Below are 56370 nucleotides of genomic sequence, written 5' to 3'. Positions count from 1 at the left end.
GCACAGCGACCCGCGCGGGCTCGCCGCCTTCCTCGCCGACCGCAAGGAGATCGAGGAACTGCACATGGTCCTCGACGAGGAGCTCAAGATGATGGCCACGGTCGCGGAGCACGGCGGTCAGGTCGTCGGCCCGTACCTGAAGCACATGGCGCACCTCACCCACACCGAGTACCTCCTCGCCGGCCGCGGCTCCCTCGACGTGCGCGACGTGCTGCGCGAGACGATGTTCGCGCCGACCGTCACGGGCAGCCCGATCGAGAACGCCTGCCGCGTCATCGCCCGCCACGAGCGCCGCGGCCGAGGGTACTACGGCGGGGTGCTCGCCCTGCTGGGCCACGACGACGAGGGCCGGCAGACCCTGGACGCGCCGATCCTGATCCGTACGGCGTCGATCTCCCCCGCCGGCGAGCTGCGCGTCCCGGTCGGCGCCACCCTGGTCCGCCACTCCACGCCCGCGGACGAGGTCGCCGAGACGCACGCCAAGGCCGCCGGGGTCCTCGCCGCCCTGCACGGCCGCGCCGCGTCCGGCTTCGAGCCGCCGGTCGCCGACGACGCCGCCCTCGCCGCTCGGAACGAGGGGCTGTCCCGGTTCTGGCTGGACGAGCGGACCCCGGGCCAGCCGTCCCTCGGGCGCACCGCGGTGATCGTCGACGGGGAGGACACCTTCACCGCGATGCTCACCCACCAGCTGCGAGCGCTGGGACTGAGCGTTTCCGTCGTCCCGTGGAGCGCTCCGGCCGTACCCCCGGCTGATCTTTTGATTTTGGGACCAGGCCCGGGGGACCCGGCGTCGGAGTCGCCCAAGATGGTCCGCCTGCGTGGCCTGGCGGCCGACGCGCTGGAGAGCGGCCGGCCGATCCTCGGCGTGTGCCTGGGTCACCAGATCCTCGCCGGGGTCCTGGGCCTGCCGCTGCAGCGCCGTGACGCGCCCTATCAGGGGCTGGCGCGCGACATCGACCTCTTCGGAGCGACGCGCCGGGTCGGCTTCTACTCCAGCTTCACCGCCCTGGCCGGTTCCGCTCCCGGCGTGGAGCTCGCCGCGGACCCCGACGGTACGGTCCACGCGCTGCGCGGTGCGGGATTCGCCGGCGTGCAGTTCCATCCCGAATCGGTGCTGAGCAGGGACGGCATGGCAGTGCTGGGCGACTTGTTGCCGGCACTTCTCGAACGGGTGATTAGCCCGTCGGTGAGCGGGTAGCGAAAGGGTGTCGGTGGTTCAGGCGGATCGAGAGCCTCCGCCTGGGCCACCGGCCCCGAACGGGTGACCCTCCGATGGCCGTTCCGCGCGCCGTTGCGCCGGACAACGAAGACACGCCGGGGACCGTACCCGGCACCACCATCAGGGCATCGAATTCTGTCTTTATTCCGACTGTTTCGGGGTTGCGGGCGCCCCTACTCTGGAGCGGATCGACCTCTTCGGCAGCGCCTCCGTCGCCCGGGGCATCCCGCGCCGAGGCGAGGGCCGGCGAAAGAGGACGCCCATGGACATGCTCCGGTCGACCACCCGTTTGGCACCCCGACATGTTGTCGCTACGCTAGCTGTCGTCCGACAACTTCGGCGGGCGGGATCCTGACTGTGTCCTCCTTCTTCCTCAGCTCGGCGGCCGGCGACGACGATCCATGGGTCCGGCAGTTCTTCGACGATCTGCGCCGGCTCGTGCCCGAGTCCACCGCCTCCTGGCTGGGCACCCTCGGCAACGGCGATCAGCATCCCGGCCCCGAGCACCTGTTCCGGCTCGCGTCCTGCGACGTGTTCCTCGCCCTGGTTTCGCCGCGCTATCTCGGCTCGGAGAGCTGCGGGCGGCAGTGGCGGGTCTTCGCGGACCGCTACCCGCCCGGCATGCGGGCCACCGCCATGATCCCCGTCTGCTGGGACCGCACGGCCGCGCCCCCACCGGAGCTGGGCCCGCTGCTCGCCCCGCCGGCGGTCGACGGCGACCAGCGCGACCTGCGCGAACTCATCCGGCTGCGCAGCCTCCGGCCCCGCTACGAGGCGTTCCTGAGCACCGTCGCCGCGCACGTCGTGGCCGCCGGCCGGTCCACACCGGCGCCGCCGGTCGAGCCGCCCCGCGACCTCACCACCGTGCACAGTGCCTTCACACCGGTCCGCCCGGGGCCCCGGGTCCACTTCGTCATCGCGGCCGCCTCCCGCGAGGAGATGGACGAGGTCCGCAGCAACCTGGCCTTCTACGGCGACGGGGCACTCGCCTGGACGCCGTACCTGCCGGCCGACCCCGAATCCCTGGCCAGCCGGGCCCGCCTGCTCGCCGCCGACCGCGCGCTGCCCGCCGACCTCGCCGCCCTCGAGGACGTGCCGGAGCTGATCGAGCGGGCCCGCGCCGACCGCGAGATCGTCGTCATCCTCTGCGACTGGTGGCTGACCCAGCTCGACGCCTATCAGCGCGTCCTCGCCGAGATCGACCGGCGCGGCCTCGGCGACACGGCGCTGCTGGTGCCGGCCAGCCAGCTCGACGAGGAGACCACCCAGCACCTGGCCGAGCTCCGCTTCGGGCTGCGCACCACCTTCCGGGCCGCCGCGTCCGGGCGGCAGCCGCTCGTGCGCACCGAGATCCCGAGCTCGCACGACTTCGACGCGGACCTCGCCGGCCTGCTCGAGGAGGCCCGCAACCGGCTCTTCCGGGGCAGCCGCCTGCCGCGCTCCCCCGACGACGGACCCGCCGTCCCCCGGCCGATCCTGCGGGGGCCCTAGTGTCTGTGCCGACAGGGGGACCGGGCCGCGGCGGGCCCAGCCGACGCCTGCACCTCGCCTCGCCACCGGCCCTCAGTCGACACATCCCCGTACACTGTGTGATCGAAGCCCTACGATTGTTCCTCCTCGGGAGCTCGCCCGTGGGTATGCCTGAACCTCCGCCGCGCTTCTTCATCAGCTATGTCCACCACTCCGCCGAGGACAACCGGCTCGTCGAGAAGTTCTTCCTCGACCTCTGCAACGACGTGCAGGTGTTCTCCAGCAAGGACGACGGGACGGGATTCTGCGACACCTCGCTGCAGCTCGGCGACCGCTGGTCGGACGGGCTGGTCGAGGCACTGAGCACCGCTCAGGTCTTCCTGCCGCTGCTCAGTCCGTCCTACTTCCGCAGCGAGGCCTGCGGCAAGGAGTGGACCGTGTTCGAGTCCCGGATCGCACCCGCCGGCCGGAGCACCTCGATCATCCCCCTGCTCTGGGTGCCGATGGACACCCTGCACCCGGTCGCCGACCGCTACCAGTACAGGGAGGCGGCCTTCGGCGACGAGTACGAGAGGGTGCGGCTGCGGCGGCTGATCCGCGGCGCCCAGGCCGTCTACAACGACTTCGTCCAGGTGCTGGCGCAGCGCGTCGTGGAGCTCAGCACCGGCCGGCCCGTGCCCCCGGCGACCGACCGGCCCGGCTTCCACCAGATCGCCAGCGCCTTCGCCGCCACCCGCCGCCCGCCCACCGCCGTCCCGCCGCGCCCGCGCAACCGGGCACCCCGGCCGCCCCGGCGCGACCTGCCCCTGCTCAATCCCAACCTTCCCGAGGACCAGCGATGACCGGCGCCGACGCCGGCCCCGGCGGCCGGATCATCACCTTCTACAGCTACAAGGGCGGCACCGGCCGCACCATGGCACTCGCCAACGTCGCCTGGCTGCTGGCCACCCACGGCTACCGCGTGCTGACCATCGACTGGGACCTCGAGTCGCCGGGCCTGCACCGCTACTTCCAGCCCTTCCTGCGCGACAAGGAGCTGCGCAGCTCCGACGGCCTGCTCGACCTGGTCCGCCGGCACTCCGAGGAGAGCCTGCGCCCGGGCGGCCCGTCGAGCATCCGCCTCCAGTCCTACGCCGCCTCGCTCGACTGGGACTTCCCCCGCGGCGGCCTGCTCGACTTCGTCCCGGCCGGGCGGCAGAACGAGGGCTACGCCAAGGCCGTGAGCACCTTCGGCTGGGACACCTTCTGGCACCAGGGACAGCAGCTCCTCGCCGACCTGCGCGAGGAGATGGCCCGGCACTACGACTTCGTGCTGATCGACAGCCGGACCGGCACCAGCGACACCGGCGGCATCTGCACCGTGCACCTGCCCGAGAGCGTGGTCAACTGCTTCACCCTCAACAACCAGAGCATCGTCGGCGCGGCGGCCGTCACCCGGTCGATCGTGAGCCAGGACCCGGAGATCACCGTCTATCCCGTGCCGACCCGCATCGAGGACGGCGAGAAGGCGAAGCTCGAGCGCGGCCGCGTCTTCTCCCGCCGGATCTTCGAGCCGCACCTCAAGTTCCTCGGCGGCGAATCCCCGGACAACTACTGGAACAGCGTCGAGGTGCCTTACATCCCCTATTACGCGTACGAGGAGATCCTCGCCGTCTTCGGGGACATGCCGGAGCAGAACGGCCGGCTGCTCGGGCCGTACGTGCGGCTGGCGTCCCGGCTCGCCGGCCACGACTGCCCGGCGGAGAGCATCCCCGAGTCGGAGCGGGCGCGGGTGCTGGGCGCCTTCGAGCAGAACATCCCTCGGGACAACCGGACGGTCGTGGTCGCGTACGCCCCGCTGGACCGGATCTGGGCCGAGTGGCTGCGCGACCGGCTCGACAGCGGCGCGCACCGCACCTCGATGCTCAACATCCGCGACTCGGTCCCGGACCTCGACAAGGTCGACCACCTCGTCGTGATCTACTCCCGCGACCTGCTCGCCCGCGAGGGTGGCCTGCGCCTGCTGCGTCAGATGTACGACAGGCTGGGCTCCGACGTCCCGTCCGTCGCCGCGGTCCTCCGGGTCGACGCGACGCCCCTGGAACGCACCGTCCCGCCGCGCGCCCTGATCGACGTGATGGGCGCCGCCGAGGACCGCGTCCTGGAGATGACGTCGCTCGCCCTCGGCCTCGACCCGGTCCTGCGACCCGGCCCCGCCCAGGGCGCCGACAGCATCCGCTTCCCGGCCGACCGGGCGCCCCACTTCGAGGTCGGCCTCAACCGCAACCCGCGCTTCTCCGGCCGCGGCGGCGTCATCGAGGACATCCGCGAGCGCCTGCTCACCCGCCGCCCCGACGGCGCCCAGCTGGCCCTCGTCGGGCTGCCCGGCGTGGGCAAGACGCAGACCGCGCTGGAGTACTGCTACCGGTTCGCGGCCGCGTACGACGGGATCTGGTGGATCTCCGCCGCCCAGCCGGCCCGGCTCCGCCTCGCCCTCGCCAACATCGCCACCCAGCTCGCCCTGCCCGGCGACAACGTCGAGGAGCAGGTCGCCGCCGTCCTGGCCGCCTTCCGCAGCGCCGCCCCGGTCCGCCGCTGGCTGATCGTCCTCGACAACGTCGACGAGCCCGCCGACCTGCGCGACCTCCTCCCCGCCGGCCCCGGCCACCTGCTCGTCACCTCCCGCAACCCCCGCTGGGCCGACGCCCTCGAAGCCATCGACGTCAGCGTCTTCAAACGCACCGAGAGCGTCGAGCTCCTCGGCCGCCGCGTCCAGGGCGTCGCCCGCCCCGACGCCGAGCGCCTCGCCGACCGCCTCGGCGACCTCCCGCTGGCCCTCGAACAGGCGGGCGGCATGCTCAGCACCACCGGCATGGCCGTCACCGACTACCTCCACCTGCTGAACCACCGCGCCGCCGAGACCATGAGCGGCAACGCCCCGGCGACCTACGACCAGACGGTCGCCTCGACGGTGGGCCTCGCCTACGACCGGCTCGCCGCCAACAACCCCGCCGCCACCCGGCTGATCGAGCTTTTGGCGTTCCTCGCCCCCGAGGTCATCCCGTACCGCATGATTAGCAACAAGCAGATGACAACGCTGCTGGCTCCGATCGACCCCACGATGCACGACCCGGCCCGGCACGTCGCCCTGGTCCAGGAGATCGGCCGCCTGGGCCTGGCCCGCGTCAACGCGGGGATGAACGAAGCCGGCCCGGAAAGGCGTGGCGTCGTGGTCCACCGTCTAACTTCCGATATAGTACGCTCGCGCCTGGACGAAGCGGGACAAAATACGCGTAGGCGGGAAATCCAGAGCGTGCTGGCCGAAACCGACCGGGGCAACCCGGACAATGCCGAAAATCGCGCCAAGTACGAAGCGATCCGCCCCCACCTGGAAGCGAGCGGCGCGCTGTCGGCCAAGGAGCCGGAGACCCGCCAGCTGGTCATCGACATGGCCCGCTACCTGTACGTCCGCGGCGACTTCGCCGCGTGCGAGGAACTCTCGCAGGCTGCACTCCGCTCGTGGATCCCCCAGTCGGGTGAGGATGACGTCTGGGTGCTTCGCCTCCGTCGCAACCTCGCGCTGGCGCTGAGCAGCATGGGCCGCGACGCCGAGGCGTACGCGATGAACGAGGACAGCTTCGCCCGTCTCACCCGTACCCGCGGCGAAGACGATCCCTACACTCTCAACACCGCGATGCTCCTGGGCGTGGATCTCCGCGCGCGGGGCGAGTACGAGAAGGCCGCTGATCTCGACCGGCGCACCTTCCAGGGTCTCCGCGCCGTCTACGGCGACGACAGCCGCGAGACGTTGAACGCCGCGAACAACTTGGCCGTGTCATTGCGCCTCACAGGTAACCTGCGGGAAGCCGAACGCATCGACCGCGACACCCTCGAGCGGCGCCGGAAGATTTTGGGACCCGATCATGTCGATTCGATCTCTTCCACCGAGAATCTTGGTGGCGATCTCGTCGAACTGGGCGAGTTCGAGGCCGCCCGCAGCCTCCTGGAATCGGCATACCGGACCAGCATCCGAGTCAGAGGCGAAACACATTATCGGACTATTCGAATCGGGCATACGTACTCCGTCACTCTGCGTCGACTCAACGTGGTCGATGACGCCGCCGATGTGATCGACGGCACGGTGCGCAGTGCGCTGCAGGGTCTGCGGCCTGAACACCGCCTGACGTTGAGCTGCCAGTTGGAGCAGGCGGATGTCCGGTGGGCGCAGGGCCGGATCGGCGAGGCGCGGTCGCTGGGCGAGCTGGTCTACAAGACTTTCCGGGAAACGCGTGGCGCCGATCACCCGGAGACGATGGTGTTCGCCCACGACCTCGCGATCTTCCGTCGCGAGGCCGGCGACCTCGATGAGGCGCTACGGCTGGCCGAGCAGGTCTTCGACCGGCTGGACACCCTGTTCCCGCCGGCGCACTCCTACACGGTGGCGAGCCTGATCACGCTGGCGAACGCGCAGTTCGCGCTCGGAAAGCTGAATCTGGCCGCGAAGACGGACGCCGAGGTGCTGGGGCGGCTCCGCCGGTCCGCCTTCGACGACAGCCATCCGGCGCTGCTCGCGGCCCTGTCGAACTGGGTGCTCAGTCACCAGGACACCGACCCGGTGGGCGCGAAGCGCTATCGCGACGAGGCGATCGGCAAGCTCCTGATCAGGCTGGGGCCGGACCACCCCAGCACCCGCGCGGCCCAGGAGGGGCGTCGGATCGATCAGGACATCGCGCCCTTCGCGGTCTGACGGGCCTGCTCGGCCTCGGGCGCCCAGTCGTTCAGGGTCGCGCCCAGCTCGGTGACGAAGAACTTGCCGTGCTGGGTCAGCTCTCCGGATGACATGAGCTGGTCCAGTGCATAGCAGACCTGTTCATGCCAGTGGGCGAAGAGGCGCTCGGCGTGGGCCTGCTCGTCGCCGGTGGTGTGGAGGCGGCGTTGCTTCCAGAAGCCGGTGACGCCCGTGAAGGCGTACACCCCTTGCAGCAGGGCCGACGCCGGCCGTGGGTCGGGCCGCCAGGGTGCGTGCCACACTGCCGGCCCGTTCTCGGCGCACAACGGCAGCAGGTCGAGGAGGGCGTTCAGCTTCTCGTGCTGGAACTCGTGCACCAGCAGCTCGGCGGCCGTCACCGGATCATCCGGCACCGACATGCCGATGGCGCCGAAGCTTCCTCGCGCCGAGGCGCTGGTCTGGCTGCCGTCGGCCGGTGTGCGCAGGGGCACGATCGCTCGCAGCGCCAGCCGCATGGCGGACGCGTGCGCGGGCTGTTCCCGGAGAAGGAGATCCCAGGCGGCGTCCAGCGTCCGGGCAAAGGCGGCTCTCTCATCCGGCGGCAGCGGGGGCAGCACGGGCTTGCCGAACTGATTCCGCAGCGGGTCCCGATCCATGATGACCGCTGGGAGGCGACCCCTCGGTTCCGTGGCCGACATCAGAGCCACGAGATAATCAGCCGCCTGTGGTCCGGCGTCGCCGGTGAGCACGGAGCGGGACCACGCACCGAGGAACGGATGCCGGAGCAGGTCTCGTCCGCGCTCGGGCGCCTCCCTGTCGACGCGTGCCACCAGGCTGATCGCGGCGCCGAGATCAGCGGGAAGCTCCGCCGCCCGCACAGCGACAGCCACGAGACCGAGCCGCCGCATCGAGAGCTGCCCGTCGACCAGGAGCTGGATGGCGTCGTCAGCACCGTGGCCGCGGGCGAGGCCGGCCAGCTGCTCCTCCGTGATGACGAACGTCCGGCCGTTCATGCCGCGAGTTTCAGGTCGCTGCGCACCCTGTCATTGATGTGCCGGATGAGCTTGTCCAGATCGGCACAATAGACGGACCGATGCGCGAAGCTGCCGTCGTTTCCGTAGCGATGCGACGTCTGGCCACCCCCGCAGATGTCGACAATCGGACAGCTCTGGCACTCTGCCGGCAGCCGGCCGAGCGTACGGTGCATGTCCAGGACGCGGGGATGCCGCATCGCGTCGTCGAGCGTGTGCCGATGCACGGACAGACCGGTGGCGCCGAGGCCGGGAGCCGTGGTCTTGAGCGCGTCCGTCGCCTCCAGCTGACCGTCCGTCTCGATCGTGATGGCCCGTGCCGAGTTCAGTCCGACGGCCTCGGTGTCGCTGGAGCCGCCCAGCAGCATGGAGATGATCGACTCGAAGAGCCGGACGCCGGTCTGCCGCCGCGGCGCCGAGAACCACCTGTCGAAGATGGGGATCAGCCAGTCCGCATATGCGGTGCCACCGTGGCCTGCCGGAGGATGCACCCAGTTGGCCAGGGGTAGCAAAAGGTCGATCTGGGGCGGATGCAGTGCCAGCAGATCCTCGTACGTCGTCAGCGGGTCGTTGTCCAGGTCGACGGTGCACAGCAGCCCTGTCCACTGGTCACCGGCCGCGCGCAGGCGGGCGATCCCCCGTTGCACCAGGGCGAAGCTCGGGTGGCCGTTCGCGAATCGACGGTGCCGGTCATTGGCCTCGCGACCGCCGTCGACGCTGATGCCGACGCCGATGTCGTGCCGCGCGAAGACGTCGGCGAACCGGTGGTCGACGAGGGTGCCGTTGGTCTGCAGTGTCACGTCCACCGAAGTGCCGGCCGGCACCGAGCCCCGGATGCCGTTGACCATGTCCTCGATCACCGCCGGTCCCGCGAGCAGCGGTTCTCCGCCATGCAGGACGACGAAGACCTCCTCCAGCCGATGAGTCTCGGCGTGCTCGCCGATCCGCGCGCCGACTGCCGCGATGGTCCGCCGGCTCATCACTTTCGGCCGGTCGCGCCAGCTCTGGTCGACGTGGTGATAGACGTAGCAGTAGTCGCATGACAGGTTGCAGCGGCTGTGCAGCTTGACGATGAACTGCTGGAACGGAAGTTCCCGGACGGGCTCATTCATGACGCGGGGCGGGGCGGCGCAAGGGAGCCGCATTGAAGGCCGCCACCCGCTCCCGGGTGCCGGAGGTGGCGTCTTCCACGACCCGGCGCAGGCAGTGGTCGAGCACGGTGTCGCCAGCACCCCGGAGCGCCAGTAGCTCGTCGAGAGGCAGATCGGCAGCGCGCAAGAGACCGGTCTCGAACGAAGTCATCGGTTCTCCTTCTCAGGGCCGGGAGCGGAGGGGACGTGCAGGGGTCGCCGGCCCGGGAGCCAGCCCTCAGCGAAGCGCACCGCGTCGCGGAGTGGAAAGAGGCGGCTCACCGCTGCGCCGACCGTCTTCCTGGTGAGAATCCCGCCTTCGCCGCAGGCGGACTCGAATGCTTTCCCGAGAAGATCGAAGTCACGGGCATCGAGCCCGATCGTCTCGTATGCTACCCACTCGCGACCGCGTTCGGTCCTTACCACCGCAGTCAATTCGACGACCGGCAGTCCGGGCAGACGGGACTCGGCGAGATGAAATGCGGTGCACGACTCGTAACCGACCCCGAGCAGGAGCACCTTGGCTCCGGCGCGTTCCAGCGCCGCCACGGGCGAGCGGTCACCGAGCAGACTGGACAGGTCGTGCACGGCCAGCAACTCGGCCGCCCGGGCACCGACCGCCGCGAAAGAGGTCAGCGGATGAGCGCTGCGTACGGCGCCTGGCCAGGTGCGCACCCGTTCAGCCACGGCTCCCATGGCGGCGCTGGGAGTGAGCTGCGGGTCGAAGGCGGGCAGGTCCCGGAGGATCTCGGGCCACCACGCGGGGGGCACTGGGTCGTGATTCCAGCGCTCCGGATGTCTGTTGTACGGCGTCTGCGCCGGGACGACGAGGGTCCCGTCCGGACCGGTCGCGGCCAGCAGTGCCTGCACCACGACGGTCGGGCCGCCGCACACCCAGCCGACGGATCGCAGCGAACTGTGGAGCAGAATCACATCGCCCGGACATACGCCGAGGTGAATGAATTCACGTTCGAGCGATGTGACCGTCAACAACACTTCCTTGGGTGCAGCCATCCGTTTCCTCCCGGCGGATCGTCCCCTTCCATCCTGGCGCCATCGGCCGGTCGGACGATCTGTTCTGGCAAGGACCGCCGGAAGTTGACGGCGGCTGACGGAGGCCGTCCAATGGACTTCTTCCGATTGGCAGAACCTGACATCTGTTGACGTTGGACGGAGGGCTCGCGCGTGCCGACGGCTCCCCGATCGGGTCCGGCTGCCAATGGGCCGTTGCGCGATCTCACCGCGGCCCTCCAGGAGTTGCACCGCGCTGCGGGCAAGCCGGCCGCCCGGAAGGTCAGCACGGCAATCCGGGACAACGACGCTCTCCGCGACACCGTCAGCCACGAGACGGTGAACGCGATGCTGCGCGGCAACGGCATCCTGCCGAAGTGGGTCAAGGTCGAGTGCGTCGTCCGCCAGCTCGCGACCTGGTCGGTGACCGGTCTCGACGCCGACCGAGAGGTACGCCGCTTCCATCAGTTGTGGCTGGCCGCCAGCGACGAGCCCGGTCAGACGGCTCCTGCCCCGTTGCGCAACGACTTCGTGGCGCCACCGCTCCGGGCATCTTTGCCGCAGCAGCCCCTCGCCGGCCCCACAACCACCAACGCTCCGGCACGAGGGCGACACTTCACCGGGCGCGAGCAGCTCCTCGATCAGATCCGCGCGGGGCTGACCAGCTCGGCGGAGCCCCCGCTGCCGGTGGTGGGGCTCGGCGGCGTCGGCAAGACCCAGCTCGCCATCGAGTATCTGCACCGGTGGTCACGGGAGTACGACCTGGTCTGGTGGGTTCCGGCCGAGCACCCGTCGCAAGCCATCGCGGCGCTGTCCGCGTTGGGCGACCAGCTCGGCATCCGCGCGTCCGCCGACATGCGGCAGACCATTCGCACAGTGCTCACCGCGCTCGAGGGCAGCTCTCTACGCTGGCTGCTGGTCTATGACAACGCCGACCAGCCCGGCGACCTCACGAATCTGGTGCCCGCCGCGGGTGGCCACGTGATTGTCACCTCACGCAATGCCGCCTGGTCCTCGGTGACGGACACGGCGGTCCAGGTCGGCGTGTTCGATCGCGAGGAGAGCATCGAGTTCATGCGGGCATGGGGCGTCGTGGCGACGGCCGAGGACTGCGACGCGCTGGCGGAGCAGCTGGGCGACCTGCCGCTGGGCCTGGAACAGGTATGCGCCATGCAAACCTCCACCGGCATGCCCGTCGCCGAGTATCTGCGCCTCTTCGCCGAACACTTCGACGAACTCCTGGCCGCCGGGCGTCGCGCCGGCTCCCGCACCACCACAGTCACGACTTTTGTGAACGTCGCCGCTGCCCGGCTGCGGGAGGATTCCGTGGCCGCAGTGCAACTGCTCGAACTTCTGTCCTTCATGGCTCCCGTGCCCGTGCCGATAGCCCTGCTTCACCGCGGACGCGACGCCATGCTCACACCGCCGCTGGGACGGGCGCTGTACCGCACCGATGAGTTGCTTCGTCTCGCAAGACAGCTCTCCCGCTACGGCCTGGCCCAAGTAAGCCCCGACCAGGAGGAGATTCAGGTCCATCGCCTCGTTCAGCTCGTCGTCCGCGATGGATTGCCCGAGCAGACGGCGGTTCAGCGACGGCTGGACGTCCATCGGCTCCTCGCGGCGGCGAACCCTGGTAGACCGGAAGACACCCGGACGTGGCCGCAGCATGCCGAGATCGGACCGCATCTGAATGCTTCCTACGCCACTCACTCGACCGTCATCGAAGCGCGCGAGGCGGTCGCCGATCAGATCCGTTACCTTGAGCGCGTCGGCGACTTCGAGGCGTCCGTCCAGCTGGCCCGGCAAGCACTCGGCGCTTGGCGTGCCATCGAAGATCTCGGACCGACGCACCGGCTGACCGTCCGCGCCACCCGGAACCTCGCGAATGCGCTCCGAGCGCTCGGACACTACGCCGAGTCCCGGGAAATGATCTCTGACACGTGGAATTCGCTGCGCGCGGACCCGACGTACGGTGAGAAGCATCCTGACACGCTCGGGCTGGCTGCGATCGTGGCCTTCTACCTACGGTTCGACGGCGACTATCCGGAGGCCTACGACGTCGACAACCGCCGAGTCGCGACGATGCGTGAAATCTACGACGATGACGACCCACGTGTGCTTCTGGCCGCCAGTAACCTCACCATCAACCTCCGGCTTCTGGGCCGTTCGGAGGAGGCTCTCGCGATCGACTCGGATCTGCTCGCCAGGTCGGAGCGGGCCGACGGAGGCGCCCAGGCCAACGTTCTCGTCACCGCCCGGAACCTGGCATGGGACCTGCTGGACCTCGGACGGACCGAGGAGGCTCTGGCTCTGCAGCAGTCGAAGATGCCGCGCCGGAACAGACATGATTACTGGTTCGTCGCGATCAGAACCATGGCCGTGGGGCAACGGAGACTGGGACGGCAGCAAGAGTCAATGGGGTTCGCCACCGACAACTACCGGGGGTGTCAGGAGCGGTTCGGGCCCGATCATCACCTGACTTTGGCGGCGATCATGACGTATGCGAACACGTTGCGGGCTGTGGGGGATGCGATTGGGGCTCGGAGTCTGGCCACGGAGGCGTACGACCGGTATCGGCGGCTTTTCGGGGAGCAGAATCCGCTGACGCTGGCCGCCGCGACGAACCTTGCGGTGGTGTTGCGGGCGCTCGGGCAGTGGCGGGAGGCGCACAACATCGATGAGGTGACCTATGACGAGACGGCGCAGAAGCTGGGGCACGAGCATCCGCACACGCTGATCACCGCGATCGGGCTGACCAATGATCTCGCTCATCAGCAGATGCGCAAGGAGGCCGTCGATCTCGGGCAGGTGACCTTCGACCGGCTGGTCCGGGTGCGGGGTGAGGAGCACCCCGAGACGCTTGTGGCCGCCGTCAATCTGGCGCTGGACAAGGAGGGTGATCATCCGGCGGCCGTGGCTCGGCTGGCCCGGGCGCTCGGGGACGATCACCCCGGTGTTCAGGCGGCGGCCGCCGGGGCTCGCTTGGAGTGTGACATCGAGCCGCCGCCCACGTAGCCTCGGCGCCGGGCCTTGGGGGGCCAGACCACGTGGACGGTCTTGCCCTGGTCGCGGGCCAGCGCCACGGTGTGGGCGGTGCCGCCGTACGTGCCGTCCTCGCTGCCGTCCCAGACCGCCACGAGGATGTCGCAGTTGTCGAGGACGGCGGCGCTGGCGGCGGCGTACCTGTGCTCCGGGCGGGCGTCGTGCTGGACACGCCGCACCTGGCGGGCGGAGCGGAGGAGGCGGCGGGTGGTGCGGCGGCCGGGCGGGCCGGCCAGGATGACGTCGAAGCTGCCGCGCAGGGAGCGCACGGCCTTGGCGAAGAGGCTGTCGGCGCCCTCGGCGAGGCAGGTCACGCCGTGCAGGTCGCCGTCACCGGCCAGCTCGGCGAGCGTTGTTCTGAGTTCCCGGTAGATCGGCCGGGCCGAGCCTCGGGCCAGGCGGATGTGGCCGGTCACGCCGACCCGTGTCACCGTACGCGTCATCGGTCTCTCCGTCCGTCACTGCAAGTGTGCCCTCGGCCAGACGTACCACTTGGAAGCCGGCGTCGGCGAGGATCGCCGGCAGGTCTCGCATCGCCGCGCGGGCCTTCTCGCGGTCGCCGTCGGCGAGATCGTCCCAGGCCCGGACGTACGGGGACCGCTTCGCCGCCTCGTCACGCCGGCTCCCGTAGCGCCAGCCGGCGGCGGCCGTGTCGAGCCAGCGCTGCTGTTCGGCCGCCGCCAGCAGGTCGATCTCCCCGGGGGTGAGACGGAAGTCATCCGGTCCGGTGCGCGCCACGATCGTGCAGCCGATCGCGTGCAGCTTGGCGCCGATCGAGCCGGCCTGGGCCCGGCTGGAGCGGCGGCGTTCCTCGTCGAGGTCGGCCCAGTCCACGAGGGCCGCCGGGTCGGTCGGTTCGGCGGGGCGGCGGCGGGCGGAGATCACGTACCGTTCGTGGATCAGCCGGGCCAGCCGCTCGACCAGGTCCTCGGCGATCAGGTCGGGGTCGCAGGCGAGGGTGTTCTTCGGGATCAGGCGGATCTTGCCGTTCACCTGGTCGAGCAGGGGCTGACCGGACTCGTCGCCGAACGCGTCCGTCAGCCCGGCGAACCGCTCGACCGGCACGAAGATCCGCCCGCGCACCCGGTGCCACAGCTCGTGGGCGGTGAGGGCGAGCTGGAGGCCGTACTCCTCGTCGCGGTAGCAGAACCAGGCGTCGTCGTAACGCAGATCACGGCGGGCGCGCAGGAGGGCGGACAGCTCCAGGTCGTACGCGGACACGGCGCACGCCTCGTCGACGATCACGTACCGTTCGCGCAGCCCGGCCAGGATCGCCGCCGCCCCGGGGGCCACGAGGTCGATGCGCAGACGGGAGGCGTCGTCCTGCCGCCTGAGCCGCCAGTTGCGCGCCACGCCGACCAGCAGGGCCCGGGCGAACGGCGCGTCACCGGCGATCAGCAGCCGGGGCGGGCGGGCTCCGGCCGGTCGGAGCGGCCGCTGGGTGAGCAGGACGTGCACCGCCAGCTGGTCGAGGTTGAAGAAGTCCAGCCGCAGCCCGGGGGACGCGTCCACCCCGAGCCGCCGGGCCTGCAGGGTGACCGCCCGGTCCGGGTCGTGGATCTGGGCGTACACCATGGCCTGTCCGCCGTTGCTCCCGAGCACGCGGCCGGCGGTGGTGGCGATGGCCACATTGGTGGCGCTGTCGTCGGTGCAGGCATAGATGGTGGTCGCGCGCAGCACGCCGGCCCCGCGCAGCACGTCCGGGTCGGTCGCGTCGCCGGTGATGCCGAGCAGGCGGCCGCGGCGCAGCTCCAGCGGGCCGATGGTCCGGCTCCGGACGAGCACCGTACGCCGCCGCGCCCGCGCCAGATTCCGGGCCAGCGCGATCGCGGCCGCCGAGTCGCCGCAGACGATCGAGTGCCCGCGGGCGTTGCGGGCGCGGATGCGGTTGAGCTGGGTGGCCAGCAGCAGGCGACCGGCCTCGGCCAGGGCGAACAGCGTGACGGCGGGCGCCGCGAACCGGGCGAGCTGCAGGCTGAGCGGGAAGTCCGTGGCCCCCTGCAGCGGGTCGGCGCCCAGGACGAAGAGCTGAAGATCGCAATACAGCAGATTGAGGAAGGTACGCCCGTCGAGCGCCTCCTGCCGGAAATACTGATCGAGGCCGATGTAGCCGAGCATGAGTGCCACGAGCGCCAGCCCGACGAACCCCAGCCGGACGACCACCGCGGTGCGCCGCCCCGAGGGAACCATAGATACATGTTGTCACGGTGCTGCTACTTGGCGCATTCTGTCGTACCCCGTGGCTAGGTTGATCGCGTCCACACACGAGGGAGAGTCATGGGCGCGTCTCAGTGGGGCTATCACGTCCCCTACCAGCCGGATCTGGCCAAGGCACTGCGCGAGCTGAAGGAGCAGGTGCTCGCGGACGGCGACTATTGGTGGGCTGTGCCCCGGGAGCTCGGGAAGCCGGCGGCGGCGTTCCCGCACCGGCCCCGCACGCACGAGGAGCTGTGGGCCGACACGGACGTGCAGGAGGAGGGCACCCACTCGATCCTGGACATGTCCCACATGATCGAGCCGGGAGACTATGACGGGCCGGGCACGGTGGAGCCGGTCACGGCCGAGCAGGCGCTGCTGGCCACGGGCACGGCCACGCCGACCCGGGCGCATGCCGAGGCGCTGCGGGAGCTGGCCGGGGAGCGGTGGTTCGGGCGGTGCGCGGTGCTGCACGACGAGCGGGGGCGGCCGGCGGAGCTGTTCTTCTTCGGTCACTCGGGCGACTGAAAGGCGGGGTCACTCGAGCGACCGACGGGGGCTCACGCGCCGGTCATCACGGCGGGCGTCGGGCCGCATGGGCCGGGGCCAGCCGCTCGTCACCTGGCTTGACGCGCGGCCCTCTCGCGGGGCCGCCGCCACCGCCGCCGTCGCCACCGCCGCCACCGTCGCCATTGCCGCCACCGCCGCCATTGCCGCCACCGCCACCGTTGCCGCCGCCGCCGTCGCTAGCCGTCGCGGTCGATCGTCGTCGCCGATGCTTCGTCGTTACCGTCGCTCGTCGCCTGCCGTGGCTCGCCGACCATCGTCTGCCGCCACTCGCCGTCGCTATCGTCGCCCGCCGCCGGCGCTGGTGCTCGCCATCGGCCGGCGACGCTCGTCGTCACCTGTCATCGGCATCGCTCGCTGGCGCTGGCGGTGGCGGTGCGTCTCGGTGGGCCGCGCCGGGAGGGTGGGGGCGTGCGAGACTCGGCGGCATGGAGTTCGGTGCCGGTTATTTTCCTACCCATGACGGCATGCGGCCCGGCGAGATTGCGCGGCGGGTCGAGGAGCGGGGGCTGGGCGCCCTGTTCTTCGCCGAGCACACGCACATCCCGGCGAGCCGCGCGACGCCCTACGGCGCGGGCGGCGAGTTGCCCCGGAAGTACTGGCACACGTACGACCTCTTCGTCGCCCTCACCGACGCGGCGGCGGCCACGTCGCGGTTGCGGGTGGGCAGCGGGGTGTGCCTGGTCGTGGAGCGGGACCCGATCACGACGGCCAAGGAGGTCGCGTCGGTCGATCATCTGTCCGGCGGGCGGCTGGAGTTCGGGGTGGGCGCCGGCTGGAACAGGGAGGAGATGGCCAACCACGGCACCGACCCGCGCACGCGGATGCGGTTGCTGAGTGAGCGCGTACGGGCGATGCAAGCAATCTGGACCGAGAGCGAGGCCTCGTTCGCCGGCGAGTTCGTCGCGTTCGAGCGCATCTGGTCGTGGCCCAAGCCGGCCCAGCGCCCGTACCCTCCGGTGCTCGTCGGCGGGGACGGGCCGACCGTCCTGGACCGCGTCCTCGAGTACGGCGACGGGTGGTTCCCCAACTTCACGAAGAACCCGGCGCTGTTCGACCGCATCGCGGAGTTGCGCGCCCGCGCCGAGCGCCCGCTGCAGGTGCAGTTGCTGAGCGTCCCGCCCGATCCGAAGGTGCTGGAGCGGCTCGAGGACGCCGGCGTCCACCGCGCGTCGGCCTGGCTGCCGTCCGGCCCGTGGTCCGTCGTCGAGCCCGCCCTCGAACGCTGGGAGCGCGCGATCGGCGACTTCACCGGCCGATGAGCCGCGCCGAGCGCTTCGCCGCCGAGCGCTTCAGAGCCGCCCGCTCGGCCCGCCTCGCCACGGTCACCCCGGACGGCGCGCCGCACCTCGTACCGATCGTCTTCGCCCTGGTCGAGGGGCCGCCACCGGCCGCGGCCGGGCAGCCCGAGTTCGTCATCCACACGGCGGTCGACGGCAAGCCCAAGCGCCACCGTGCCCTGCAGCGCCTGACCAACATCGCCCACGAGCCCCGCGTCAGCGTCCTCGCCGACCACTACGACGACGACTGGTCCACCCTCTGGTGGGTCCGCGCCGACGGCCTCGCCACCGTCACCGACGAGTCCTCCCCCGAGCTGCTGGCCCGCTACCCCCAGTACGCCTCGGCCCCGCCGCCCGGCCCCTTCCTCCGCATCGTCGTCACCCGCTGGCAGGCCTGGTCGGCGCAGGACCCGGCGCCGGTACCCAGGGGGCCTACCCGGCCGCTCTGAGTACGGCGACTCAGGAGGCGGGCCCCCGGGCGCGGCGAAGATCTACCGCGTGACCACGTACCCCTGCCCGTTCTGCCGCGCCGAGGCCTCCGCAGCCGCCGGATGTCCCGGCTGCGGCCGCGCCCCCGATCCGGACGCCGCCCAGGTCGTCCGGCTGGACGCCGAGATCCCCGTGCTGACCGCCCGCCTCTCCGCTGCGCAGGCCGCGTTCGCGATGGCGCGGTCGGCCGTCGGCAGCACCGACGAGGCGCTGCGGCGGGCCTGGCAGGACCGGGAGGCCGCAGCTGCCCGGGTACGCGCGGCCGTCTCCGCCGCCGCGGGCGCCGCTCCCAAGGCGCCCGCGATGACCGCGCCGGTGACCACGGCGGCCGGCGAACGGTCGGCGGGATTCGTGACGTCCGCGGCGGCCGAGGCGTCGACGCGGGTCATGCAGAACACACTCTTCCTGCTCGGGGGCGTGCTGCTGGCGGTGGCCGCGATCGTGTTCACGGCCGTGGCGTGGTCGCAGTTCGGGCTGCGCGGCCGGGTGACCGTGCTCGGTGTGGGCACCGTGGTCGCACTGGCGGCGCCGCTCGTGGCGGTGCGGCAGCGGCTGCGGGGCACGGCGGAGACCTTCGCCGCGGTCGGCTTGCTGCTGCTCCTGCTCGACGGGTACGCCGCGTGGCACCTCCGGCTCCTCCCGCTCACCGGGCCCGCGGGCTACGCCGGTGCGGTCTGCGCGGTGACGGCCGCGGTCGCCTTCGGGTACGCCCACCTCACCGGCCTGGCCGGTCCCCGGTTCGCCGCGCTTGTGGTCGCCCAGCCCGTGCTGCCTTTGATCGTGTCGCCGATGTCTCCCGGTGCGGCGGGGTGGGCGTACACAATGATCGCGCTCGCCGCCGCGGACCTGGTGGTGATCCGCCTGCACCGGCGTCCCGCCGAGCCGACTGCTCTGGTGTCCTACGCGCTGGGCGCGCTGGCCGTGTTCGTGGCGCTGACGGCCGCGCTGGTGGCGGAGGCGACTGCCACGTCGGCGGGTGCGGCGGCGATCGCGGCGGGCGCACTTCTCGCGGGCGCGCTGGTGATCGTGGCGGGCGCCTTCCAGTCCCGGGTCGCGCCGCTGCGGGAGGTGGCTGCCGGGCTGCTGATCGTCGCGCTCGCGATCGGCGCCGGCCGCCTGGTTCACGTCGCGGGTGGCGACTATCCCGCTCCGGTGCTGGTCACGCTGGTCGTGACGGTCCTGGCCGCGGCGGTCACGCTGACTTCCCGGGTACGCCCGGCAGCCCCCGGACTCCGAGGCGCCCGCATCGGCGCCCTGGCCGTGACCGTCCTCGGACCGCTCACCGAAGTGACGGACCTGGACTGGCGCGTCGTCGTCGTGCTCGTACTCGTCACCGCCGGCGTGGCTGCCCTGGTCCCGTGGCGGGTGGAAGTGACCCTGACGGGAGCGGCGCTGGTAGCCCTCGCTGCACCGGCGGCGTTCGGCTGGCCGTGGTGGACGGCGCTCCTGTGCGACCTGCTCGTGGCGGCGATCGCGGTCATCGGCCGCCTGAGAGGTGGACCCGCCCGGGGCGCGCCGTGGCCGACCGCGATCACGTACGTCCTGCTGGTCCACGCCTCCCTGGTCGCGACCCGCTCGGAGACGACCCGCGCGGCGCTGCTCGGCGTGGCGGCGCTCGCCTGCGTGGCCGGCTGGTGGCTGCGGCGCCGGCGGCCGGGGACGACGAGCTGGGCAGCGTACGGTCCGGTGCTTGTCCTGGCCTTCCTCCCGGCACTCGTGACCGTGCTCGTCACCGAGGGCGGGCCGGTGCGGCGGCTGCTGCTCGGGCTCGGGGCACTGGCCGTCACCGCCGTGGGTGCCGGGGCGCGGCTGCGGGCGCCGGTCGTCGCGGGCGGGGTCGTGCTCACGATCGTCGCGCTGCACGAGGTGGTGCTGGTGTGGGATCTCCTGCCGCGCTGGATCCCGCTCGCGGCGGCCGGGCTGCTCCTGGTCGGCCTGGCCATGACCCTGGAACGCCGCCGCCGCGACCTCCACCGCGTCCGCGCCGCGATCGTCCGGATGAGCTGACACCACCCGAAACCCACCGCACCGCCGTCGGCGCAGGGGCCGGCAGCACCCGAAACCCACCGCGCCACCGTCGGCGCAGGGCTGACAACACCCGAAGCCACCGTGCCGCCGTCCGCGGAGGGGCCGGCAGCGCATGAAGAGCACGAAGGCCGCCGTGCGGGCAGCACGGCGGCCGGGTATGCGGTGCCCGCGGCTCAGTTCTCCCGGACGATGGCCTCGGCGACCCGGCGCAGGTCGCGCTGGTCGGGCACGAAGCCGTCGGCGATGTCCGGGTGCAGCCCGGCCTTCGTCTCGTCGAGGAGCTCGGTCGTCACGGCCTCGACCGGCTCGCCGGCGTAGTCGTGGGAGACCTTGTCCGCGGCGTGCTGAAGGGCGGAGGTGAGCTGATCCTCCAGCGCCCCCTGCAGCTTCGCCTCGACCGGGCTGAGCTGGGCAGGATCCAGGTTGACGTGCGGCTCGACCATGGTGGCGCTCCCCTGTGTACCGTTGATGGCGCGCGGATGTTGCCCCGCGGGGCCGATCGCCAAACTCGTCACCCGCGCGCCGCGACCCCGTAGTGGTGAAAGATCGGCGAAGGTCGTGCCCGGCGCTATTCCGCCGCTGCTCGTGGCTGCTGTGCGGGCAGGTCTCCCGGTTGCCGTGCGGGCAGGTCTCCCGGCTGCTGTGCGGGCAGTTTCGCGGCGGCGATGACGCGGGTGAGCGCCCCGTGCAGAGCCTGCAGCTCCTCGATCGGCATGCCGAGCCGCTCGACCACGGCGGGCGGGATCTTGAGCGCCTCGGCCCGCAGGTCGCGCCCCTTCTCCGTCAGGGTCACGGCGAGGCTGCGCTCGTCGGCGCGGTCCCGCTCGCGGCGCAGGTAGCCGATCGACTCGAGCCGCTTGAGCAGCGGCGACAGGGTGCCCGGGTCGAGCTGCAGCAGCCCGCTCAGCTCCCGCACCGACAGGGGCGCGTGCTGCCACAGCGCCAGCATGACCAGATATTGCGGGTGCGTCAGGCCCATCGGCTCGAGCAGCGGCCGGTAGACGGCCACCACGCTGCGGGCCGCCACCGACAGGGCGAAGCAGACCTGGTGCTCCAGCTCGAGGGGGTCGGTGTCGATCGTGTCACTCATCGCTTGGTTCTCCTCCGGGGAAGTTGTTAGCATACCAATAGTTGGTGCACCAATCATTGGCAGGGCAACGAAGGAGCGGCACGATGGCGAAGGACCCGCGCGAGGGCGGCGCCCTCTGGAACTGGATCTACAAGTACTGGGCCGGACCGGCCGCCGTGCAGGGCGCCGTCGAGGGCGTGACCCAGGAGGCCCGCGACGGCTGGAAACGCGACCTCGAGGAGCGCAAGGCCTACTCCCGCGCCCAGAAGGCAGCCCGCCAGGCCGCACGCCGGGCACGCTGACAAAGCGCCCGGGCAGAGTGACAAAGCGCCCGGGCAGAGTGACAAAGCGCCCGGGCAGAGTGACAAAGCGCCCGGGCAGAGTGACAAAGCGCCCGGGCAGAGTGACAAAGCGCCGGGGCTGAGTGACAAAGCGCCGGGCACGCTGACGCACGAGAGCAACCGAGGCGCACCCGCCGGGGCGGCGCGATTCGGCGAGGCATCACGGGGTACCACTGGGCGGTCCAGCACCGGTCCGCCAGGGTGGTGAGCATGTCCCATCAGCAGCGCGTGCCCCCGCGCCCCGGCCTGTCGCCGTGACCGGCCCGGCCGCGCACGTCGCGCTGATCTACCACGACATCGACGACCTGCTCGCCCAGGTGGCCGCCGTCCGCCACGCCCCCGGCCCGGTCGTGCTCGCCTGCCGCGAGGAGCATCGCGCGCCCCTCACCACCGTGCTGGGCGGCGACCTGCCGGGCACGGTCGACCGCTTGGACGCGTACACCCGCCCGGCCGCCGCCGTCGCGGCCTATCACCGGCTCGGCGACTCGTCACCCGGTGCCGTGGTCATCGGGGAGACCGAGCACGGCGACGACCGGGCCGCCTGGGCCCGCGCCGCGCACTTCGAGGCGGCCCTGGATCTGACGCTGCCGGGCAGCGGCATCACGGTGGTGTGCGCGTACCCGATGAGCACGCCCGCCCTGCTGCTGGCCGCCGTCCGCCGCAGTCACCCGCAGCGGCTCACCGTCGCGGGTCCGGTCACGGAGGCGCAGCACGCCGATCCCGGGGCGGTGCTGCGGGAGCTGGCCGCCGACCGGCCGCCGCCCGTGCCCGCGGTCGAGCCCCGGCTACAGATCGCCGGCTCGGCCTCGATCGCCGATCTCGGCGGCATCCGCCGGCGGCTCACGGACTGCCTCGGTGACATCGCGACGCTGGTCCGGACCGACTTCGTGGCCGCCGTCAACGAGCTGCTCACGAACAGCTACCGGCACGGCGCCCCGCCGGTCGGGCTGACGCTGTGGGTGACTCCGGAGACGGTCGAGTGCCGGGTCACCGATCGTGGGCCCGGGGGGCCGGCGCCCGACGCCGGCTACCGGCCGCGGCCCGACGCGCGCCGCACCGGCATCGGTCTGTGGCTGGCCCGGCAGGCGTGCGACGACATCGGCATGTGGCGCACCGGAGAGACCTTCACCGTCCGGGCCGCCACCGCGAACACCCGGCCCCGCCTGCACAGCGGAGCCCTCGCCCGCGCCGAGACCGCGCACACCCGGGCAGCCGCCCTGGCCCGCCGCAGCCACCGCCCGAAATGACACCGGCCGGAGGACGAAAGACCGGAAAAGGGAAGGCGGAAGACGGAAGGCGGAAGGCCGGACGACGGAAGGCCGAAGTGCGGAAGGCCGGACGACCGGAAGGCAGGACGACGGAAGGCAGGACGACCGGACGCCCAGAAAGCCGGACGACCGGAGGATCAAGGCCTACACGTCCAGGTTGAGCCGCTCCAGCACGTGCGGCGCGAACATCCCGGCGATCGACAGCACCGCCACCACGGTGAAGATCGTGCGCAGCACCACGGTCTCCGTCTTGCCGCCGACCTTGACCGCGATGCTGTTCGGGATGCCGATCATCCGCCACATCCGCCGGTTGATCGGGATCGGCCACAGGATCGGGACGCCGTTCTTCGTGATCATGTCGCCGAAGAGGTGGACCACGCAGCCGACCGCCACCGCGAAGCCCAGCATCGGATAGCCGCGGTCGCCGGGCAGGTTGGCCGCGGTGAACCAGGCGATGGCCCCGGCGGCGACGGTGACGATCACCCAGCCGGCCCGCTCGGCCCACTCGTCGAAGAGCCCGCGCAGCGCCAGGCCGGCCATGAAGAAGACGATGCCGAGCAGGGCCCACTTCCCGTACGCCGTGGCCAGCGCCGTGGTCCCCCACCCGACCAGGGCGGCGAACGGCAGCGTGTGCGTGAAGGTGCGGTGGCCGTTGTTGCGGCGCGGGTCGCGGCTGAGTTTCGTGGCGGTGTAGACGCCGAGCGAGATCTTCTCGACCACCTCCGCGACGAACAGCGAGAACACCCCGAACGTACGCGCCACCGTGGCCCCGCCCTGGTTGCGGGTCACCTTGCCGGACAGGTCCAGGTCGGGCAGCAGCGCACCGCCGGCGCAGACCGTGGCGCCGATGCCCACGGCGAGCGGACTCTGCTCGTACCCGGCGAAGAAGTCCAACGCCCAGCTGCCCGCCAGCCAGACCGCCGCGCCCGAGAGCGCGTGGGACGGACCCATCATCGTCGTTGCCCACCCTTTCGCAGAGGACGCCCACTGTCGCATCAGGGGGCAAGGCGGGCAACGACCGCCACCGTTCCAAGGGAGTTACGAAAGTCACTTTCCGAACGAATGGCGGTGGGCGTGCCACTCGGGGTGCGTGGCGTACCCCCAGCGGCGCATGAGCCCCAGGACCATGAAGGTCAGCGGGATCGCCGGCCAGAAGAAGTGCGCACCGGACACGAACCACACTCCGGTGAGGACCACGGCGACGAAGGCCACGAAGAACGTTGCCCCACGCAGCTCACGGCGGGTGGCGGCGCGCGCCTGCGGGGTGCGGGCCAGGGCGTCGCGGCCCCCGTTCGGGAGGTCGGCGGTCAGCGGGGCGAGCTCGTCGCGGAACTTGGCGGCGTACACGGCGCCCAGGCGCTCCTCCCCCTCCTCCAGGGTGAGGCGCCCCTCGGACATCGCCGCCCGCAGGATGGTCGCGGCCTGCTCGCGTTCGGTGTCGGAGGTTCGCATCCGGGCCGGGCCGGTCGGGCTTGTCGCGGTCATCACTGACTCCTTCTTCGGGAACGACTGCACCCCAGCCTGCGCCGGTCGGTCCCGCCCGGCGTCGGCTCCAGGAACCATCCGGTACGTCGACCCGGGGCGCACGTGGCACCACCGGCGTACTCCCCCGGTCGTACGCCGGGGCCGTCCGGCGTCTCCCGTGGTCCGACGCCCGGCCGGAGGGGGTGCCGTAGCGTCGGGGCATGAGCGTCCACTCGTGGCAGCCGCCCGAGGGCCGGCGCCAGCAGCACCGGGAGCCTCCCGTGGGCTTCGCGGCCGTCATGGCGCTGGGCTTCCACGGGATCGGCAACATGCGGGACGCGCTCGCGCACGACGCCCCGCTGAGCCTGCTCGCCGCGGCGCTGCTGGTGATCGGCCCGATCGCGCTCGTCCTGCGGCGGCGGGCGCCGCTCGTGGTGCTGGCCGTCGCCGTGGCGGCGAGCATCGGCTACGCGGTCACCGCCGAGCCGAGCTGGACGTTCGCCGTCGCGCCGACGATCGCCCTCTTCCACGCGGCCCGGCTCGGGCGCGGCCGGCAGGCACTTCCGGTCGCGGCGGCGGGCTGGGGCGCGTACGTCCTCGTCACCTGGACCTTCGCCGCCCGGCTGGGCGTGCCCGCCGAGGCCCGGATCGGCGTGCGCGAAGCGGTGCTGACCGCGGCCGCCGTGGTGCTCGCGCTGATGTTCGGGAGCGGCTCGCGCAGCCGGGCGGCCTATCAGGCGGAACAGGCCAAGGTGCAGGCCGAGCAGAAGCGCGCCCGGCAGGAGCAGGAGCGCCGGCAGGCCTCGGACGAACGGCTGCGCATCGCCCGCGAGCTGCACGACGTGCTGGGGCACCACCTGTCGCTGATCAATGTGCAGGCGGGGGTCGGGCTGCATCTGATGGACAGCCGCCCCGAGCAGGCCCGCGAGGCGCTCAGTGCGATCAAGACGGCCAGCTCGGAGGCGCTGCGCGAGGTGCGTTCCGTGCTCGGGGCGCTGCGGCCCGAGGAGGAGGCGGCGCCCCGGCAGCCGGCGCTGGGGCTCGACCGGCTGGAGGAGCTGACCGCGGGCACCGGGCTCACGGTGACCACGACGGTGACGGGCCCGCGGCGGGAGCTGCCCGCCGAGGTGGACCGGGCGGCGTACCGGATCGTGCAGGAGGCCCTGACGAACGTCCGGCGGCACGCGGGCGCGGCCGCGACGACCGTCACGATCGACTACCGGCCGGGGGCGCTGGGGCTGGCGATCCGCAACGAAAGGCCCGCGGGCGGCGGGGACGACGAGGCCGGGGAGGGCAGCGGGATCGCGGGGATGCAGGCGCGGGCCGAGACGCTGGGCGGCAAGCTCACGGCGGGCCCGGTGGACGACGGGGGCTATCTGGTGGAGGCCGTGCTGCCGACCGACGGGGAGAAGTCGTGATCAAGGTGCTGCTCGCCGACGACCAGGTGCTGGTGCGGGCCGGGTTCCGGGCGCTGCTCGGGGCGGAGCCCGGCCTCGAGGTGGTCGGGGAGGCGGGCGACGGGCTCGAGGCGGTGCGGGTCGCGCTCGCCACGCGGCCGGACGTCGTCCTCATGGACATCCGGATGCCCGGCGTCGACGGGCTGGAGGCCACGCGGCGCATCGCGGCGGAGCCGGCGCTGTCCGGGACGCGGGTGGTGATCCTCACGACCTTCGAGCTGGACGAGTACGTGTTCGAGGCGTTGCGTACGGGCGCCTCGGGCTTCCTGGTCAAGGACACCGAACCGGTCGACCTGATCCGGGCCGTGCGCGCGGTCGCCGCCGGGGACGCCCTGCTGTCACCGAGCGTGACCCGGCGGGTGATCGGCGAGTTCGCGGGGCCGGGCGGGCGCGGGCGGACGGCGGCACCCCCGGAGGAGGCCGAGCGGCGGCTCGCCCCGCTGACCGAGCGCGAGCGCGAGGTGCTGGTCCTGGTCGGCGAGGGCCTGACGAACGACGAGATCGCCACCCGCCTGGTGATCAGCCCCGCGACCGCGAAGACGCACGTGAGCCGCACGATGCTCAAGGCGGGCGCGCGAGACCGGGCGCAGCTGGTCGTGCTCGCGTACGAGGCCGGCCTGATCCGCCCGGGCTGGCTCAGCTGAGGCCTGACGGGAACCGGCACTACCACCGGCGGCACCGTTACGGGTGTCACCGTCAAGCGCTGACCCCGCCGGGTCAAGCCCGGCGTTTTTCCCGCTCGACGCACTCCGTGGGCATGAAGTGGATCAGTGCCCGACCAATTCCGTTAAGGTTCGTAACACGGTCGGGCACTGGTTTGAAGGAGCGGCGGGGTGGCGGAGCGCGAGCGCCTGGCGCAGGCGGACTCGGGCGAGCAGCCGTGGCGTGCCTGGGGTCCCTATCTGGCCGAGCGGGCCTGGGGCACCGTGCGCGAGGACTACAGCGAGCACGGGACGGCGTGGGACTACTTTCCGCACGACCACGCGCGCTCCCGGGCGTACAGGTGGAACGACGACGGCATGGCCGGCCTCTGCGACGACCGGCAGACCTTCTGCTTCGCCCTGGCCCTGTGGAACGAGCGCGACCCGATCCTCAAGGAGCGCATGTTCGGCCTCGGCGGCGACGGCGGCAACCACGGCGAGGACGTCAAGGAGTACTGGTGGTACCAGGACTCCACGCCCACGCACAGCTGGATGAGCTGGCGCTATCACTACCCCCAGGCCCCTTTCCCGTACGACGAACTGGTCGCGGTCAACGGCCGGCGCTCGCGCGACGAGCCCGAGTTCGAGCTGGCCGACACCGGCGTGTTCGACGACGACCGCTTCTGGGTGGTGACCGTCGACTACGCGAAGGCCGGCCCGCGCGACATGTGCATGGTCGTCACGGTCGCCAATCGCGGTCCCGACGAGGCGACATTGCACGTGTTGCCGACGCTCTGGTTTCGGAACACTTGGTCGTGGGGCCTGCCGGGGCGGCAGGTGCCGAAGCTCACCGGAACGCCGGGCCGCATCGTCGGCGAGCACCGCAGTCTCGAGGGTCTTTCGCTGCAGGGCGAGGGCTCTCCGCCGGCATTGATGTGCGACAACGAGACGAACTCGCAGCGGCTGTGGGGGTTGCCGGGGACGAGCCTGTTCCCCAAGGACGGGATCAATGACCACCTGATCGCCGGGGCGCCGACCGTCAATCCTGCCGGCGTCGGAACCAAGGGCGCGTTGCACTATTCGCTCACTCTGGGACCCGGCGAGAGCCACTCGATCCGGTTACGGCTCAGCGACGCTTCGGACATTCCCGATTTTTCAGACTTCGACGATGTAGTGCGCGCTCGCCGAGCCGAGGCCGACGCGTATTTCGCGGACCTGATCCCGGCCGCAGCGTCCGACGAGGAAGCCGCCGTCGCCCGCCAAGGGATCGCGGGACTGATGTGGGGCAAGCAGTTCTACCACTTCGACGTCAAGCAGTGGCTGCACGGCGACCCCGGCTCCGCTCCCCCGCCGCCGGGCCGCCGCTACGGGCGCAACAACGCCTGGTGGCACATGGCCAGCTTCGACGTCATCTCCATGCCGGACCCCTGGGAATACCCCTGGTACGCCGCCTGGGACCTGGCGTTCCACTGTGTCTCCATCGCCCGCGTCGACCCCGGGTTCGCCAAGTCGCAGCTGCTGCTGTTGCTCCGCGAGTGGTACATGCACCCCAACGGCCAGATCCCCGCGTACGAGTGGGCCTTCGGCGACGTCAATCCGCCCGTCCACGCGTGGGCCGCGCTGCGGGTCTTCGAGATCGACGGCGGGCGCGACCACGACTTCCTCGCCCGCGTCATGCACAAGCTGCTGCTCAACTTCACGTGGTGGGTCAACCGCAAGGACGTCGGCGGCAACAACGTCTTCGAGGGCGGCTTCCTCGGCCTCGACAACGTCGGCCCCTTCGACCGCTCGGCCGCCCTGCCCGTCGCCGGCGTCCTCGAACAGAGCGACGGCACGGGTTGGATGGCCATGTACGCCCTCAACCTCCTCGACATCTCGCTGCGCCTCGCCCTGCACGACCGCACGTACGAGGACATGGCCACCAAGTTCTTCGAGCACTTCGCGTACATCGCCGAGGCCGCCTACCGGCAGGGGCTCTGGGACGACGAGGACTCGTTCTTCTACGACGTCCTGCGCCTGCCCGACGGCCACAAGATGCCGCTCAAGGCCCGGTCGATCGTCGGCCTGCTCCCCCTCGCGGCCACCACCCGCCTCACCGCGGGCACCCTCAACCGCCTGCCCGACCTGGCCGCCCGCGTCCGCTGGATGCTGGCCAACCAGGGCGACTACGGCGACGTGATCAGCGCCCGCCGGCTCTCCCGCACCGGCGGCCAGCAGCGCCTGCTCTCGATGGTGGGTCAGGACCAGCTGCTGCGCATCCTCGCGCGCATGCTCGATCCCGAGGAGTTCCTTTCCCCGTACGGCCTCCGCTCCCTGTCCCGGTCCCACCTCGAGAAGCCCTTCACGGTGTCGCTGGGCGGCCAGGACTTCACGGTCGGCTACGAACCGGCGGAGAGCACGAGCGGCCTCTTCGGCGGCAACTCCAACTGGCGCGGTCCCCTGTGGATGCCCGTCAACTACCTCCTGATCGAGGCCCTGCGCGAATTCGCCGCCTTCTACGGCGACGACCTCATGGTCGAATACCCGACGGGCGCCGCCACCAAGTGCTCCCTGACCGCCGTCGCCGACGACCTCTCCCGCCGCCTGATCGCCCTGTTCGTCCCCGACTCCTGGGGCCGCCGCCCGATCTACGGCAACAACGACCTCTTCCAGAACCACCCCGACTGGAAGGACCTGATCGCCTTCCCCGAGTACTTCCACGGCGACAACGGCGCCGGCCTGGGCGCCTGGCACCAGACCGGCTGGACCGCCCTCGTCGTCGACCTGATCCTCACCCTCCACGACCGCTGACCCGGGCGACCCGTCGTCCGCAGGCCGCACGTACGGGTCGGCGCCGGCCCGGCTCGTCCAGGCTTTTCCGGCAGCGGGCAGCGCTCGTGGCGTCGGGCGATCGGCACGTCGGGAGGGGCGTTGCGGGAACTGGTCGCGGGTAGCTTGCGTGGTATCGCTGTTCACGACCAGCGCGCGATGCTGCCGACGACCAGCCGTGCCGAGGCTGAGCTGCAGCGGCGGTCCAAGCCTGGCACGGTTGCGGGGCCGCGCTGGCGCGGTTTGCCGGGTCGCATGCGAGCTGGGCCGATCCCGCGACCACCGTGGAGGACCATCTGGTGAGCGTGGCCGACAAGGTGTGGAAGGGTCAGCGCGTACCGGAGCTGGAAGATCTCGTGGTCGCGGAGCTGGCGCGAACCGCGGGCCGCGAGCGGTGGGAAGCCTTCCTGCTGCTCGACGACATTCTCGGCGAGCTGGCCGCCGGGGCCGATGCGCGGCTGGCGCTGCAGGCGAGCCGGCCGGTTGTCGGGCACCGGACAGTCCACAGCGGAGGGTCGGGCATACGGTCGGTGGCGGGCCGACGACTGGAGGAGCTCGCATGGGACTGACTCGTAAGCAGATGCTCGCGCTCATGGGGTCGGCCGCGGCCGCTCCGCTGATCGCTTCGCCGGCGTCCGCGTCGGTGACCGGCGTTCCGGTCGTACGACGGGATGTGGTCGTGCTCGGCGGCGGCTCGGCCGGGACCTACATCGCCGTGCGGCTCGGGGATCTGGGACGCAGCGTGGCGCTGGTGGAGGCGGGCGACCGGCTGGGCGGGCACACCGAGACGTGGCACGATCCGCGGACCGGCGGCACGGTCGACATCGGGGTGGTCGTGCTCGAGGACGAGCCGGTGGTGCGGCGGCACTTCGGGCGCTTCGGGGTGGAGTTGGTGCCGGTCGGCGGGCTCGGCGGGGAGACCGCCTATGTCGACTTCCGCACCGGGCGGCGGGTCGGCTACACGCCGCCGGTGCCGGTCGCGCTGGGCGCCTACTACGAGCTCATCAGCCGGTACGGGCCGCTGGACACGCGGATCGACCTGCCGGATCCGGTGCCGGGCGAGCTCGTGGCGCCCTTCCGGGAGTTCGTGGCGAAGCATGACCTGGGGTCGATCGTGCCGCTGCTGTTCGCGTACGGGCAGGGGATCGGGGATCTGCTCGGTCTTCCCGCCCTCTACGCGCTCAACCTGGTCGGGCAGGGGGTCGTGCGGAACACGCTGGCCGGTTCCTATCTGACGACCGCCGCGCACGACAACAGCCTGCTGTACGAGCGCGCCACCGCGCATCTGGGCGACGACGTGTTCCTCGGGGCGCGGGCGGTGCGGGTGACGCGGGAGCGTTCCGGCGTCCGGGTGCTCGTCTCGACGCCGGACGGGCCGCGGCTCATCGTCGCCGGGAAGCTCGTGGTCGCGTACCCGCCGCGGCTGCGGGCCTTCGCGGGGTTCGACCTGGACGCGTACGAGAGGGAGCTGTTCGGGCAGTTCGTGAGTGGTGCCTACTACACCGGCGTGGTACGGCTGGCGGGATTGCCCGACGGCCTGGGGCTGGACAACGTCGCCCCGGAGACGCCCTACCACCTGCCGCCGCTGCCCGGGCTCTACGGCGTGAACCCGAGCGGCATCCCGGGGGTCTACAGCGTCAAGTACGGCAGTGTCGCGCCGCTGTCCGACGCGCGCGTGCGCCGGGCCATCCGGGCCGACCTCGAGCGGGTCGCCGCCTATCCGATCCGCTTCGAGGGCTTCGAGACGTTCGCGGGACACGTGCCGTTCGAGCTGCACGTGTCGCCCGAGGCGATCGCCGCGGGCTTCTACCGGCGGCTCAACGGGTTGCAGGGGCGTAACCACACGTACTGGTCGGGGGCCGCCTTCCACTCGCACAACTCGGCCCGCATCTGGACCGGCGCCGAGGCCCTGCTGCCGTCGATAGCCGCCTAGCCTCTGTCCGCGGCGGACGTCCTTCTGTCCGCGGCAGGCGTCCTTCTGTCCGCGGCAGGCGTCCTTCTGTCCGCGGCAGGCATCTTTCTGTCCGCGGCAGGCGTCTTTCTGTCCGCGGGGAGGGCATCGCCACGGGCGGCGCTGGTCGCCTTGTTCCGCGGGGCGGAGCCGAGCGCCTCGGCGGTGGTCTCGTCGGCGGGAAAGAACGACTCGATCACCAGCTCGGCGACGGTGAGGTCGAGCGGCGTGCCGAAGGTGGCCACCGTGCTGAGCAAGGACAACTCCCCGGCGTACGTGCGGACGCGCAACGGCACCACCAGATCGTCCCCGCCGCCCGGGGCCGCGCCGGCGCCCGGATAGGCGTGCAGCTCCTGCTCCAGGGCTGTCAGCTCGGGGTCCCCGCTCGCGGCGACCTGGCGGTGGAGGCGGTGCAGCAGGTGGGCCCGCCACTCGGCCAGGTTGACGATGTGCGGGGCCAGGCCCTCGGGGTGCAGGCTCATCCGCAGCACATTGGCCGGCGGGGTGAGCAGGGCGGGCGCGACCAGCTCGGTGAGGACGCCGGCCGGGGTGTTGAGGTCGACGACGTTCCAGTGCCGGTCGACGACGACCGCGGGATAGGGCTCGTGGCCGGTCAGGATGCGGCGGACGGCGGACCGGACGGCGGCCAGCGGCGGGGCGTCGAGCGGGGTCTCGGCGTACTCGGGGGCGTGGCCGGCGGCGAGCAGCAGCCGGTTGCGCTCGCGCAGCGGCACGTCGAGGTGGCCGGCCAGGCGCAGCACCATGTCCCGGCTCGGGGTGGAGCGGCCGGTCTCCAGGAAGCTCAGGTGCCGGGTGGAGATGTCCGACCGCAGGGCCAGGTCGAGCTGGCTCAGGCGGCGGCGGGTACGCCACTCGCGCAGCAGGGCGCCGGCATCGCTCATGCCGCGAGCGTGCCGGACCGCCCGGCGCCGTGTCCATTACCTGCCAGGTAATCGCCGACGGCCTTGGACGGCGCCCTGTCCATCGCCTCGCCGGCAACCGCCGGCGCCCCCGACCGGCGTCGTGTCCATTACCTCGCGGGTAATCGACGGTGGCGCCGGGCGGCTGGCAGGGTCGGGCCACCGACGACACGAGGAGACACGATGAACGTTGCGGAGAACTACCTCGCCGTGTGGAACGAGCCAGACGCCGCCGCCCGCGAGAAGCGGCTGCGCGAGGTCTTCGCCGACGGGGCGAAGCTGACGGACCCCCGGGCCGAGGTCGCCGGCCACGCCGAGCTGGCGGCGCTGATCAGCGGGGTCCGTGAGCAGTTCCCCGGCATGGAGTTCCGGCTGGCCGGCCCGGTGGACCAGCACCACGGCATCGCCCGCTTCACCTGGCACGCCGGCCCCGGCGACGACCCCGTCGTGGGTTTCGATGTCGTCAAGCTGGCGCCGGACGGGCGGATCAGCGAGGTGCTGGGCTTCCTCGACCGGGTGCCGCAGGGCTGAGCGGACGCCGCGGGGGCCCACCCGCGCCGCGGGACAAAGCCGGGGGGATCGAGCTCCGGGCCTGTCGAGCGGCTGCGGGTGGTGGGCGGCTCAGTCGCGGGTGGCGGCGCGGGCCCAGGCGACCAGGGCGGGCTGGCCCAGCAGGCGGAGGGCGCGCTTGCGGTCGGTGTCGAGGCCGAAGCCGTCCTTGCGCTCCAGGAACTGGGCGATGTTGCCCGGGAACACGCCGACGAAGAAGGCTGCCACGCCCGTGCCCAGCAGCCGCCGCGCCGGCTGGCGCCACGTCGCGAGCAGGGCGGCGCCCAGGGCCAGCTCCACGAACCCGGACGCGACGACCACCGTGTCCGGGTCGGCGGGGAACCACGCCGGCACCTGCGCCTGGAACTCCTCGCGCTTGGTCGTCAGGTGGCCGGCGCCGGCGGTGAGCAGCGCCGCCCCGAGCGCCACCTGGCCCGCCGCGCGTGCGATCCGCGAAGTCTTCATCCCGCTAACGTCTCCCACCGCGGCGATCTCAACCCACTTCCGTCGCCGGGGACCTTCCGCACCCGGCACGGCGGCGGCCGATCCGTCCGGGTGAAGAACTACCGGATTCGGGCCACGGTGCGGCGGTGCGGCCCGGACGGCGGGCTGGGGCGGGAAGACTTCACGGCAGACGTTGCGCTGCCGAAAGGACGAATTGTGAAGCTCACCCATGCTGCCGTTGCCGCCGCCCTCGTGCTGACCGGGGTCGCCGTGGCGAGTCCCGCCCAGGCGGCCGCCGCCAAGCCCGGCGTCGTCGTGGACTACGCCTACCACAAGGTCCAGGTGAAGCCCGCGACCTTCTACCCGTACAAGGATCTGTATTTCAGCAGCGTGAAGTGGACATCGCTGGGCACGGGCACCGGCTCCGCGACGGCGGTGCAGAACATCAACACGTGCGAGCCGAGCTGTGCCGACGCGAACTACCGGCGGACCGAGGTGAAGCTCTCGTTCAGCACCGTGAAGCTGTCCGACTGCAAGCGGGTCTTCAGCAAGGTCAAGGTGACCGAGGTCAAGTCGAAGAAGGTCCGGACGTACGCCCTGCCGGTGTTCAAGAAGAGCTGCTGAACACCGGCAGGGCCGGGGCCGTCAGCCGGCGGCGACCTCCTCGCGGAGGGTCAGATTGGTGCCGGTGGCCGGGTCGAAGAGGTGGACCTTCTCCAGGTTGAGCCAGACCCGGGCGTCGGCACCCTCCCGTACGCGGGACTCGGCCGAGAGGCGCGTGACCAGCCCGCTCTGCTCGGGCAGGTCCGCGCCGCCCGCGTCGGCGGCCAGGTCGGCCAGGTCGGTGGAGGCCGGGGCGTCGCCGCCGGCCGTGTCGACGTTGAGGTAGACGTACTTGTCGGAGCCCATCGACTCGACCAGGTCGACGGGGGCGGTGAAGGTGAAGCCGTCGTCGCCCTCGACCAGGCGGGCGTCCTCGAAGTGCTCGGGGCGGATGCCGAGGATGAGCTTGCGGGGGGCGTCCGCGGCGGACAGGACGCTGCCGAGGCGGTCGCTGAGCGGCAGGTCGCCCAGCGGCGAGCGGAGCATGCCGGCTTCGAGCGTGACGGGCAGGAAGTTCATCGCCGGGGAGCCGATGAAGCCGGCGACGAAGAGGTTGACCGGGCTGTCGTACAGGGTCTGGGGGTCGCCCACCTGCTGGATGTGGCCCGCGCGCATGACCACGACGCGGTCGCCGAGGGTCATGGCCTCGGTCTGGTCGTGGGTGACGTAGACGGTGGTCGTGCCGAGTTGCTTCTGCAGGCGGCTCACCTGGGTACGCATCTGCACCCGCAACTTGGCGTCCAGGTTGGACAGCGGCTCGTCCATGAGGAACGCCTTGGGGCTGCGCACGATGGCCCGGCCCATGGCGACGCGCTGGCGCTGGCCGCCGGAGAGGTTGGCCGGCTTGCGGTCGAGGTACGACGTGAGTTCGAGCACCCGCGCCGCCTCCTCGACCTTCTGGTTGATCAGCTGCTTGTCCATCTTCGCGAGGCGCAGGGGGAACGCCATGTTCTCCCGGACGGTCATGTTGGGATAGAGCGCGTACGACTGGAAGACCATCGCGATGTCACGGTCCTTGGGCGCCTTGTCATTGACGCGCTGGCCGCCGATGCGCAGTTCGCCGGAGGTGATGTCCTCCAGCCCGGCGATCATGTTGAGGGTCGTGGACTTTCCGCAGCCGGACGGGCCGACCAGGATGATGAACTCGCCGTCGGCGATCTCCAGGTCGATGCCGTGCACGGCCGTCGTGCCGTCCGGGTAGCTCTTGGTGACCTTGTCGAGAACGATGTCTGCCATGGATTCCTAGCCCTTCACAGCACCGGAGGTGAGGCCCGCGACGATGCGCTTCTGGAAGAAGAGCACGAACAGGATGATCGGGACGGTGATGACCACGGCGGCCGCGGAGATCGCGCCGGTCGGGTCCTCGAACTGGGAGGCGCCGGTGAAGAACGACAGCGCCACCGGGACCGTGCGGGACTGCTCGGTCGAGGTCAGGGAGATGGCGAAGAGGAAGTCGTTCCAGCAGAAGATGAAGACGAGGATCGCGGTGGTGAAGACGCCCGGCGCGGCGAGCGGTGCGATCACCTTGCGGAACGCCTCGGCCTGGGTGGCGCCGTCCATCTTGGCCGCCTTCTCGAGGTCCCACGGGATCTGTTTGAAGAAGGCCGACAGCGTGTAGATGGCCAGCGGCAGGGCGAACGTGATGTAGGGCAGGATCAGCCCCGGCCACGTGTCGAAGAGCCCGGTCTGCCGTTCGATGTTGAACAGCGGCGACACGAGCGACACCTGCGGGAACATGGCGATCAGCAGCGAGACGCCGACGAGCAGTCCCTTGCCCGGAAAATCGAGACGACTGATCGCGTACGCGGCCATCGTCCCCAGCACCACGGCGATGACCGTGGAGATGAGCGCGATGCCGATCGAGTTGACGAGCGCGCGCACGAATTGGTCGGTCTGGAAGATCGTCCGGTAGTTGTCGAGCGTCCACTCGCGCGGGATGAAATTGCCGTCGGTCAGCGTGGCGGTCGTCTTGAACGACAGCGACACGATCCAGAGCACGGGGATCAGGGCGAAGACGACCACGATCGCGTCGAGCAGGCCCCACTTGAGTTTCGCGTTCACCGCTTGCTCCCGTCGTCGCTGCCGGGCGCCACCTGGCTGAAGAGCTTCATCGCTTGCTCCCGTCGTCGCTGCCGGGTGCCGCCGTGCCGAAGAGCTTCACGAAGATGAACGCGATGATCGCCACGGTGAGGAAGATGAGCACCGACATCGTCGAGCCGATGCCGAGGTTGAGCCCGCGGATCAGATTGTTGTAGGCGATCATCGAGACCGATGACGTGTTGTTCGCCCCGGCGGTCAGCACGTAGATGTTGTCGAAGACGCGCAGGGCGTCGAGCGTGCGGAAGAGCAGCGCGACCAGAATGGCCGGCTTCACCACCGGCAGCATCACGCGCACGAAACGCTGCCACGCGGACGCGCCGTCCATCGACGCCGCCTTCAGAAGATCATCCGGTACGAGCGCCAGCCCCGCCATCAGCAGCAGCGCCATGAACGGCGTGGTCTTCCAGATCTCCGCCCCGATGATGATGGCCAGGGCGCTCGCGCGTTCGGTGAGCGGGGCGCCCTCGGGCGAGACCAGGTTCGCGAGGTAGCCGGTGCCGGGCGTCCACGCGTACCGCCAGCTGAACGCCGCGACGACCGTCACGATGCCGTACGGGATCAGCGCCGAGGTCCGCACGAGGCCGCGCCCCACCAGGGTGCGATGCATGATCAGCGCGAGGCCCATGCCGAGCACCAGCTCGATCACGACCGACACGACCGTGATGAGCATCGTCACGCCGAAGGCGCTCCACCAGTAGCTGTTGCCGAGCACGGTGGCGTAGTTCTCGAACCACACGAACTCGCGCTCGTCCGGGAACTTGAGGTCGTACCGCTGCAGGGACAGCCAGAACGAGTACAGGATGGGGTACGCGGTGACGGCCACCATCACGATCGCGGCGGGCGCGCAGAGCAGCCAGCCGAGCCGGCGCTCCTGCCGCTTGCCCTCGCTCAGGGGCTTCTTGCGGCGCGTGGCGCGCTCCGGGCGTACCTCCTCGCGGGTCTGCTCGGAAGCCGCCGCGGCGCCGGGCGTGGTCGATCCGATGCTCACGGGAGCACCCCCTTGGAGTCGATGGCGTCCTGGATCGCCTGCTTGAGGCCGCTGGTGTCCTGCGCGGGGTCGATCGACGCCGGCGGGGACAGCCGCTCGGAGACCACAGTGGAGACGTTCTGGTAGGCCGGGGTCAGCGGGCGCGGGACGGCATCCTTCAGCTCGTCGAGGATCGCGTCGCGCATCGGATAGGCCTCGGCCATCTCCGGCTCCGCGTAGACGCTCTCGATGCTCGGCGGCTGGCCCGCGTTGATGGCCAGATACTTCTGGTTCGCCGCGTTGCGCAGGCAGCGCACGGCCTCGAAGGCGAGATCCGGGTGCTTGCTGAACGCGCTGACGGCGAGGTTGGAACCGCCGATGGTGACCTTGCTCGGCGTGTTCGCGTCCAGCGACGGGAAGCGCGCCCAGCCCGTGTCCTGCGCCACCTCGGGCGCGTCGTTCTGCATCGACGGATAGACGAAGGGCCAGTTGAGCTCGAAGGCGCCGTCCCCGTTCTGGAACGCCAGCCGCACGTCGTCCTCGAGCTGGTTGGTGAACGAGGCGCTGGTGACCCCGGCTGTCGCGAAGGCGCGCATGGTCTGCAGCGCCCGCGTGGCGCCGGCGTCCATCACCGCGGTCTTGCCGTCGTCGCTGACCACCCGGCCGCCCGCCGTGGCGACCAGCGTGTTGAAGAGGACGACCAGGCCCTCGTACTGGGCGCCCATGGTCAGCACCTGATAGGGCTTGCCCTGCGCCTTGAGCTGCAGCGCCTGCTGAATCATCTCGTCCCAGGTCTTCGGCGGCGCGGGCACGAGGCTCTTGCGGTACCAGAGCAGCTGCACGTTGGTGTTGTTGGGAGCGGCGAAGAGCTTCCCCTCGTACGTGGCGGAGGCGAGCGGCCCGGCGAGGGTGCCCTGCTCCACCTCGGCCTTGTCCGCCCCGGTGAACTCGCGGATCCAGTCCGCGCTGGCGAACTCCTGGGTCCACGTGACGTCGAGCCCCAGGATGTCCATGCTGTCGTCCTCCGCGGCGAGCCGGCGCACCATCTGCACGCGCTGGTCGTCGGCGGCCCGGGGCAGCACCTGGTAGACGATCTCGTAGCGACCGGCGGCCGCCTGGTTGCAGTTGTCGATGACCGTCTGCATGTTCTCCACCGGGAACTGGTAGAGATTGAGCTTCGGGGGCCCACCGTCGTCCCCCGATCCGCACGCGGCCAGCGGAGCCATCAGCGCGAATGCGGCGAACGCGCACCCGAGCCGGAACGTGGTTCGTGCCATCGACCCTCCCAATAGTGATCTAGGTCACTTCGTCGACGTGACACGGTCCTGCCCGTAGTGGTCACGAAACAAACACGCAACGTGCGATCAATGCGACCGCCGGCTCACCTTTACCGGCCGCGGGCCTGGTCGCGCGCCGGAAGTGTCCGGATCATGCCGGGTTAGGGCCGCCGGATTCCTTTGCACGCCTCGGACCGCGGGGCCGCGCGAAGGCAGCCGATCGGCCGTGGCCCGCTCCCCCGCCGAAAGCGATGATCGACCGCGGGGAGGTGCCATGAGTCAGCCTTGGACGCCGGGCCGCGTGCTCCGGGCTGTCGCCGGGGTCACCGGCGCGCTGGTCCTCTGCTGCGGCGGAGTCGTCGCCGGCGCGATCATCGACGACGACTCACCCTGGATCGCGGCGTCGCCCTCGACCGCACGCCCTCCCGCAATGTCGCCCTCGACCGGGCGCCCTCCCGCGACGCCGCCCTCGACCGCGCGCCCTTCCGCAACGTCGCCCTCGACCGCGCGCCCTTCCGCAACGTCGCCCTCGACCGCGCGCCCTTCCGCAACGTCGCCCTCGACCGGGCGCCCTTCCGCAACGTCGCCCTCGACCGCGCGCCCTTCCGCGCCGGCACCGGCGTGGCCCGCGGCCCCGCAGCTCACCGTGCCCGATCTGCGCCACGAGAACGCGGCCGTCGCGGAGGAGCAGTTGCGCGCGCTCGGCTTCACCAACGTCTCGCTCGGCACCCGCAACGACAGCTGGGTTGTGCTGCCGGAGAGCTGGACCGTGCTCACCCAGTCCGCGGCGCCCGGGCGGCGGCTGGCGACCGACGCGCTCATCGTGCTCTTCTGCTCCCGGTAGGTCCCCCTTGGCGCCCTCGACCTCTCACTTCGCGTCGGCGTAGCACTCGACGACGGCGACGTCGAGGGGGAAGCGGACGTCCGTGTGCCCGAAGAGGAGGCGACCGGCCCGGTCGGCGGCCGTGCGGACCGCGGCGACCACGGCGTCGGCCTCCTCCTTGGGGCAGTGGATGCCGACCTCGTCGTGCACGTAGAGCACCAGCTCCGCCCGGGTGCCCGCCAGCTCGGTGCGCAGGGTCGCGAGCAGCACCAGGGCCCATTCGGCCGCGGTCGCCTGGATGACGAAGTTGCGGGTGAACCGGCCGCGGGCCCGTCCCTGCGCGCCGCCCTGAGGTGCGTCGGCGCTCCCGGCGACCTCCTCGGGCGGGTCGAGACCGGCGTCGCGCCAGGCACTCGCGGACGGCGGGCAGGTGCGGCCGAGCCACGAGCGCACCAGCCCCCCGGCCTCGCCGGTGCGCGCGGCGGCCTCCACATACTCGAAGGCGGTCGGATAGCGCTTGCGCAGCACGGCGAGGGCGGGGATCGCGGCGCCGCCGGTCTGGCCGTACATGGCGCCGAGCAGCGCGACCTTCGCCTTGGGGCGGTCGCCGGCGAAGGAGTCGGCGGCCAGGGCGGCATAGAGGTCGTCCGCCTCGCCCGCCGCGGCCAGCCGGGAGTCGCCGGACACCGCGGCCAGCACGCGCGGCTCCAGCTGCCCGGCGTCGGCCACCACGAACGTCCAGCCCGGGTCGGCCACCACCGCCCGGCGCACCACCTTGGGCACCTGCAACGCCCCGCCGCCCCGGGTGGCCCAGCGGCCCGAGACGACCCCGCCCGGCACGTACTCCGGCCGGAACCGGCCCGCGCTCACCCACGCGTCGAGCCACGCCCACCCGTGCGCGGTCCAGATGCGGTAGAGCTCCTTGTACTCCAGCAGGGGCGCCACGGCCGGATGCTCGACCTTGCGCAGCACCCACGCGCGCGTGTTCGGAATGTCGATCCCGGCGCGCGCGAACGCCCGCAGCACCTCGGCCGGGGAGTCGGGATGCAGCCCCCGTACGCCGAAAGCGTCATTGATCGCCGCCGTCAGCTCGGCCAGCCGCCGGGGCGGCCCCACCGGCTGCGGCGGCCCGAGCAGCTCCCGCAGCAGCCGATCGTGCACGTCGGCGCGCCACGGCAGCCCGAGATGCCCCATCTCCGCCCCGGCCAGCGCCCCCGCCGACTCCGCCGCCACGAGCAGCTCGAACTTCCGCGACGCCACCGACCGCCCCGCAACGACCGGCGCACCACCTCCACCCGCCGCAGCCAAGCCGGCGGACGACGGCCCAGCGGACAACGGGCCGGCGGACAACGGGCCGGCGGACAACGGGCCGGCGAAGGCAGCGCCTGCCCCGGGCGAGGGCGTCTCGGCGAGCGCGTTGATCCGGCGATGCTGGTCGGCATAGACCCGGACCAGGCTCTCCAGCACACGCTCCGGAGCAACCGGCGGCGGCGCCGCCCCGGTCTCGAAGAGCGCCGCCTGAGCGAACCCGGGCGGCTCCGCACTGCGCGGCACCGGATCGGGCGGCACGGGAGCCCCGGTGAGCCGGGCAAAGGCGGCGGCCAGCGACCGCGGCTCGCCCCACCGGCCCGCATGCCCGGACAGCAGCGCCTCGGTCAGCTCGACGTCGTGACAGCGCGCGACCCGCACCCCGGCCCGCAGCAGCGGCGGATAGATCTCGGCCGTGGCAGCCCAGAGCCAGCGCGGCGACCCCTCCCGCTCGCGCTCGGCGATCGCAGCGGGCAGATCGTCCACCCGCTCGGGCGCGGACAGCACCGTGCCGTCGGCGGACACGGCCTGGAGCAGCCCAGCACCGCGCCGACCACCGTCCAGCGGAACCACGGCTACCAGCACGAACTCATTCTGCCGCCGGGGTACGACAATTCTTTGCCGCCCCGCGACGATGAGACCGCGCCCCTCGTCATCGGTCGGCGTCGCCCAGCACGCAGCGGCGTCGGCTTGTTGCTCCAGCACGTTGCCCAGCGACTCGGACCGGCGGAGATCGGCGACTGCCCGACCTGCGACAGACGTCGCCCTACCGCGCCTCGACGGTGAAAGTCGCGTATCGGGTCTCGCCGGCCAAGCGCAGCCTCCAGGAGTAACGGCCGGGCGCCAGCGGGAGGGGCGAGACGTTGAGCGCGAAGGAGGCGTCCAGACAGCTTCCTGCCGGAAGATCGTCCGGCCGCCCGGTGCCGATCTCACCGTCGGCCGCGATCTCACGGCGCCCGTCCGGGGTGTCGAACGACACCACGCTTCCGTCCGCGGCGCTCAAGGAGAGGGAGAGCGGGATGCGCCGATCGAGTAGCTCCCAGGGCACTTTGACGAGAACGACCACGGCATGGGTCACCGGCGAAGCTGTTCGGGACCAGCCAGCTCCGAGCATGTGCACCTTGCCCGACGCCGGATCGGCTTGCGCCGCGTCGCAGAGGATCAACTGCAGGTCGAGCGGTGGCGCCATCAGGCAGCGAAGAATCTCGACGTGTCCCGGTCGCGATGCGAGCTGTCGGAAGCAACCCCGACGACGACGAGCCACTGCGTCTGACCTTGTGGCGGTCGCTGCGTCTTGCCACCCTCGGCAGCTCCGTCGAACTCTGCGAGCAGGTCCTGAACCGGCTCGTCCTCCTCGTAGAAGTCGTCGTCGCGCATGGTCTTCATCATGCCTCCCGTCTCATGAGCGAGCTAGCCGTCGGTGAAATGTGCGCCTCCGAGCCGATAGATGTCACCCAGCGGGTCAGCCGCCTCGTAGAGCACCACCATGACCGGCCTGCCGCGGATTCGTGTCTTGACCAGCCAACGCCAGCCGCGCACCTCATGGAAGCTGTACTTGTAGTCGAGGCCTTCGACGCATTCGACCGCTGCCCGTACTTCGTCGGCCGTGATCTGATGCTTTGAGTTGATCTTCTCTTCCACGCGGGCGCTGATGTGGATCTTCGCGACCCAGAGGGCGCCCACGTCACGCTTTTCCGTGACTCATGACGGGCACTCACGATGCCGCCGCGGCGCCGTATGTGTCCAAGAGAAGCAGCGACCGCTATCGAGCGCCAGTCATCGATCACGGATTGTCATGCCAGCGGCGTCGCCGTGGCGGCACGCCCGCCCGGGCCATGGCCACCTTCGGGGTCGCCGGAGTGGCGGGACGCATGCCGTGGAACGGGCGATGCCTACCGGCTCCGGCCCTTCTAGCGTTTCCCCGGAAAGGCCACGGAAGCGGAAAGAAGGTAGCTATGAGCATTTTTCGCAAGGTGGCGGGCACCGTTCTGGGGTCGGCGCTCCTCGGAACGGCCTGCGTCACCGCCACAGCGGCGCCGGCCGGGGCCATTGTCGACGGGTTCTCCGCGTCGAAGCGCGGCAAGTCGCTGGCGCCCGCGGTGGTGCGGATCTTCGCGCAGGACGGCTGGCGGGACCGGGGCGTCAACTGCACCGGCACGCTGGTCGCCGACCGGTGGGTGGTGACGGCGCAGCATTGCACCAACAAGGGTGAGCGGCAGGGGAAGCCGTACCGGGCCGGCAAGATCAAGGTGTTCGTGAACGTCAGCGCGCGCAACAAGGCGCAGACCCGGACGGCGTCGGAGGTCTGGCGCATGCGTGGCTACGACGAGCGGAGCGGGGTCGGTGACGTCGCGCTGCTCAAGCTGAGCAAGCCGGTCGAGGACGTCGCGCCGGCGCGGATCGCGGGCGGGCCGCTTCCGGCGGGGGTCAATGCCTATGTGTACGGCTTCGGGGAGACCGCCGACGGCCGCGGCGACCGGCAGAGCCTGCCCCGGGTGGCCGAGGTGCGGGTGGCGAGCCCGCGCAGCCTGGGGGCGCCGTGCCGGCTGCCCGATCAGGTGACCTATGTGACGTCGGTCAACGGCGGTACGGCCCGGGGTGACAGTGGCGGCCCGACGTTCGAGTGGGAGCGGGGCGCCCCGACGCTCTTCGCCGTGACGGGCGGGTCCTTCGACCGGACCACCTGCCGGGGAGGAAGCGTGTCGGCGACGTGGGTCGGGCTCTACAACCGGGTCGACCGGCGCAGCGCCGCGTGGTACTTCCTGCGCTCCCACGTGCCCGGCCTCTGACGCGAAACCGGCGCCGCTCTCCAAGAGGGGCCGGGAGGGACCGGGCAGCGGCGCCGCTCTGCGGGATCGACCAGGGACCGGGCAGCGGCGCCGCTCCCCGGGATCGACCAGGGAGCGGCGCCGCTGTGCGCTACTTCGTGGAGCCGGCGGTCAGACCCGCCTGGATCTGGCGCTGGAAGAAGGCGTACATGATGATCATCGGCAGCATCGAGAGGGTGAGCGCGGCGAACAGCGCGGCCCAGTTGGCCTGGTAACCGGCCGACACCGAGATGTTCGCGATGCCCTGGGTGAGCACCCACTTCGAGTCGGCGCCGGCGCCCTGCATGATGGCGACCGGCAGCAGGTACTGGTTCCACTGACCGACCAGGTTGAAGATCGTGATGCTGATCAGGCCGGACTTGGCCATCGGCAGCATGACCTGGAAGAACAGCCGGGTGTGCGAGGCACCGTCGACGACGGCGGCCTCGGCGACACTGTTCGGCAGCGTCTTGAAGAACGCGGTCATGAAGAAGACCGTGAACGGCAGCGAGTACGCGATGTAGACCAGGATCAGGCCGGTGAACGTGTTGAGCAGGCTCAGGTTCTTGAGGATCAGGAACAGCGGCACGATCGCCATGAAGACCGGGAACGCCAGGCCCGAGACGAACAGGTAGTAGATCGCGCGGTTGCCCCAGAACTTGTAGCGGGCGAGCACGTACGCGGCCATCGAGCCGAAGATCATCGTGCCGGCGGTGCTGCAGGCGACGACGAACACGCTGTTGAGGAAGTAGCGGCCGATGTGGGCCTCGGTCCACGCCGTCTTGTACGTGTCCCAGGACAGCGAACTCGGCAGGCTGAACGGCGCGTGGGTGAAGATCTCGGTGTTGCTCTTGAACGACGCCAGGATCACCCAGATCAGCGGCGCGATGACGAGGATGCCCCAGACGGCCAGCGCGATGTGCGCGAAGCCGCTGAAGAGCCGGCCCTCCTTGGCGTCGTGGCTCGCCGCGGCCGGGCTCTTGCGGCTCCCGGGATAGTCGACGGTGCCGGGCACCGGGGTGTGCACGTCGGTGGAGTTGGTCATGATGAACGCTCCCGGCTCAGAGCTCGACGGTGTCGCGCCGGGTGACCCGCAGGGTCAGCGCGGCGAACGTGAGGGTCAGGAAGAAGAGCACGACACCCATCGCGGAGGCGTAGCCGTACTGCCCGTAGTCCTGCATGTTGCGGAAGATCTCGAGGCCGAGCACCGTGGTCGCGCCGTCGGGACCACCGCGGTCCACGGACATGACGTTGACCAGGGCGAAGGCGTCGAAGGCCGCGATGCCGAGGTAGACCCAGGCCACCTGCAGCGTGCTCCACAGCAGCGGCAGCGTCACCTTGAAGAACAGGGTGCCGCGGGTGGCGCCGTCGAGCGCCGCCGCCTCGTAGATCTCGGTGGGGATCGAGCCCATGCCGGCCGAGAAGAGCACGACGTAGAAGCCGACGCCCTGCCAGACGAGCACGGCGATGATCGACCACAGGGCGAGGTTCTTGTCCGCGAGGAACAGCACCGGCTGGTCCACCCCGACCTGGTGCAGCAGGCCGTTGATCAGGCCGCTCTCGTCCGGCGAGTAGACCCGGTTGAAGATGACCGCCACCAGCGCGAGGGCCAGCAGCTGCGGGAAGAAGAAGATCACGCGGTAGAACCAGGAGCCGCGTACGCCGCGCATCAGGCCGCCCTTGCTGCCGCCGCCCACGTTGAGCAGGAAGGCGAAGAAGAGCGCGATGGCGATGGTCAGCAGCGGCATGGCTATCAGCAGCACGATGTGGTGCTGGATGGCCTTCCAGAACGTGCTGTCCTGGAACAGCTTCGTGAAGTTGTCGAACCCGATGTACTCGAAGTCCGGCGAGAAGCCGCGCCAGTTGGTGAAGGACAGGTTGAAGGCCTGGATGTAGGGATACACGACGAACGTCGCGTAGATCGCCACCGGCACGATCAGGAAGCCGATGATGAACGGGTACCTGCCGTGCTTCATGGTGCTAGCTCCGTCCGTCTATGGGGGAAGGGCCCGCGGCGGGAGACCGCGGGCCCCGGGGAATCAGCGGGAGAACTTCTCGATGGAGGAGTCGGCCTTGACGGCGTCGGCGACCTTCTGGATGCGCTCGCAGAACTTGTCGGCGGTGCCGCCCTGGTACATCAGCTCGTTGGTCGCGGCGCGCACCTCGTCGTCCAGCTTCTTGTACCAGGTGTCGAAGCGGAAGCTGAAGGTGTCGGCACCGGCCGCGCCGAGCGCCTTGTTGCCGGAGGTGAGGCCGGCGCTGATCTCCATGCCGTCGGTGGCACCGGCGACGACGGTCAGCGTCTTGGTGAGCTGGGTGAAGCCCACGGCGCCGGCCTTGGAGAGCATGTGCCGCAGGAACTCCATGCCGCCGCGCGGGTTCTTGCCCTTGCTGGCGACGAAGTACTGCTCGCCGGCCGCCGCGTACAGGGCGGTGACGGGCAGCTTGTCGGCGGTGGTGACGCTCGGGATCGGCATCAGCTGGTAGTCGAAGCCGGCCGGGGTGTCCTTGGCCTGCTCGTTCTCCAGCCACGAGCCGGACGGGTAGAGGCCGACCTTGTACTGGTTCTGCTGGAGCTGGACCTCGGTGTGCTTGAGGCCGAGGAACGCCTTGTTGGAGTACTTGGCGCCGACCTCGGCCCAGGCCGCCGCGGCCTGCTTGACGGCGTCGCTGGTCCAGGCGCCCGGCTCGAGGTTGTCGATGTTCTTGAGGACGTCGGCGCCACCGATCTTGGCGGCGCTGGTGAGGATCGCCGTGTACTGGTAGTACGGGGCGTTGGCGCCGGCGTAGCCGTACGGCGTGATGCCCTTGGCCTTCATCTTGTCGAGCAGCGCCGTGAAGTCCGCCCACGTGGTGGGGACGGTCCAGCCGTTGTCCTTGAACAGCTTGCCGGAGTACCAGAGGCCGAAGACGGTGAAGGCGTAGTTGAGCACGTACGGCTTGCCGTTGAACGTGCCCTGCTCCACGGTGCCGGGGATCAGGGTGTCCTTGACGGTCTTGCCGGCGATGTCCACGGACGGGGCCGCGAACAGCTCGGTCAGGTCCTGCACCTGGCCGGCCGAGACGAGCGCGCCCTGGTCCATGAGCTTCGAGCCGGAGTTGTTGATCATGTCCGGCGGGTCGCCCGCGGTGAACCGGGGCTGGACGACGGTCGAGATCTCCTCGGTCTGGTTGAAGGTGACCTTGGAGTTCGGGAAGAGCTTGTTGTACGACGGGATGTCGACGTCGGTCGCGTACTTGGTGCCGAGGCCACCGTTGAAGATCACGATCTCCAGCGGCGCGTCCTCCTTGATGCCCAGCGGGTTGGTCGCCGAGACCTCGCCGGCCGGCTTGTCGGCGGTGTCGTCGTCGCTGCTGCCACCGCCGAGGCACGCGCTGAGCATGCTCACCGCGGGGGTGGCCAGCAGGCCGACGGCGGCCGCGCGGCGCAGCAGCGTCCGGCGGTCGACCTCGGGCTTCAAGATGTCGGTCATGCACTTACTCCTCAGGGTGTGATCCGGTGCCGAACGGTGGTGCGCTTGGAGCCGGGAAAGCTCTATGGGGTGGGGCTGCCGTCCTTCACGGCCTTGTGACCGCTGACGGCTCGGGCAGTGCGCTGGAAGGCCGCGTTGGAGCGCTCGTGCGTGCGCTGCGCGACGGCGACGTACAGGAGGTCCAGGACGACCAGCTGCGGGTGCCGCGCGGAGAGCGCGTCCGGCCGGAAGGTCGTCGCCTGGGTGGCGGTGAGCAGGACGATGTCGGCCAGCTCCGCCAGCGGCGAGCGCGGGAAACTGGTCAGGGCGATGGTGGTGGCACCCCGGCTGCTGGCCTCGGCGAGCAGCTCGATGGTCTCGCCGGTCTCGCCCGAGTGCGAGATCCCGAGGGCCACGTCCCCCGTACGCGACAGCGCCGCGCTCGCGAGACCGTTGTGCACGTCGGTCCACGCCCACGCCGCGACGCCGATGCGGTGCAGGCTGAACTGCATCTCCTCGCCGACCAGCGCGCTGCCGCTGGCCCCGAAGATGTTGACCCGGGGCGCCGCCGCGATCGCCACGGCGGCCCGCTCCACCTCGGCGAGGTCGAGCAGCTCGGCGGTGTCGTGCATCGCCTGGGTGTCGGCCGCCATGATCTGCGCGAGGACTCGTTCGAGGGGGTCGCCGGGCTGGATCTCGCGGCCGATGTCGACGGTCCAGCCGGCCGAGCGGGCCCGGCCGGTCTCGGCGGCGATGCCCAGCCGCAGCTCGGAGTAGCCCTCGAAGCCCAGCGCCCGGCAGAAGCGGGTGACCGTGGCCGGCGAGGTGCCGCTGCGCTCGGCGAGCTCGACGATCGTCGCGCGGGACGCGCCGGCCGGGTCGCTCAGGACCTGCTCCGCCACCCGCTGCAGCGCGCCGGTGAACTCGGGGAGCAGGGTGCGCACCCGGAGCAGGACGCCCGTGTTGTCGCGCACAGGCGCGTCGACGACCGCAGTCGAGGCGGTGCCGTCCACGTCTGGCTCGACCATGGGCCATCCCTTCAGGAAGGACTATTAACTGTCGCGGTAAAAGTTCTTACTGCGAGCCCCCCTGTGTCAAGACTGTGGGCGAAGTTTTCAAACCGTTACCAAGAGCATCTTCGTGAATGCGTGTTACGGCGGAGGTGTTTGACGGGTGTCGATCGGCAAATGTGCGGTAGGACGTGATAGCCATCACGTGACCGAGTTTGACCCGATTTGATCATCGTCTTTCCGGTCAGGCGGGCCTCGGCCGACCGGCTCGTTCGGGCCCAACGCGAAACGCCCTCGCAACAGGCGAGGGCGTTTCGTAACGTGGCAAAAATTCTGCCCGAACCGGTTAAGCGCTTTTTTGGATCGCTTCCAGGAAAGCGGCGGAGCGGTGCTCGAAGTTCCGGAACCGGCCGTAGCTCGGCGCCCCCGGCGACAGGAGGACGGCGCCGCCGGGCGGGGTCAGCTTGCGCGCGAGGCTCACCGCGTCGGCCAGATCCTCCGCCGGCTCGGTGCGCACGCCGGGGAGCCCCGCGAGCGCTTCGAGGATCCGGGGGCCGCTGTCGGGCAGCCCGATGACCGTGACCGTCTTCTCCTCGAGGTGCTCACGCAGGGGGCCGTAGTCGAGGCCGCGGTCCGTGCCGCCGACGAGGACGGTCAAGGGCCTTCCCGCGTACGCGTCAATGGCGTGCATCGTCGCGTAGGGGCTGGTCGACAGCGTGTCGTCGACGAAGGTCAGCCCGGACGGGTCCTCGATCTCCGCGAGCCGGTGCGGCAGCCCCTCGAACGACGCGACGGCCGCGCGCAGCTCCTCCTTGAGCGCCAGCACGTCGATGCCCATGCCGTCGAGCACCGCCAGCGCCACGCACAGGTTGCGGCCGTTGTGGGCGCCGCGCAGCCTCAGCTCGTCCCGGGCGAACAGCACGTCGTCGCTGCAGTAGACGAACCCGTCCGCCTCGACGCGGAACCGCGAGTCCTCGTTGCCGGCCGGGATCGCCGCGAAGCCGTTGAGGTCCCGGACGGCGAGCGTCTCGGTCACCAGCCGCTGGTCGGCGCCGTTGACCACGATCAGTTCCGGACCGTGGGCGAGCAGGTTGAGCTTGTCGCGGTAGTACTCGCGCTCGCCGCCGTGCGCGTCGAGGTGCTCCGGGAACAGCGACGTCACGACGGCCACGCGCGGCGAGTCGGTCAGGTCGGTGCACTGGTAACTCGACAGCTCCAGCACGTACTGGTCCGCAGGGGGCAGGTCGAGCAGCGGGACGCCGATGTTGCCGCCGAAGACGTTGGGCCGCCCGGCCGCCGCCAGCAGGTGGCTGATCAGCGCGGACGTGGTGCTCTTGCCCTTGCTGCCGGTCACGCCGACGGTGGTGCGCGCGTGCTCGGCCATCCACAGCGCGCTGCCGCCGGTGATCGTGATGCCGCGTCCGCGGAGGTCGGCCATCCACGGGTGCGTGTTGGGCACGCCGGGCGAGCGGACGATGACGTCCGCGGCGGCCAGAGCGGGGAAGGCGTGGTCGCCGCCGGCCAGCGGCGCGAGGGCCGCCAGCTCACCTTCCCACGGTACGGACAGATAGTTCACGCTGTCGTCGACGACGATCAACCGGGCCGGGGCGTGCGCGGCGATCGCGGTCACGGCGGCGCGGCCCTCACGGCCGGTCCCCCAGACGGCTACGGAACGTCCGCGCAGGTCTGCCAGGCGCACAGGAATACTCCTCGGGTCGGGTCGCATCGGAGAGCGCGTCCGGCGGCCACGACGGCCCGCGCCGGGCCCAGCTTCCGCCTCGCTGCGCGGTCCGGGCGGCCGGATACACCACCGGTATCCGACCACCCGGCCCACTTGCGACGCGAACCTGGACTCCGGCTCGGCGTCGCCGTGGCCGCCGGACGCGCTCTAGTATTGCCCGTCGGTCCAGTGACAGGAGTCTGCGGGTGCAGTTCGATGTGATGCGCTTTCCCTCGTACGCGTTCGACCCTTCGACGGGCGTCGCGACGTTCGACTACGCGCTGGACTCGCTCTCGTTCACGGAAACGATCACGTTCCCCCTCGCGGACGGGGACATCCCGGACACCTTCTACCGGGTGCTGGAGTTGTTGCACGTCGTCGCCGGGGTGAGCTACTACAAGGTCGGCGCGCCGCCGCGGATCGAGGCGCCCCGGGCCTACCCCGCCGAGGCCTCCGCCTTGTTCGACGCCGTGTACAGCCAGGGGCTGGGCGAGTACGCGTACGTGAACCAGCTGCCGCACGTGCTGTCGCTCTCCGTCGACGTGCCGGGGGTCTCCGCTCCCGCCGCTCCGGTCGACAACGCGGACAAGCGGCCGCTCTCCGCCGTCGGGGGCGGCAAGGACTCCATCGTGACCCTGGAGATCCTGCGGGCCGCGGGCCTCGACCCGGTCCCCTTCTCGGTCAACCCGAACCACGTCATCGAGAACGTCAACGCCGCCTCCGGGCTGCCGGCCCTCGCCGCGCGCCGCAAGCTCGACCCGAAGCTGTTCGAGCTCAACAAGGCCGGCGCGCGCAACGGGCACATCCCGGTGACCGCGATCAACTCGCTCATCGCCATCGCCACCGCCGTCCTGCACGGGCTCGGGCCGGTGGTCATGTCCAACGAGCGCTCGGCGTCCGACCCCAACCTGATCTGGAACGGTCACGAGATCAACCACCAGTGGTCCAAGGGCGTCGCCGCCGAGGGGCTGCTGCGGGCCGCCGTGACCGCGCACGCCGGCCTCACCGAGCCGTACTTCTCGCTGCTGCGGTCGCTGTCCGAGCTGCACATCGCCCAGCTGTACGCGCGGTTCGACCGCTACGACGACGTGGTGACCAGCTGCAACAAGGCGTTCAAGCTGCACGACCCGACGGCGCGCTGGTGCGGCGACTGCCCGAAGTGCCGCTTCGTGGCCCTCGCCATGGCGCCGGCAATGCCCCGCGAGCGGCTGACCCGGATCTTCGGGCGCGACCTGTTCGCCGACCCGGCGCAGGTGCCGGGCTACCTGGAGCTGCTGGGCATCGACGCGCACAAGCCGTTCGAGTGCGTGGGCGAGGTCGAGGAGTCGCTCGTCGCCCTGACGATGCTGGCCGACGACCCGCAGTGGGCGGACGCGCCCGTGGTCACCGCGCTGCGTGCCGCGGTCCCGGCTGCCGGCTGGGCCGCCGCCGACCGGGCCGCGGTGCTCATGCCGGGCGGGAAGACGTTCGTTCCCCCGGCGTACGCGAAGGCGTTGTCGGCGTTCCTCTGAGCCGGGTCCTGCCCGGCGCGCCTTCCGGTTGACGCGCCTTCTGGTTGACGCGCCTTCTGGTTGACGCGCCTTTCCACCCGGCGCGCCTTCCGCTTGGCGTGCCCTCCTCCGGGCGCGTTGTCGGCCGGGCGCGTCGTCGGCCGGGCGCGTCTCCTCGGGCGCGTCTTTTCGGCGGCGTGTCGCCTTACTCGGGCGTGTCGTGGTGGATGTGCGCCGGGTCGACCCCTAGGTCCTGGAGGGCGGCGCTCACCGCGACGAGCATCAACGGCGGTCCGGCCAGGTAGACCTCGTGGCCGGACCACTCCCCGTACGCGGCGACGGCGTCGGTGACGAGCCCGGCCGCGTACGGGCCGCTCGGCCCCTCCGAGATGACCGGGATGACCGTGGCCCGCCGCGCCGCCCGGGCGAGCGCCGCGACCTCCTCGATGTCGTAGAGCTCGTCCAGCGTCCGCACGCCCCAGAACAACACCGCCGACCGCGGGTCGCCGGTGTCGGCCAGCTCGGTGAGCAGCGCCTTCAGCGGGGCGACGCCCGTGTCCCCGGCGATCATCAGCACGTCGGGGCCCGGGGGCGGCAGCACCATCGTGCCCTCGGCGCGCGACAGCCGCACGGTGTCGCCGACCTGCGTGCGGTGCACCAGGGCGCCGCTGACGCCGGTGAGCGTCTTCGCGCGGACGTGCAGCTCGACGATGGTGTCCCGGCGCGGCGCACCGGCCAGCGAGTAGGGCCGCCACACCCCGGGCAGCTCGGCGACCTCGACGCGGGCGAACTGGCCGGGCACGTAGGGCATGGGCAGGTAGGGCCGCAGCCGGATCACCGCCAGGTCGTCCCGCCGCTGCTCGTGCGACACGACGACGGCCAGCCACGTCACCGGCTCGTAGCGCGCGGCCGTCATGCCCTGCGCCACCCACTCGTACGCGTGCTGCCACGTCGAGCGCCACGCCTGGTCGAAGTCCTGCCGCCAGCCGTTCGCGGCCATCCCGGCCCGCATCGCCTCGGCCAGCGCGGCCCCGGCCAGCTGCAGCTGCTGCGGCGCGATCCCGCACTCGGCCAGCGCCGCCCCGAGCCGCGTGAACCCGGCGACGAGCGTGGGCGGCTGATCGACATGGTGCACGAGCCAGGTCAGGCCCTCGGCGAGCTGCTCCACCTGCGCGGCCGCGCTGCCCGGGACCCCGGCGAAGAGCGCCGGCTGCGCCTGCACGAGCGCCGCCCGCAACCGGCCCGCCACCTCGGCCGGGCCACCGGCGAGGGTCAGGCTGTTGCCGAGCAGCCGACGCACCTCCACCAGCGCGGCGTCGTCGGCCGGGTTCATGCCGTCGGGCGCGGGCACGGGACGGCCGGGGGCGACGGGCTTGGCGTCCCACGGTCCGGACACGCCCGGCATCGCGATGACGGGGTCACCCGGCCACATCGGCCCGGCCGGGCGCGGACCCCCGATCGGCGGAATGCCCCCCACGGGATCGAGCGACGCCGCCGGCACGAGACCGGGATTCCACCCCTGAGGTACGCCATGAGCGGCCCCGCCCGCCGGCCGTCCGCCCGCACCGGGAAAGACCGGCGCCCCCGGAACCTGAGGGACGACGGCCGCCCCGGGAGCGGCCTGGCCAGCAGGAACAGCCGGCATGCCCGGGGTGGTTGCCGCGGCGGGGGCGCTCCCGGTGGCCGGCGACGGCGGAAAGCCGGGCAGCGGAACCGGCAGGCCGGGGGCCTGCAGACGAGCAGGCAGCGAGCCCGGCGGCGTGGCACCGGACGGCAACGTGGCACCGGACGGCAGCGTGGCACCCGATTGCGGCGTGGCACCCGATTGCGGCGTGGCACCCGATTGCGGCGTCGTACCGGTCGGCGGTGTCGCGGGAGGACGCGTGTCCCCCGCCACGGGAAGACGCGTGTCCCCCGCCGCGGGAAGACGAGTTCCCCCAGCGCCGGGACGGCTGCCGAGACCACCCGGCAGCAGTGGCGCCGGCAGCGCAGGGCCACCGGAGCCGGGCCCACCGAGGCCAGGCAACGCACCGCCGGGCACGCCCGAGCCGGGCACGCCCGAGCCGGGCACGCCCGAGCCGGGCACGCCGGAGCCGGGCACGCCGGAGCCGGGCACACCCGAGCCGGGCAACGCGGGAGCACCGGCGCCCGGCAGCGCGGGCCCGGCGGCAGCGGGCAGCGGCGGGATGGAGGGCATCCCGGGCACGGGAACCGTTCCGCGCGGGCCCGCCGGGCCGGGCAGCACCGAGCCCGGAAGAGTCCCCGCAGGCGTCGCGGCGCCGGGAGTGGTCGTGCCGGTCGCGGGGTGGCTCTGGGAGGGCTGACCGGCACCCGGCCGGGGTGAGGGCGTCGTGACCGGGGGCAGCAGGTGCTCGGGCGTCGAGACCCGGCCCGCCGCCTCGGCCAGGGCGGCACGGGCGCGGGCCTGGGTGCTGAGGTCGTCGGGGAGCAGATCGAGCAGGTGCCCGGGGTCGAAGTCCGCGACGGGCGCCCGCGGGGTACCGCCCGTCCCGGTGCCGGCGGGAGCCGTGGTCGCCGCCGGGCCGTCCACGATCGGCAGGGCAGCCCCCGGCACCGATCCCCCGCCCGATCCGCCGGCCGGTCCCGTGGCAGGGCTTCCGGGGCCGGGACTCGCCGGACCGGGACTCATGGAACCAGGACCCGCCGGACCGCCGGGGGCTGGGCGCGGGGTCCCCGCCGGCAGCGTGCCGAAGCGGGCCTGAGGATCGGCGGGCGGCGTGCCGAACCCGGCCCGGGGGTCGGCGCGGACGGCTGTGGTCTCGGGCTCGGCCTCGGGGCGCGGGATGCGCGGGGCGGAGAGGTCGCGGTAGGGGTGGGCGGCGGGAAGTTCCCGGGTCTCCTGATGGTCCGGCCACTCGGGGTGCATCATCAGCTCGGGATGCAGCGGCTCGGCGACCCGGGGCTCGGCGCCCGGCCGGGTGATCTCGCCGCTCAGGGCCTCGGCGACATCGGCCGCGCCCGCTGCCACGGCGTCCGGGGCGGCCAGGCGCAGCCGGATGGCACGCAACAGGGCAAGCATGTGCGGGTCGGAACCGGTTGACACGGAACACCCCCCGCATGCGGAACCACGCCGACAGAACAACGGTACTGCCGCAGCGCCCACGCCGCTCCCCCTCGCGCGGACGAGACCACGGACAGCCCGGACGAGACCAGGACAGTGCGCACGGAACCGCGGACGAGGCAGGACGTGCGCACGGAACCGCGGACGACAACAGGACAGCGCGCACGGAACCGCGGAGGAGGACACGAAAGGTGCGAAGGGGACGACGGCCGGGTGGACAGGATCGTCAGCGGGCGTCAGTACCGGAACTGGTGCACGACGGCCTGGAGCTCGTCCGACACCTGCGCCAGCTCGTCGGCGGCGGTCCGGGTCGCGTGGGCGCCGCGGCGGTTCTCCTCCGCCACGCCGACGACCTCGCCGATGCCGCTGCCGATGCGGTCCGTTCCGCCGGCCGCCGCGCTGAGGTCGGCCGCCATGCCGTTGGTGGTGGCGCTCTGCTCCTCGACGGCGGAGGCGATCGTCGTCTGGTAGTCGCTGATGCGGCCGATGACCTCGGTGATCTCGGTGATCGCCGCGACGGCCGTGCCGGTGTCCGCCTGGATGGCCGCCACCCGCCGGCTGATGTCCTCGGTGGCCTTGGTGGTCTCCTGGGCGAGATCCTTGACCTCCCCGGCGACCACGGCGAAGCCCTTGCCGCTCTCCCCGGCCCGAGCCGCCTCGATCGTCGCGTTGAGGGCCAGCAGGTTGGTCTGGCCGGCGATCGCCGTGATCACCTTGACGACGTCGCCGATCTCCGTGGACGAGCGGCCCAGGCGGTTCATGAGCTCCTCGGCGGTGGTGGAGGCGTGCACGGCCTCCTGGGCCACGTTCGCCGCCTCGCCCGCGTTGACGGCGATCTCGCGGATCGAGGCGCCCATCTCCTCGGCGCCGGTTGCCACGGCGGCCACCCGGGCGTTGACCTCGGTCACGGCGCCGCCGATGGCGCCGACCTCGCCGGACGTACGGTCGGCGCCGCCGACGAGCTCCCCGGCGGCGGCCTGCAGCTGCGTGGCACGGGCCGCGAGCGTGCCGCTGCTCGCCGCGAGGGTCCGCAACGCCCCGTGCATCCGCTCGGTGGCGCGGCTGAGCGCCGTGGCCATGGCACCGAACTCATTACCCGTACGAATGTCGGCCCGCCGGGTGAGATCGCCCTCCGCGACCGCGTCCAGCACCTCGCGGAAGCGGGCCAGCGGCCGGACGACGCCGTTGGCCACCAGCATCGCCAGCACCACGGCCAGGGCCAGCCCGGCCGCCAGCACCACCAGGACGGTGGCCCGGGCGACGCTGTAGTCGTGCCGCGACTCGGCCAGGGCGGCCTGCCCGGCGGCCGAGGTGCCGGTGACGAGGTCGTTGAGGTGCCCGAGGGCCTCGGTGATCTTGGGTTGCAGCTGCCCGCTGCGCAGGGCGTTCCAGTCCTCGAGCCGGCCGGCGGCCTTGAGCTGGTCCGCCTGCGTGCGCAGCGTCTGATACTCCGCCCAGGAGGTGGCGAACGCCTCGAGGGACGCGCGCTCGGCCGCGGCGAGATCACGCTCGCGCAGCTGGGCGACGGTCGCATCGATCTGCTCCTGCGCCGCGGTGGCCCGGCCGGTGGCCGCCGTGGCCAGGTCGGCCGTGGTCGCCGTCGCCGCGGACAGCCCCTCGTAGCGCAGGGTCCAGACCTGCTCCCGCAGGACACCGACGTCGGTCGCCGGCAGCAACGCCCGGGTGTGGATCCCGGTGGCGCTGTCCGCGATCGTGTCCATCCGCCACAGGCTGATCCCGCCCACCACGACGGCGAGCAGTCCCGTGACGGTCACCAGCAGGCCGATGCTCGTACGGACGCTCACCTTGCCGAGCACGCCGGAGCGCTGTGCCATCCTGTCCCCCCGAGAAAGTAGCTCCCGGACGGATCGTCGGCGCGCTCGCGACGACAGTGAGTGGTTTGCGCCAAATGGACAACAATGCGCGGCTCAGCCGAGCGCGCGAGCCATCCGCTCGATGCCCTCCTCGAGAACCTCCGCGCTGGTGCCGAAGTTGAGGCGGACGAAGCCGGCGCCCTGGGTGCCGAACCGGGTGCCGGGCTCCAGTGCCACCCGCCCCTTCTCCAGGAACACCGCCGCCGGGTCGTCGCCGAGGCCGAGCGCGCGGCAGTCGAGCCAGGCCAGGTAGGTCGCCTCGGGATGGCGCCACGTGACGTCGGGGAGGCGGTCGGCGAGGAGTCCGGCGAGCTGGGCGCGGCGCTCGGCGAGGAAGGCGAGGAGCTCGTCGAGCCAGGCGTCGCCCGCGGTGAAGGCGGCCACGGTAGCGAGCATGCCGAGGTGGCCCGTGCGCCAGCGGGCGTCGGGCGGGAAGCGGACGGCGAGGTCGCGGGTGCCCTCGACGACGGCGGCGCACTTGAGGCCGGCGAGGTTGAAGGCCTTGCTGGCCGAGACCAGGCTCACCCCGACCGCCTCGGCGCCCGGGATGCTCAGGAACGGGGTGTGCGTGGCGCCGGGCAGCACGAGCGGGGCGTGGATCTCGTCGCTGATGATCGTCACGCCGTACTCGGAGGCGAGGGTGACCAGGGCGGCCAGCTCCTCGGGGGTGTGCACGCGGCCCACGGGGTTGTGCGGGTTGGCCAGCACGTAGGCGGCCGGGCGCGCCGCGAACGCCGTCTCGAGGGCGGCCAGGTCGAGCCGGTAGCCGGCGGT

The 56370-nt window shown here is 71.6% G+C and carries 49 protein-coding genes and 1 pseudogene (1 of these 50 only partly in view); 21 read left to right on the top strand and 29 right to left on the bottom strand.

Annotation, left to right across the window (positions count from 1 at the left end):
* The 4 genes from RBH18_RS16230 to fxsT (RBH18_RS16215) form a co-directional block, all read left to right on the top strand.
* Window positions 1-1198, top strand: the 3' portion of a protein-coding gene (locus RBH18_RS16230; RefSeq protein ID WP_306208517.1) for an anthranilate synthase family protein. Its footprint begins 578 nt before the window's first position; only the last 1198 of its 1776 coding nucleotides appear in the window; the start codon falls outside the window, past its left edge; its stop codon occupies window positions 1196-1198.
* Between the two features lie 378 nt (window positions 1199-1576).
* Complete coding sequence (gene fsxC, locus RBH18_RS16225; protein WP_306208516.1) at window positions 1577-2710, top strand: FxsC protein; 1134 nt, start codon at window positions 1577-1579, stop codon at window positions 2708-2710.
* Window positions 2711-2856: 146 nt separating this feature from the next.
* A complete protein-coding gene (locus RBH18_RS16220; RefSeq protein WP_306208514.1) occupies window positions 2857-3531 on the top strand; it encodes a TIR-like protein FxsC in 675 nt (224 codons plus the stop codon).
* Window positions 3528-7415 (top strand): FxSxx-COOH system tetratricopeptide repeat protein, encoded by a 3888-nt coding sequence (gene fxsT, locus RBH18_RS16215; protein WP_306208512.1) that lies wholly within the window; start codon window positions 3528-3530, stop codon window positions 7413-7415. The genes RBH18_RS16220 and fxsT (RBH18_RS16215) overlap by 4 nt, the downstream gene beginning before the upstream one ends.
* Here fxsT (RBH18_RS16215) and RBH18_RS16210 read toward each other — a convergent pair.
* The 4 genes from RBH18_RS16210 to RBH18_RS16195 are packed head-to-tail and all read right to left on the bottom strand — an operon-like array spanning window position 7388 to window position 10572.
* Window positions 7388-8410, bottom strand: a complete 1023-nt coding sequence (locus tag RBH18_RS16210; protein ID WP_306208510.1) for an aKG-HExxH-type peptide beta-hydroxylase — start codon at window positions 8408-8410, stop codon at window positions 7388-7390. The two genes, fxsT (RBH18_RS16215) and RBH18_RS16210, sit on opposite strands and share 28 nt — an antisense overlap.
* On the bottom strand, window positions 8407-9540 hold the full coding sequence (locus RBH18_RS16205; protein WP_306208508.1) for an FxsB family cyclophane-forming radical SAM/SPASM peptide maturase: 1134 nt from the start codon (window positions 9538-9540) through the stop codon (window positions 8407-8409). Before RBH18_RS16205 ends, RBH18_RS16210 begins: the two co-directional genes overlap by 4 nt.
* The gene (gene fxsA, locus RBH18_RS16200; protein WP_306208507.1) at window positions 9533-9730 is read right to left on the bottom strand and encodes an FxSxx-COOH cyclophane-containing RiPP peptide; all 198 of its coding nucleotides are present in this window, start codon (window positions 9728-9730) and stop codon (window positions 9533-9535) included. The genes RBH18_RS16205 and fxsA overlap by 8 nt, the downstream gene beginning before the upstream one ends.
* Complete coding sequence (locus RBH18_RS16195; RefSeq protein ID WP_306208505.1) at window positions 9727-10572, bottom strand: aminoglycoside N(3)-acetyltransferase; 846 nt, start codon at window positions 10570-10572, stop codon at window positions 9727-9729. Before RBH18_RS16195 ends, fxsA begins: the two co-directional genes overlap by 4 nt.
* A gap of 213 nt (window positions 10573-10785) precedes the next feature.
* Here RBH18_RS16195 and fxsT (RBH18_RS16190) point away from each other — a divergent pair, with 213 nt between their 5' ends.
* Entirely contained in the window at window positions 10786-13584 is a 2799-nt protein-coding gene (fxsT, locus tag RBH18_RS16190; RefSeq protein WP_306208502.1) for an FxSxx-COOH system tetratricopeptide repeat protein, read from the top strand.
* Here the strand turns inward: fxsT (RBH18_RS16190) and RBH18_RS16185 are convergent.
* Together RBH18_RS16185 and RBH18_RS16180 are read right to left on the bottom strand one after the other, a co-directional pair.
* Window positions 13527-14027, bottom strand: a complete 501-nt coding sequence (locus tag RBH18_RS16185; protein ID WP_306208500.1) for a hypothetical protein — start codon at window positions 14025-14027, stop codon at window positions 13527-13529. The two genes, fxsT (RBH18_RS16190) and RBH18_RS16185, sit on opposite strands and share 58 nt — an antisense overlap.
* Window positions 13942-15801 carry an NAD-binding protein gene (locus RBH18_RS16180; RefSeq protein WP_306208498.1) on the bottom strand — a complete coding sequence of 620 codons (1860 nt, stop codon included), beginning with the start codon at window positions 15799-15801 and terminating at the stop codon, window positions 13942-13944. The genes RBH18_RS16185 and RBH18_RS16180 overlap by 86 nt, the downstream gene beginning before the upstream one ends.
* Before the next feature lie 87 nt (window positions 15802-15888).
* Here RBH18_RS16180 and RBH18_RS16175 point away from each other — a divergent pair, with 87 nt between their 5' ends.
* The 4 genes from RBH18_RS16175 (at window position 15889) to RBH18_RS16160 (ending at window position 20150) form a co-directional block, all read left to right on the top strand.
* On the top strand, window positions 15889-16335 hold the full coding sequence (locus RBH18_RS16175) for a hypothetical protein (protein ID WP_306208495.1): 447 nt from the start codon (window positions 15889-15891) through the stop codon (window positions 16333-16335).
* Window positions 16336-16802: 467 nt separating this feature from the next.
* Window positions 16803-17636: an LLM class F420-dependent oxidoreductase gene (locus RBH18_RS16170; RefSeq protein ID WP_306208493.1), complete on the top strand. Its 834-nt coding sequence runs from the start codon at window positions 16803-16805 to the stop codon at window positions 17634-17636.
* Window positions 17633-18103 (top strand): TIGR03668 family PPOX class F420-dependent oxidoreductase, encoded by a 471-nt coding sequence (locus tag RBH18_RS16165; protein WP_306208491.1) that lies wholly within the window; start codon window positions 17633-17635, stop codon window positions 18101-18103. The genes RBH18_RS16170 and RBH18_RS16165 overlap by 4 nt, the downstream gene beginning before the upstream one ends.
* A gap of 49 nt (window positions 18104-18152) precedes the next feature.
* A complete protein-coding gene (locus tag RBH18_RS16160) occupies window positions 18153-20150 on the top strand; it encodes an SCO7613 C-terminal domain-containing membrane protein (RefSeq protein ID WP_306208489.1) in 1998 nt (665 codons plus the stop codon).
* 194 nt (window positions 20151-20344) lie between these two features.
* On the opposite strand, the gene RBH18_RS16155 is transcribed toward RBH18_RS16160, so the two are convergent.
* Both RBH18_RS16155 and RBH18_RS16150 read right to left on the bottom strand, forming a co-directional pair.
* Window positions 20345-20614: a hypothetical protein gene (locus tag RBH18_RS16155; RefSeq protein WP_306208487.1), complete on the bottom strand. Its 270-nt coding sequence runs from the start codon at window positions 20612-20614 to the stop codon at window positions 20345-20347.
* 125 nt (window positions 20615-20739) lie between these two features.
* Window positions 20740-21261, bottom strand: a complete 522-nt coding sequence (locus RBH18_RS16150) for a MarR family winged helix-turn-helix transcriptional regulator (protein ID WP_306208485.1) — start codon at window positions 21259-21261, stop codon at window positions 20740-20742.
* Between the two features lie 83 nt (window positions 21262-21344).
* Between RBH18_RS16150 and RBH18_RS16145 the strand changes: the two genes are divergently transcribed.
* Both RBH18_RS16145 and RBH18_RS16140 read left to right on the top strand, forming a co-directional pair.
* Entirely contained in the window at window positions 21345-21542 is a 198-nt protein-coding gene (locus RBH18_RS16145) for a hypothetical protein (protein ID WP_306208482.1), read from the top strand.
* 293 nt (window positions 21543-21835) lie between these two features.
* Entirely contained in the window at window positions 21836-22828 is a 993-nt protein-coding gene (locus tag RBH18_RS16140) for an ATP-binding protein (protein WP_306208480.1), read from the top strand.
* Between the two features lie 165 nt (window positions 22829-22993).
* On the opposite strand, the gene RBH18_RS16135 is transcribed toward RBH18_RS16140, so the two are convergent.
* A complete protein-coding gene (locus RBH18_RS16135) occupies window positions 22994-23803 on the bottom strand; it encodes a metal-dependent hydrolase (RefSeq protein WP_306208478.1) in 810 nt (269 codons plus the stop codon).
* 93 nt (window positions 23804-23896) lie between these two features.
* The gene (locus RBH18_RS16130) at window positions 23897-24334 is read right to left on the bottom strand and encodes a DUF1707 SHOCT-like domain-containing protein (protein WP_306208476.1); all 438 of its coding nucleotides are present in this window, start codon (window positions 24332-24334) and stop codon (window positions 23897-23899) included.
* Between the two features lie 200 nt (window positions 24335-24534).
* Between RBH18_RS16130 and RBH18_RS16125 the strand changes: the two genes are divergently transcribed.
* The 5 genes from RBH18_RS16125 (at window position 24535) to RBH18_RS16105 (ending at window position 31152) form a co-directional block, all read left to right on the top strand.
* Complete coding sequence (locus tag RBH18_RS16125; RefSeq protein WP_306208474.1) at window positions 24535-25731, top strand: sensor histidine kinase; 1197 nt, start codon at window positions 24535-24537, stop codon at window positions 25729-25731.
* The gene (locus RBH18_RS16120; protein WP_306208472.1) at window positions 25728-26414 is read left to right on the top strand and encodes a response regulator transcription factor; all 687 of its coding nucleotides are present in this window, start codon (window positions 25728-25730) and stop codon (window positions 26412-26414) included. The genes RBH18_RS16125 and RBH18_RS16120 overlap by 4 nt, the downstream gene beginning before the upstream one ends.
* A 189-nt stretch (window positions 26415-26603) precedes the next feature.
* Window positions 26604-29201 carry an MGH1-like glycoside hydrolase domain-containing protein gene (locus RBH18_RS16115; protein ID WP_306208470.1) on the top strand — a complete coding sequence of 866 codons (2598 nt, stop codon included), beginning with the start codon at window positions 26604-26606 and terminating at the stop codon, window positions 29199-29201.
* Window positions 29202-29518: 317 nt separating this feature from the next.
* Window positions 29519-29788 (top strand): hypothetical protein, encoded by a 270-nt coding sequence (locus RBH18_RS16110; RefSeq protein ID WP_306208468.1) that lies wholly within the window; start codon window positions 29519-29521, stop codon window positions 29786-29788.
* Window positions 29779-31152, top strand: a complete 1374-nt coding sequence (locus RBH18_RS16105) for an FAD-dependent oxidoreductase (protein WP_306208466.1) — start codon at window positions 29779-29781, stop codon at window positions 31150-31152. Before RBH18_RS16110 ends, RBH18_RS16105 begins: the two co-directional genes overlap by 10 nt.
* A 131-nt stretch (window positions 31153-31283) precedes the next feature.
* On the opposite strand, the pseudogene RBH18_RS16100 reads toward RBH18_RS16105, so the two are convergent.
* Window positions 31284-32072 (bottom strand): annotated as a pseudogene (locus tag RBH18_RS16100) (helix-turn-helix domain-containing protein); the annotation flags it as partial.
* A 201-nt stretch (window positions 32073-32273) separates the two neighbouring features.
* Here RBH18_RS16100 and RBH18_RS16095 point away from each other — a divergent pair.
* Complete coding sequence (locus RBH18_RS16095; RefSeq protein WP_306208464.1) at window positions 32274-32621, top strand: nuclear transport factor 2 family protein; 348 nt, start codon at window positions 32274-32276, stop codon at window positions 32619-32621.
* A 90-nt stretch (window positions 32622-32711) separates the two neighbouring features.
* Here the strand turns inward: RBH18_RS16095 and RBH18_RS16090 are convergent, their stop codons facing one another.
* Window positions 32712-33104 (bottom strand): DoxX family protein, encoded by a 393-nt coding sequence (locus RBH18_RS16090; protein ID WP_306208462.1) that lies wholly within the window; start codon window positions 33102-33104, stop codon window positions 32712-32714.
* Window positions 33105-33299: 195 nt separating this feature from the next.
* Here RBH18_RS16090 and RBH18_RS16085 point away from each other — a divergent pair, with 195 nt between their 5' ends.
* Window positions 33300-33707, top strand: coding sequence for a hypothetical protein (locus RBH18_RS16085; protein ID WP_306208460.1), 408 nt, complete (start codon window positions 33300-33302; stop codon window positions 33705-33707).
* Between the two features lie 21 nt (window positions 33708-33728).
* Here RBH18_RS16085 and RBH18_RS16080 read toward each other — a convergent pair whose 3' ends face one another.
* From RBH18_RS16080 to RBH18_RS16060, 5 genes are all read right to left on the bottom strand, one after another.
* Window positions 33729-34922: an ABC transporter ATP-binding protein gene (locus RBH18_RS16080; protein ID WP_306208458.1), complete on the bottom strand. Its 1194-nt coding sequence runs from the start codon at window positions 34920-34922 to the stop codon at window positions 33729-33731.
* 6 nt (window positions 34923-34928) lie between these two features.
* Window positions 34929-35747, bottom strand: a complete 819-nt coding sequence (locus RBH18_RS16075) for a carbohydrate ABC transporter permease (protein ID WP_306208456.1) — start codon at window positions 35745-35747, stop codon at window positions 34929-34931.
* A gap of 46 nt (window positions 35748-35793) precedes the next feature.
* Window positions 35794-36774 (bottom strand): carbohydrate ABC transporter permease, encoded by a 981-nt coding sequence (locus RBH18_RS16070; protein WP_306208454.1) that lies wholly within the window; start codon window positions 36772-36774, stop codon window positions 35794-35796.
* The gene (locus RBH18_RS16065; protein ID WP_306208452.1) at window positions 36771-38030 is read right to left on the bottom strand and encodes an ABC transporter substrate-binding protein; all 1260 of its coding nucleotides are present in this window, start codon (window positions 38028-38030) and stop codon (window positions 36771-36773) included. The genes RBH18_RS16070 and RBH18_RS16065 overlap by 4 nt, the downstream gene beginning before the upstream one ends.
* 279 nt (window positions 38031-38309) lie before the next feature.
* Window positions 38310-38675, bottom strand: coding sequence for a hypothetical protein (locus RBH18_RS16060; protein WP_306208450.1), 366 nt, complete (start codon window positions 38673-38675; stop codon window positions 38310-38312).
* Window position 38676: 1 nt separating this feature from the next.
* Between RBH18_RS16060 and RBH18_RS16055 the strand changes: the two genes are divergently transcribed.
* Window positions 38677-38874: a PASTA domain-containing protein gene (locus RBH18_RS16055; RefSeq protein ID WP_306208448.1), complete on the top strand. Its 198-nt coding sequence runs from the start codon at window positions 38677-38679 to the stop codon at window positions 38872-38874.
* 24 nt (window positions 38875-38898) lie between these two features.
* On the opposite strand, the gene RBH18_RS16050 is transcribed toward RBH18_RS16055, so the two are convergent.
* The 4 genes from RBH18_RS16050 to RBH18_RS16035 form a co-directional block, all read right to left on the bottom strand.
* On the bottom strand, window positions 38899-40647 hold the full coding sequence (locus RBH18_RS16050) for a bifunctional 3'-5' exonuclease/DNA polymerase (protein ID WP_372338922.1): 1749 nt from the start codon (window positions 40645-40647) through the stop codon (window positions 38899-38901).
* A 280-nt stretch (window positions 40648-40927) separates the two neighbouring features.
* On the bottom strand, window positions 40928-41350 hold the full coding sequence (locus RBH18_RS16045; RefSeq protein ID WP_306208444.1) for a DUF6941 family protein: 423 nt from the start codon (window positions 41348-41350) through the stop codon (window positions 40928-40930).
* Window positions 41350-41538, bottom strand: a complete 189-nt coding sequence (locus tag RBH18_RS16040; protein WP_306208442.1) for a hypothetical protein — start codon at window positions 41536-41538, stop codon at window positions 41350-41352. Before RBH18_RS16040 ends, RBH18_RS16045 begins: the two co-directional genes overlap by 1 nt.
* Window positions 41539-41571: 33 nt before the next feature.
* Complete coding sequence (locus RBH18_RS16035) at window positions 41572-41844, bottom strand: hypothetical protein (protein WP_306208441.1); 273 nt, start codon at window positions 41842-41844, stop codon at window positions 41572-41574.
* Window positions 41845-42116: 272 nt separating this feature from the next.
* Here RBH18_RS16035 and RBH18_RS16030 point away from each other — a divergent pair, with 272 nt between their 5' ends.
* Window positions 42117-42950: a S1 family peptidase gene (locus RBH18_RS16030; RefSeq protein ID WP_306208439.1), complete on the top strand. Its 834-nt coding sequence runs from the start codon at window positions 42117-42119 to the stop codon at window positions 42948-42950.
* Between the two features lie 130 nt (window positions 42951-43080).
* Here RBH18_RS16030 and RBH18_RS16025 read toward each other — a convergent pair whose 3' ends face one another.
* The 5 genes from RBH18_RS16025 to murD all read right to left on the bottom strand — a co-directional run bounded on the left by RBH18_RS16025 (window position 43081) and on the right by murD (window position 49129).
* Window positions 43081-44013 carry a carbohydrate ABC transporter permease gene (locus RBH18_RS16025; protein WP_306208437.1) on the bottom strand — a complete coding sequence of 311 codons (933 nt, stop codon included), beginning with the start codon at window positions 44011-44013 and terminating at the stop codon, window positions 43081-43083.
* Window positions 44014-44029: 16 nt separating this feature from the next.
* Window positions 44030-44944 (bottom strand): carbohydrate ABC transporter permease, encoded by a 915-nt coding sequence (locus RBH18_RS16020; RefSeq protein WP_306208435.1) that lies wholly within the window; start codon window positions 44942-44944, stop codon window positions 44030-44032.
* 63 nt (window positions 44945-45007) lie between these two features.
* Window positions 45008-46441 (bottom strand): N-acetylglucosamine/diacetylchitobiose ABC transporter substrate-binding protein, encoded by a 1434-nt coding sequence (ngcE, locus tag RBH18_RS16015; protein ID WP_306208434.1) that lies wholly within the window; start codon window positions 46439-46441, stop codon window positions 45008-45010.
* Window positions 46442-46503: 62 nt separating this feature from the next.
* Window positions 46504-47448 (bottom strand): MurR/RpiR family transcriptional regulator, encoded by a 945-nt coding sequence (locus RBH18_RS16010; protein WP_306208432.1) that lies wholly within the window; start codon window positions 47446-47448, stop codon window positions 46504-46506.
* 328 nt (window positions 47449-47776) lie between these two features.
* Window positions 47777-49129 carry a UDP-N-acetylmuramoyl-L-alanine--D-glutamate ligase gene (gene murD, locus RBH18_RS16005; protein ID WP_306208429.1) on the bottom strand — a complete coding sequence of 451 codons (1353 nt, stop codon included), beginning with the start codon at window positions 49127-49129 and terminating at the stop codon, window positions 47777-47779.
* A gap of 242 nt (window positions 49130-49371) precedes the next feature.
* Here murD and RBH18_RS16000 point away from each other — a divergent pair, with 242 nt between their 5' ends.
* Window positions 49372-50661 carry a hypothetical protein gene (locus tag RBH18_RS16000; RefSeq protein ID WP_306208524.1) on the top strand — a complete coding sequence of 430 codons (1290 nt, stop codon included), beginning with the start codon at window positions 49372-49374 and terminating at the stop codon, window positions 50659-50661.
* Between the two features lie 184 nt (window positions 50662-50845).
* Here the strand turns inward: RBH18_RS16000 and RBH18_RS15995 are convergent, their stop codons facing one another.
* From RBH18_RS15995 to RBH18_RS15985, 3 genes are all read right to left on the bottom strand, one after another.
* Complete coding sequence (locus tag RBH18_RS15995; RefSeq protein ID WP_306208427.1) at window positions 50846-53704, bottom strand: hypothetical protein; 2859 nt, start codon at window positions 53702-53704, stop codon at window positions 50846-50848.
* A gap of 254 nt (window positions 53705-53958) precedes the next feature.
* The gene (locus RBH18_RS15990) at window positions 53959-55557 is read right to left on the bottom strand and encodes a methyl-accepting chemotaxis protein (RefSeq protein WP_306208425.1); all 1599 of its coding nucleotides are present in this window, start codon (window positions 55555-55557) and stop codon (window positions 53959-53961) included.
* 93 nt (window positions 55558-55650) lie between these two features.
* Window positions 55651-56370, bottom strand: a 720-nt coding sequence (locus RBH18_RS15985; protein WP_306208424.1) for a MalY/PatB family protein, incomplete at its 5' end; no start/stop codon positions are given.

Origin of the sequence: Actinoplanes oryzae, from assembly GCF_030757795.1 — a bacterium.
Taxonomy (GTDB): Bacteria; Actinomycetota; Actinomycetes; order Mycobacteriales; family Micromonosporaceae; genus Actinoplanes.
The sequence above is the reverse complement of the archived record's forward strand: the minus strand, read 5'-3'. Positions and strand labels throughout refer to the sequence as shown.

What these genes read in the sequence shown, in the direction of transcription:
- RBH18_RS16135 (WP_306208478.1), bottom strand. Translation starts at nt 23,803, where the DNA reads ATGATGGGTCCGTCCCACGCGCTCTCGGGCGCGGCGGTCTGGCTGGCG.
- RBH18_RS16150 (WP_306208485.1), bottom strand. Translation starts at nt 21,261, where the DNA reads ATGAGTGACACGATCGACACCGACCCCCTCGAGCTGGAGCACCAGGTC.
- RBH18_RS15990 (WP_306208425.1), bottom strand. Translation starts at nt 55,557, where the DNA reads ATGGCACAGCGCTCCGGCGTGCTCGGCAAGGTGAGCGTCCGTACGAGC.
- ngcE (WP_306208434.1), bottom strand. Translation starts at nt 46,441, where the DNA reads ATGACCGACATCTTGAAGCCCGAGGTCGACCGCCGGACGCTGCTGCGC.
- RBH18_RS16205 (WP_306208508.1), bottom strand. Translation starts at nt 9,540, where the DNA reads ATGAATGAGCCCGTCCGGGAACTTCCGTTCCAGCAGTTCATCGTCAAG.
- RBH18_RS16025 (WP_306208437.1), bottom strand. Translation starts at nt 44,013, where the DNA reads ATGACCAACTCCACCGACGTGCACACCCCGGTGCCCGGCACCGTCGAC.
- RBH18_RS16045 (WP_306208444.1), bottom strand. Translation starts at nt 41,350, where the DNA reads ATGGCGCCACCGCTCGACCTGCAGTTGATCCTCTGCGACGCGGCGCAA.
- fxsA (WP_306208507.1), bottom strand. Translation starts at nt 9,730, where the DNA reads ATGACTTCGTTCGAGACCGGTCTCTTGCGCGCTGCCGATCTGCCTCTC.
- RBH18_RS16170 (WP_306208493.1), top strand. Translation starts at nt 16,803, where the DNA reads ATGGAGTTCGGTGCCGGTTATTTTCCTACCCATGACGGCATGCGGCCC.
- RBH18_RS16175 (WP_306208495.1), top strand. Translation starts at nt 15,889, where the DNA reads ATGGGCGCGTCTCAGTGGGGCTATCACGTCCCCTACCAGCCGGATCTG.
- RBH18_RS16210 (WP_306208510.1), bottom strand. Translation starts at nt 8,410, where the DNA reads ATGAACGGCCGGACGTTCGTCATCACGGAGGAGCAGCTGGCCGGCCTC.
- RBH18_RS16030 (WP_306208439.1), top strand. Translation starts at nt 42,117, where the DNA reads ATGAGCATTTTTCGCAAGGTGGCGGGCACCGTTCTGGGGTCGGCGCTC.
- RBH18_RS16220 (WP_306208514.1), top strand. Translation starts at nt 2,857, where the DNA reads ATGCCTGAACCTCCGCCGCGCTTCTTCATCAGCTATGTCCACCACTCC.
- fxsT (WP_306208512.1), top strand. Translation starts at nt 3,528, where the DNA reads ATGACCGGCGCCGACGCCGGCCCCGGCGGCCGGATCATCACCTTCTAC.
- RBH18_RS16040 (WP_306208442.1), bottom strand. Translation starts at nt 41,538, where the DNA reads ATGCGCGACGACGACTTCTACGAGGAGGACGAGCCGGTTCAGGACCTG.
- RBH18_RS16020 (WP_306208435.1), bottom strand. Translation starts at nt 44,944, where the DNA reads ATGAAGCACGGCAGGTACCCGTTCATCATCGGCTTCCTGATCGTGCCG.
- RBH18_RS16125 (WP_306208474.1), top strand. Translation starts at nt 24,535, where the DNA reads ATGAGCGTCCACTCGTGGCAGCCGCCCGAGGGCCGGCGCCAGCAGCAC.
- RBH18_RS16165 (WP_306208491.1), top strand. Translation starts at nt 17,633, where the DNA reads ATGAGCCGCGCCGAGCGCTTCGCCGCCGAGCGCTTCAGAGCCGCCCGC.
- RBH18_RS16105 (WP_306208466.1), top strand. Translation starts at nt 29,779, where the DNA reads ATGGGACTGACTCGTAAGCAGATGCTCGCGCTCATGGGGTCGGCCGCG.
- RBH18_RS16080 (WP_306208458.1), bottom strand. Translation starts at nt 34,922, where the DNA reads ATGGCAGACATCGTTCTCGACAAGGTCACCAAGAGCTACCCGGACGGC.
- RBH18_RS16000 (WP_306208524.1), top strand. Translation starts at nt 49,372, where the DNA reads ATGCGCTTTCCCTCGTACGCGTTCGACCCTTCGACGGGCGTCGCGACG.
- RBH18_RS16010 (WP_306208432.1), bottom strand. Translation starts at nt 47,448, where the DNA reads ATGGTCGAGCCAGACGTGGACGGCACCGCCTCGACTGCGGTCGTCGAC.
- RBH18_RS16145 (WP_306208482.1), top strand. Translation starts at nt 21,345, where the DNA reads ATGGCGAAGGACCCGCGCGAGGGCGGCGCCCTCTGGAACTGGATCTAC.
- RBH18_RS16180 (WP_306208498.1), bottom strand. Translation starts at nt 15,801, where the DNA reads ATGGTTCCCTCGGGGCGGCGCACCGCGGTGGTCGTCCGGCTGGGGTTC.
- RBH18_RS16155 (WP_306208487.1), bottom strand. Translation starts at nt 20,614, where the DNA reads ATGGTCGAGCCGCACGTCAACCTGGATCCTGCCCAGCTCAGCCCGGTC.
- RBH18_RS16090 (WP_306208462.1), bottom strand. Translation starts at nt 33,104, where the DNA reads ATGAAGACTTCGCGGATCGCACGCGCGGCGGGCCAGGTGGCGCTCGGG.
- RBH18_RS16095 (WP_306208464.1), top strand. Translation starts at nt 32,274, where the DNA reads ATGAACGTTGCGGAGAACTACCTCGCCGTGTGGAACGAGCCAGACGCC.
- RBH18_RS16065 (WP_306208452.1), bottom strand. Translation starts at nt 38,030, where the DNA reads ATGGCACGAACCACGTTCCGGCTCGGGTGCGCGTTCGCCGCATTCGCG.
- RBH18_RS16130 (WP_306208476.1), bottom strand. Translation starts at nt 24,334, where the DNA reads ATGACCGCGACAAGCCCGACCGGCCCGGCCCGGATGCGAACCTCCGAC.
- RBH18_RS16195 (WP_306208505.1), bottom strand. Translation starts at nt 10,572, where the DNA reads ATGGCTGCACCCAAGGAAGTGTTGTTGACGGTCACATCGCTCGAACGT.